Below are 57671 nucleotides of genomic sequence, written 5' to 3'. Positions count from 1 at the left end.
GCCTGCCAATGTCCCGTGGTATCCACCGCCGCGCCTGGCGTGGCGGAGCTGTTGGGTGACCTCGGCGTGATGGTGCCCGTCGACGATATCGGCGCCCTCGCCCGCGCGATGCACGTTGCGCTGACGACGGAGGACCGAGCGAGCGATCAACGCAGGATCGGCCGCGAACGGATCATCACGCATTTCGGTATCGCGGCCGCTGCGGATCGCTGGCTGGCCCTCTACCACGAGCTCAGCGATTCGACGGCGGGGCAGCCGGGGCGCGCATATCCATGCGCCGGCGCATAGCGGGCAATGTCGGCTGGATGCTGCTGGACCGATGTACGCAGGTACTTGCGGGCGTCGGCGTAGTGGCCATGCTGGCTCGCGCACTGGGCACCGACGGCTTTGCCGCGTTCCAGTATGCGCAGTCCCTGGTTTTCATCTGCGCATCCGTGGCACTGATCTGCGGTGGCGAGGTAGTCGTTCCCCGTCTCGTTGCACTACCCGACGCGGTGGCCCAGCACCGTTTGCTGTCACATGTATTCCGGCTGCGGTTTGCGGCCGCGATGGGCGGCTACGTGCTGGTCGCCGGCATCCTGCTGGTCACCGGCCAGCCCATGCACATCTGGTGGCTGGCCCTGGTCCTTGGCTTTCCCATCTTGCTGCGCGAGCCGTTCGGCGTCGTCATTGCATGGATGCAGGCACGCGCCCAGATCCGCCCTGGCGTACTGATCAACGTCGTGACGCTGGCGCTCAAGGTGGGCCTGGTGGGCACGCTTGCGGTAAGGGGAGTGCAGTCGGCCGGCCCATACGCGGTCGCGTTCGCTCTGGAACCGGCACTGGCAGCCGTCCTGCTTTGCCTGCTCTACCGCCGGTTCATGCCCACGCAACCAGTGCGACATGAACGCGCGCTGACTGGCCAGCTGTTGCGCGACGGATCGCTGTTCTGGGTCAGCTTCATGCTGATGATGGCGGCCCGGCGCATCGACCAGCTGATCTTGCACCCCCACGTAGGATCGGAAGAATTCGCGGCCTATGCGGCCACGGTGCAGATCGTTGACAACTTCACAGCGCTGGCCGGCATTCTCGCAAGCGGCATCGCCCCGCTCTATGTGTACGCGAATGCCGACCGCGCCACCGGCATCCGCAACGTGCTGAAGCTGGCTGCCTTTCTGTTCGTGGTGGGGGCCTGCGGGGCCGCGGTGCTGGCGGCGCTCGCCCCGTGGATCGTGCATATCCTGTATGGCGCGGCGTTTGCGGATGCCATCGCGTTGCTGCGGTTGTGCATTCTTGTCTCGCCCCTGGTCTTCGCCGACGTGGGATTCACGATTCTGGCGGCCTATCTGCGCAAACCCCGCTGGATCGCCGTGAAATGGGGGATGGCCTGCGCGGTGACTGCCGCCATAGACTTCATGGCCATTCCACAGTTGGGCGCGCGTGGCGCCATCCTTGGCTATGCCGTGTCCAGCGCGCTGACTGTGGTGGCCGGCATCGTCATGTGGCGGCACGCGTACAAGACACGGACATGACCATGAAGCCCACCGTCTGCTTCCTGACGGGCACCATGAACGCATTTGCCGGGGCGGAGCGCATGACGGCCGTCGTTGCCAATGCGCTGGCCGAACGGGGCTACCCGGTGCACATCGTCAGCCTGGCTGATCGCCAGTCGTGCTTTGCGTTGCATCCGTCGCTGACCCATCACGCGCTCTTCGAGTCGCGGCCATCGTTCCGGCGGCAGTATCTGACTACCATCCGCCGCATTCGGCGCTACATGGCGCAGCATGGGATCAATATCCTGGTGGAAGTCGATCCCATGCTGACGTTGTTCACGTTACCCGCGTTGGCCGGCACGCGCGTGCGCCGGATTGCGTGGGAGCACTGCCATTTCGGCGAAGATCTGGGCAAGCCCGCGCGACGCGTGGCGCGACGCCTGGCCGCGCGCACGGCTGCCGCCGTCGTCGTCCTGACGGCCGCCGATCAAGCCCTCTGGCAAGCCGCGATACGGCACCCTTTCGATATCCGCGTCATTCCCAATCCGCTGCCCTTCGAGTTTCCGCGCGAGGCCGCCCCACGCCAGGCACGTACCGTACTCGCGGTGGGACGCCTGACTCCTGCCAAGGGATTCGACCTGTTGCTACAGGCGTGGAGCCGGGTCGCTCCGCATGCCCCCGGCTGGCGGCTGGAAATCGTCGGTGAAGGCCCGGAGCGCGCGACGCTGGAATCGCTGTCAGCGCAGCTCGGTATTACCGATTCGATATCGATGCCCGGCACACGCGCCGATATCGAACGCGCGTACAGCAATGCGGGGATCTTCTGCCTGAGCTCGCGCTACGAAGGATTCGGGCTGGTGCTGCTGGAAGCCATGTCGCATGGGCTGCCGGTGGTCTCCACGGTCTGCGATACCGGACCACGTGCACTGATCGAGGATAGTGTGAATGCCATCGGCGTGGCAACGGACTCGCCGGACGCGCTGGCGCAAGGGTTGCTGCGCGTCATGGCCGACCATGCCCTGCAGGCCACCCTGGCCGAAGGCGGGCGGCTGACTGCGCAGGGTCATGCGGCTGACAGGATCGTCATCCAGTGGGAGCGGCTGTTCGCCGATGTGACGCGGCCAGCGTGAGGCTGGCGACGGGCGGCTTATTTCGACCGGATGCGCCGCACCCAGCGGATCACGACCCAGGCGCGCTGCATTACCAGCAGGTGAATCCCGGTAAGCAGCAGGAACGTAGCAAACATGATCGATTCCGGCACGCCCATTTTCCAGGCCACCACGCCCGCCAGGCCGAGCAGGAAATTCCCCAGCAGCAGGAACCACACGGTCTGCTTGGTGCTAAACCCCATTCGCAGCAGAAGATGATGCAGGTGGGTGCGGTCGGCCGACAGCGGATTCCGGCCCTGAATGGCCCGGCGCAGGACGACGGCCAGCAGGTCGGCCAGGATCAGGCCCACCACCCACAGCATCACGGCCGGTGGCACGTGAGCGCCAGCGTTATATTCCTTCTGCGACAACTCGACCGAGAACCAGCTGATGCCGTACCCCAGCAGCAAGCTGCCCGCGTCGCCCAGGAAAACCAGGCGCCGGCGCAACGGGCTGGGCATGTTGAACAGCAGGAAGCCGGCAATCGCACCGCACATCAGCAGGCAAATACGGAAAGCCCCCGGATTGCCGATGTCTTGCGCCAGCCATGCGAACCATCCGAACACAATGAATGACAGACCGCCGGCCAGGCCATCCATGCCATCGGTCATGTTGATCGCGTTGACGACGGACAACGTCGCCAGCAACGTCAGCGGAATGCCCCACGCGTAGAGGACGACATCACGCTTGTTCAGCAGATCGCCAAGCGAATGCAGGTAGACCTCGCCCCAAGACGTCATCAGGATGGCGGCGAAGAACTGGAAGGCCAGCTTGCTGAGTGGCGAAATGCCGTTGAGGTCGTCGAACATGCCGACCACCGTCATCAACGTCAGGCCGATGTATAGCGCGGTGTAGTGGTCATAGCCACGCACAAACATCGCGCTGGAAATCCACAGCGCGATCAGAATTGCGATACCGCCCACCAGCGGGGTGGATCCTTCGTGTCGCTTCCTGCCACCTGGATGGTCAAGCAGGCCGCCACGTGTTGCCAGTGGACGCAGGATCAGTACAACGCCCGCGCTCAGCATGGCTGAAATCGCTGGTAGCCAGAAGAATTCGAACATGGAAAATCAAGATGAAAGCAGCGGCGCAAGGGCCGGGACGAGGAATCGCGTAGAATGTGCGGCGTCTCGCGCCTCGCGTCGCGGGTCAGCGACAACCGCTATTAAACTTCACATAATGATGCTCCGATAGAGGGGCCTGCCCTCGGCGTTGTGCAACGGCACACGCGCCGCATCGGTATCATCCATGCTCTTGCCTATTTTTCTTGTATCGCGTAACGGAGTAAAAAATACCGGCGGGGTCGAGCGCGTCGTGCAGTTGTTGCAAGATGACCTGATCCGCCACGGCGCCCAGGTTACGCTGGTCGACGAAGCCAAGGTTTTACCACAGTTTTTGTGGGGCAAGCGGCTCACACAGTTTTTGTTTCCAATAGCCGCATCGCTGTGGCTTTGGGCGCGGCGATTATCGGGCGGCAAGTTCCAAACCATTTCCAACTCGTCCTATACCCCGTTCTACCCCTCCGAAGCGGTAATCGTGCACGGCTCCGCGGCGGGGTATATTCGGGCGCTCGCCGGATCGGGCAAGCGCTTCCTGGGGATGCGCTTGCTGGCAGGGCTGGAGGCCATGACCATGCGCTGCGCCCGGCGCGTCGTCTGCGTCTCCGAGGCCGTCCGCGAGTTGTGCGTGGGTCTGCATGCCGTTCCCGCGAACAAATGTGCCGTGGCGCATAACGGCATCGATGCATCACTATTTATCCCTCAGCAGAAGTTCGTCGGCAACGTAGTGCGGCTGGGTTTCGCGGGCCGCCTCGAGTATGGCAAGGGATTGCCCTACCTGATCGAGATCGCGCGATGGGTTGGCACGCAGCAGGACATCAGCCTGGTGATCGCCACAACAAGCGACGTGCCTCCCGCGCTGCGCGACCTGCCTGGCGTCACCATCGTTCCCGGCCTGGCGCCGGACCAGATGGGGACGTTCTATAACCAGATCGACGTGATGGTGTTCCCGTCGCTGTTTGAGGGTTTTGAACTGGTCACGCTCGAGGCATTGGCCTCTGGCGTGAGCGTGCTTGGCACGCGCGTGGGCGCCTGCGACGTTTTTCTCAGGCAAGGCGTGCCTTGGGTCTGCGAACTTCCGGCGGATCCAGCCGAATTTTTCAGAGATGCGCGTTCAATTTTTGAGCGCCTGCGGCATGACAGCGACCCAGCCGCCATGCACGCATTTATCGAAACCTCCTTTTCCATCGAGCGTTTCTGCGATCAGATCCGCGCACAACTACCGCATTCTTGAATCCGTGAAGGTTCTGCTGATTTCACCAAATGGGCTCCAGGAACTGTCCGGGGGCGGCCTCTACCTGCGCTCGCTAGCGCAGGCGCTCTGCGCTGCTCGCGGCGTGAGCCAGCTGACGGTCATCAGCAAGGACATGGGCGATGGGGAAATGTTCGCGTTTCCCGAAAACTGCGAGCGGGTTTATCTGGAAAAGAACACGGTGAGGGATATTGCCGCGCGTGCCCTCCTTTGCCCCACCTATCTGGCGACCCATCGCGCGACGCTGGTCAGCCACGCGCAGACGGCGGATGTGGTGCTTTTTCACAACTCCCGCTGTGGCAGGCTGATGGCGGACATGCGGCGCCAGATGCCCGGTAAGACATATGGCATTCTCAGCGACAATGTCGAAGCGGAATTGAAGCGGCAGCACAAAGAAGGAAATGTGTTACGGCAGGTAAGTAATGCCTTGGATACATGGCTTATTCGCCGCGCCGAGGCGCCGGGACATCTGGCCGACTTCATGACCTTTATCACCGAAGCGGACCGCGCTCTGTTCGGTAGCCACTATGGGACGCCCGCGCGCACGGGCATATTGCCCATTTCCCTGACCCGTGGCGAACCCGACATGCAGGCTGGCGATGTGGCAACGCGGGTGCCGAAAATTCTCTTCACCGCCCATTTCGGCTTCGAACCGAACCAGACCGCTCTGCGCGACTTCGCCGAAGTCGCGCGCCTGTTCCAGGCACAGTCCGACATCCAGGCAGAGTTCGTCGTGGCCGGCGCGCGTGCCGCCGAGATGGCCGCGTCCTATCCGGAGCTCACGGTCGTCGACAGCCCTTCCCCGGCGCTGATGTCCGCAACCTTTGCCGCGGCCACGACCTACCTCGCACCGGTCAGTTGGGGCAGCGGCATGAAAACCAAGGTGGCGGAGGCGCTGTCTTTCGGCCTGCCCGTGATCTGCATGCCGAACGCCGCGGTTGGCTATGAGGCCGCACTCGCCGACGCGCAATATCGGCAGGCAATCTCCGTCGTGGATAATGCCGCGGAGATGGCAAGCATACTTCACAGAATTTTACAAACACGGGATCTCCTGCCACTACGGCATGCTGCATCCGCAGCATTCGATGCCTTATACTCGCAGGCATCGCAGACTAAGCGGTTCGAACTGCTACTCCGTGCACAATGACCACATCGAGCGAGAAACGACTTGTTAGCGTTGTTACGCCCGTCCATAACGACGGGAAGTATATTGGCGCCACCGCGAGCTCGATTTTGCAGCAAAGTCTGACCGATTTTGAATGGATTCTGGTCGACGATGGCTCCAATGGCGAGACGGCTAACGTGCTTGCCGGGCTTGCCTCGTCCGATGCGCGCATCCGGATTATCACAAATCCGGTCGCATATGGTCCTGCCCGCGCACGTAATGTCGGTATTGCCGCCGCGACCGGAGAATTTGTCGCGTTTCTCGATGCCGATGATATTTGGGATGCGCGCAAACTCGAGCAACAGGTCCGGTTTATGCGCGACCAGAATCTCGATTTCAGCTATCACGATTATATTCCGTTCGAGGATGGCAGCGGCCGCCCATTATCTAAAATATGCGGCCCAAATCGCCTGACGCTGTTTTCGCATAATGCCCGCCGCGGTGTCGGTTGCCTGGCCGTGATGCTCAAGCGCAGGATTGCCGGCAATGGCGTTTTCCCCGCCATGCCACCCGGCCATGTCGCCGAGGATTTTGCCGCGTGGGCCATCCTGATCAAGGGCGGCCTGCGTGGCGAGCGCCTGCCGAAGACGCTTGCCTGGTATCGCGTCCGCAAGCGATCGTTCTCGTCGAACAAGTTCCGCTCCGCGCATTCCGTCTGGTTCATCATGCGGACGATGGAAGGCTTCGGCAAGGTAACCTCGGCATTCTTCCTGACCAGCTATCTGTTCACCGCCATGACTTCGCGGCTGGTCGCCCGTTTCTCGAGTCCCCAACAGACATTGGCGTCGCCTCCATGGCATTGAACGCGCTGATATCGGGACTGGGCGTTCTTCTGAAGTTGCTCTGCGGCCTTGCCGCCAACAAAATCCTGTCCACGCAGCTGGGCCCCGTCGCGTTCGGCGCGTGGGGCAACGTGTTCAGTCTGGCCACCCTCTACACGACGTTTTCGAACGGCGGCATCGCGCAAGGTTTGGTAGCGCGACTGTCCACGCCGTCGCAGGAAGCCCGTGCGCGGGACCAGTGGCTGACCGGCGGTATGATGTTTGCGCTGGGCGTGCCAGTAATCATCGCCATCTGGCATGCCGGCTTCCGGCAGCTTGATATCGTCGGCGGGGCCTCGGCGTTGCGGCCATTCGCAGTGCTGATTCTGGGGCTGCTCGCCGGCCTTGCATTGCAGATCCAGTCAAGCGTGCTGGCACAGGGTCGCTCGCGGCTGAACGCGATGGTGCTGGCGCTCTCCGGCATTGCCGCCCTGCTGAGCTACTGGATCTTCGTCACACCAGGCTCGGTGCAGAGCGCCATTTACGCGCTGATTGCAGGATTCGGCGCGACGCTGATCATCTGGCTGGCGGTGGCAGCCTTCACACGCACCCGCTGGCATGCCGGCAAGGGATCACTATCCGAAGGCATGGTGGCGGCCCGCGCGCTGGCACCATATGTGGTCATCGCGCTGGCTCCCGCCGTAGTGGGTACCGCCGCCGTCATTGCCGTCCGTCAGTTGGTGGCGACACAGGTGGGTCCTGAAGCCGCCGGACTGTGGCAGGGGATGTTCCGGATCTCGGACGCAGTCGTCGCGATGGCTCAGGCAGTTGTCAGCTTCGTGCTGCTGCCCGAGGTATTCCGCAGTGGCACGCCACATCGGGTGCTGAAGGCCCGCCTGCCCGCCTACGGGCTGCTGGTCTCGATCGGTTTTGTCATCGGCGTCGCCGTCCTGTGGCGAGGCGCCGATATGGTCGTCCAGCTCCTGTATTCCGACGCGTATGGCGGGATTGCTCCCCTGCTATGGATCGAATTGCTTGGCGACGCGTTCAAGGCGCTGGCCATGCCCCTTGTAGCGTTCTTCATTTACCAGAGGAATCTCCGTATTTCCTGGGCGCTCGAACTGACGTTTTCAGCCTGTTTCGTACTGGCCACCTACTTCCTGACCGGCATGGCCGGTCTGGCAGGCGCTGCCGTGGCCTATGCCGTTGCCAATCTCGTCCTGCTCACAGTCGCATTTGTTTTATTCCTTGGAGCCCGGGATGCCTAATCTGTCGTTTCTGGCAATTCTCGTGCTTGCGATTGCCAACCTGATCAGCGCTGCCGTGGGCGCGCTCAACTGGCAAGCACCGCTGACCGTCCTGACGTTCTTCTTGTGCATTCACCGCGCGGGCCAGGCCACGTCCAGCCGGTTCAATCCGACCCTGCTGATCTGCGCTACCACGACCCTGTTTTTGCTGAGCCGTTTTCTGATCACCTACTTCTTCGGCTGGGCCGATTATCGGTATGGAGACTGGTTCCTGGTAGGGCCGATGGACGAAGTACTGGTTTCAAAAGCGCTGTCCGGCGTCTGCCTGTTTCTATGCGGCATCGTGCTGACGGCTGGCCGGCTTGGCGATCTTCAGCAACGCCGCGACGGCAACCTCGCCACGTTTGCGCTCCGCGCGGGCATGGTCATCTTTCCGTTCACAATCTACCGGACCTACATCAACATCGATACCTGGCGCACTGGAGACTACCTGGCGCTCTACAAGTACGGTGGTCCCGGCGGTGTGCCGTATGCGCTGGGCGGATGGTTGATCTTTTGCGTGTTTGCCTACCTGGCGTCACGCCCTCGCCTGCGTCCGGCACTCGCCGCCTGCGCCTTGGGCCTGCTGCTATGCGTGCTAGACATGCTCAAGGGCGCGCGCGGTATTCCAATGGCCCAGATGATTGGCCTGACCTGGCTCCTGGTGACCACGCAGCGGATTCGTGTGTCCTGGTGGAAGGCTGGCCTGGCGGTATTTGTGCTGGCACTCACGGCCGACCTGATCGGTCGCGTGCGCATCGGCATGTCCGTTTCCACGGCCGCTTCGTCGGATCCGCTTGAAACTGTATTCGGCTTCTTCTATGGCCAGGGTGTCAGTCTGATCTTTATCGTTTCCACGCTAAAGAACCTGACGTCATTCGTACCCGTGGTAGATGGCCTGCGCTCCACGTTTGCGCTGTTCGTCGACGGCTATCACCGCGTGTTTGGAGAACTGGCAGTGGGACAAACTTTGGAATTCGCGCAACAAACCGCGAATTTGTCTCACCGAATGTCGTTCATCGTGGACAGCAAGATGTACCTGAACGGGAAAGGCATGGGCGGTTCCGCAGTGGCCGAGGCGATGCTTTACTCACCTGTATTCGGACCACTTGTTGCAGGCGTGTTCACTGGCGGCGTGCTACGGCTCCTCTATCGGCTGGCCCAGGCCACGCCGCTCGGGCTGTTCGTGTTCGCCACGACACTTCCCTTCTTCCTGCTGATACCGCGCGAGAGCCAACTGTTCTTTATCGTGCCGCTGTTCAAAGCCGCGGTGTTCGCCTTTATCGTCCACCTTGTCGCCAAGTTCCATGTCAGACAGCCAGCCTAGGGTGACCGTGGTGGTCCCGACCTATAAGCGCGCCCATTTGTTGGCGGAGACCATCCCGTCATATCTTCAGCCTGAAGTTGCGCAACTCATCCTCGTGGACGACTGCTCCCCGGACAATACGCCGGAGGTTGTCCAGCAACTCATGCAACGCCACCCGCGGATCACGTATTTGCGCAATGAAGTAAATGGCAAGCAGACCACCTCGAAAAATCGAGGCAAGGCATTGGCGCAAACCGAATACGTGTACTTTGGCGACGACGATTCCGTGCTGAGTCCGGGTGCCATGCGCGTACTGCTGCAGACCGCGGAAGACACGGCAAGTGACATCGTGGGAGCGTCGGCTCTCTATCTGCGCGACGACAAGGATACCGAGGCTGCCGTTATGGGCCGGCGCACAGCCGCGCGCAATGCCGATGACATCGTGCAACTCAGCCGGCTTCAGTTCGATTTCGCAGCGGTGGCACGGCAACCCGTGGAAGTGCCGGTTTGCCACGCGTCATTCCTGATTCGCACCGCGGTCGCCCAAGCCATCGATTTCGATACCGGTTACATCGGCAACTGCTATCGCGAAGAGACCGACTTTCTCGTGCGTTGCCGTGCACGCGGAACAAGGATTTCGTACGAACCTCGTGCGGTGCAGATCAACCTGCCGCCGTCGCGGGCCACGGGTGGCGCTCGCGGACGTGGCAGATTGTCCTATGAGAGCTACGCGTTCTATAACACTGCGCGCTTCCTGCTGAAAAATCGCCGTGCGTTGAAGCTCGCGGACTCGCGCTGCAAGCCGCTGTTAATGCTCGGCTGGTACACAACGGGCCGCGTCGGCGCCGTATTCTCCCGACTGGGAAAAGCTATCGCGCGCCGTACCGAGCAGACCTGACAGGCACCCGTTCCAGGGTCCCATACCTTCGCATCCGCTACTGACGGGACGCGTTGCCCAGCATTTTCTCGATACGTCGGATAGTTTCCACGGGCACCGGGTCTTCCACTCGACGGAAGGCCAGCCCTTTATCCATGCCCGGCAGTACGGCAAGAATGTCGACGAAAATCTTCACGCCGCTGGACGCTGTCGCCAACGCAATATTGCCCCATTGCTGACGCCCAATGAAGGTGCGCAGTTGTGCGTATAACAAATGGCGGCGCGCAACCAAAGTCGACGCGACGCTATATGTGCCTTGACGGTAGGCCAGCAGCGTCTCATCCAGGCAAGCGAAACGGCTGTCAATACAACTTCGCAGCAGGAGTTCCTGGTCTTCGGCCCGCCTTACTTCTGGCACCAGATAGCGGTGTTTGCGAAACCAACTCGTCCGCCCCATCCACGTGGGATGCGGAAGCGGAATACCCCGCCACGGACGTGCGCAAATCGCTTCGTGGGTTTTGCGAAATGGCAGCATGCCAACCACGGTGCCGTCGTTTCTGAAGACGGCCGCGCGACAACCTACCAGATCCACTTCCGCATGTTGTTCGAGGAACTCGAACTGTCGCATCAGGCGCTCCGGGAAACTCAGGTCGTCCGCATCCATCCGTGCAACGTATCTGCCGCGCGCGAGATCAACCCCCTGATTCAGCCGAGAGGTAAGACCAAGCTGACGACCATCGGACACCAGGCGAATACGCGCGTCGCCCATGCCGCGCACAATCGCGGCGGTATCGTCATCCGATCCATCGTCGAGCACCAGCAGCTCGAAATTATCGAAGGTCTGATCCAGGATGGAACCAATGGCCGACGCAATGGTTCGACGCCCATTACGAACCGGCAACAACACCGTGATTGGACTGCTCTGCTCAGACATTACTTGTCGCCATCCAGCTCGGTCACGCGCGCCACTTTGCGTTGCCGGCCCAATACAAATAGAAGCCCATTCTTCGTCCATCGAATCGGCGCACGAATCGGCGCCGGCATCTTCGGATAGATTGCAAAGAATACGCGTGCCAGACCATGCAGCGTCAGGTACCGGCGGCGGCGATAACTCTTGATCAGCTTTGCGAAATACTCGGCAGGCTCAGGCTGGGCCACATCAAATTTCAAGAAGCTTCGGCGAGAGCGAATGCCATATTTCTCGAACAGGCGATACCACTGCTCCTTGATCTCGGGGCGCTGTGCCACTGCGTTGGCGATCTTGTCGAAGAGGATCGAGTATTCGTACAGCTCGATCTGGCCACTATCCCGGCAAACCTCCGTCACCTGATGCGCCGCGTTGGTAGGCGTACAAATCAGCGGCCGGGCACTGAACGCAAAACCAGTACCGCGCTGCAGGATGCGAATATAGAAATCCAGGTCAACCAGCCACTTCATGCGGACGTCGTAGTCCAGCGCGAATTCACGTCGATAGATCGTGGTGCTCGGTGCACCGACGAAATTGCCGGCGAACAGGATTTCGGGCATCGCACGCAGGGTACTCATCTGGCTCTCGGTAGCCCGATGAACCCGCTCCGTGCCATTGGCCACGTTGACGATCAATGTGGCGCAGAATGCGAATCCGGCTTCAGGGTTGTCGTCGAGCAGCCGTACGAAATCACCGAGCGCGTCGGCATCGGTGAAATTATCATCGTGATGCAGGATCTTCAGATAGTCACCCGAAGCAAGCCGCAACGCCGCGTTCCAGTTTTCTGGGGAACCAAGCTGCGTTGCATTACGCACGTAGCGCATCCGGCCACCAAAGTCGAATTCGGCCAGCAGCGTCTCCACGGAATCGTCGGGAGAATCGTCGGTAATGATCAGCTCGTAATCAGTAAAACGTTGCTCACTTACCGATTTCAGGGTTTGGCGCAGGAACGCCACCTGCTTGTATGCCGGAATACAGATTGAGACTTTAGGCATCGGGTCCTCAGCCAAATTCAATAGGGTGTGTTGCACGGTGCCCGGGCGACAGTTATCGCCCTGCTCACGTCAGACTGTCCGTTCCAGCCGTCGAATGATGCCGCGCACGATGCGGCGGTACAGGCGGTTACCCGCCACGCTCCCGCTTGCCGGTTGTATCGCTACCACGGGCTGTGCGACTGTCGAAGCAAAATAGTCGCGCGCCCAGTAGAAACGCCCCATCAATCCTTCCTTGGTGCTTTCGACAATCTCTTTCGAGCGGTCCCATTCGCGCTTGTTTCGCAGACTTTGCTCCGTCTGCTCACTGGGTTTCGTCAGCGAAAGATTGCTGTTCCGCGGCGCCGTGCTCACGTAGTAGCTGCACGTGAACCGGTCGACGAAAGCAGGCTCGTGATGAAATCCCAATCGGATCAGGAAGTCCCAGTCTTCCGAACGGGTCAATCTCTCATTGAAAGGACACTCTCGCAGTTCGACATGCAAACGCGAACGATCCACCAGGAAGCTGTGTATGGGAATGAAATTCTCGGTCCACAGTGATTTCAGCGAGAAGCTCTTACGCACGAAAGGCCTCGACTCCTGAATCACTTCGTAGTGTTCGTTTTCCTTCTTCAGTACCGTCTGAGAATAGGCCCACGCGCGCCCGCTGCCGACCAGCGCTTCCACCAGGCAAGCAATGTGCTCCGGTTCCAGCGCATCGTCGTCATCGAGAAAACCAAAATAGCGACCACTGGATGCGGCGATCCCCAGATTGAGATTGCGCGCGCGCTCATCTTCGTCCGTGGGATTGTGCTCGACGCGGTAGGAAATCCCGGGCAACAGTGTTTCCAGCCCCTTCAGGAACGCGAGATATTCGAGATCCGTTCCCTGGTAGACCAGCACAACTTCGACAGCGGCGTAACTCGTTCGCGCTATGCTCTCCAGTGCGCGGGTAATTTCACGAGGCCGCCCCGTCACGGCACGGACAATCAGCGACACGGTGTCACGTGGCGACGTACGATCCCCCTGCCCTATTTCATTGACCACTTGGCTCATACACGCCCCAATAGTCGCTTGACCGCGACGCGGCAGCGTCGCTTGAACGCCATAGCCGACGAGAGCACCGTCGGCTTCGGATCCAAGGTTGGCGGCGGCATATAGCCCAGCGCGTCATGAGATGCCGACTGGCGATACGCACGAACCCCGGTCTCATTCAGCACCTTGCGGAATCGCTCACGCAACAGACCGTTCAGTGCGCCGGCATCCCAAAAAGCGGAACGCGCATTGGCCGATTCCAGCTTCTGAAACCACGTTGCCACGGCATTCAGATATTCGGGACGCGGGTCATACCGTTCCAGAATCAGGCTTTCATGCAGTTCCGAATCGCTTTGCGTGAGATCGATGCCAACCTGGCTGAACATCCAGCCTCGCACGGAACGGGAGGCCAGGTACTGATGATTGGATTCGCTGGTGCTGACCTGCTTCTTGTGCAGGCGATAGTGCAGCAGCAAATCCGGTAGATTCGCGCTACGCACCTCTACGGTAAACCGGCTCCACAGCCAATAGTCCTCCGCATGAGGGAATTCGCTCGTGTACTTCAACTTGCCTTCGTCGTACACCGACCGCCGGAACATCAGCGCAGGATGAGCCAAGGGACAATAGAACATCAACGCCACGCGGATGTCCTCATGCGAAGTCGGAAACTGAAACGTGTAAGGCGTCGGAATATTATCGAAGAAGCGAATCGCTCCCCCAACCACGCCCACATCGGGATGCTCAGCAAGAAAATCGATCTGCAGCTGGAATCTCTCCGGCACGCAGATATCGTCGGCATCCATGCGGGCAATGTAGTCGCCCTTGCAATAACCGAGCGCCTTGTTGAGCGTATTGACCAGCCCGAGGTTCGACTCGTTCTCGACAATCCGGATGCGCGGATCGTCGAACGAGCGCGCGATCTCCAGCGTGTGATCCGACGAGCCATCGTCGATAAGGATGATCTCGAAATGCGCGTAGGTCTGCTGCAGAACGCTTTGCAGCGCCTCCGCGAGGTGTTCCTGCGCGTTATACGCCGGCATCACGACGCTGATCAGCGGCTTGCCCACCATCGATGCTCCACCCATCAGAACTTCACCCACGATAACGGCAACAGATCGCGTGTGTCGAACTTGCTGTCGCGGAACCACGCCGCCGGCGCCACCACGATTTTCCTGTTGGACGGATTCAGCCAAGCGCCCCACCAACTGAACGTACTGTTGGCGATCACATGGTGCTGACAGGCCGCCATGAGCCGAAGGTCTTCGTAATTGCGCGAGGCATCGTTATGCCGCACATAGACCGTTTCGTACCCGAGGTGAAGATTCTCGGCGACCCAGTCCGGATCATCGGAAAACACGTAGAAGGTCGGCGTTGCCCCGCATTTTCCGGCAACATACTCCGCGGCACGCACGTAATAATCGAGTGAGCAAGTACCATGCACCGCGCTCGCCGACGCATTGGTGACATAGTCGCCACGACGCACGTGTATCGAAATGGCGCCCTCGTCTTTCCGGATGCGCGCAAGCCATGCGGCATTCTCCGCATTCGGCGGGGTGACGATCTCGAAGTCACGACGCAGCTCCTGCGCGATATCGGCGAAATATCGCTCGCTCTGCCAATAGCCATCCAGGTAGATGCCATCGGGCAGGGTCATTACTTCGGGATCGAATGCGAAGCTCCGTTCGCGAAAGACGCTCAGCTCGGTACCAAAGCCAAAACGGCGCAATGCCCGCGCCCAGCGGGTCTCCGCGCGGCCGTTTGGAATTTCCTTTTCGCCGGCTGGTACTGCCTTGAAGGCGAAATGATGCAAGCCGTAACTGTGCACGGGATACGTCTCGAAACCCGTGCTGTCGAGTTTTAGTTGCGTGTCATGGCGATGCGCCAGCGCGCGTCCAGCCGCATACTGAAACATCTGGTTGCCCAGGCCACCGATCACTCGAGTGACAATCATTCGGCCAACTCCTTGCTTACCCAGTTCTCCCAAATGAACGGGAACTGATATGTCACTCGATGCGTCGTCGACAGGCGCTTCTGAATCGATTGCATACGCGCCTCCGCATCTGGAACAAAGTCGTGAAAATGAACCTGCAGCCGCCGGATACGGCTGATCATCCCAGTGTCGATCAAATGATCGAGCAGGTCGTACTCTGCCCCCTCAATATTGACCTTCATGAGATCAACGTTCGATACACCTTCGGCGTCAAAGATCTGCTCCGGGGTAACGATCTGAATCTCCACGGATTCATCGCTTTCCAGCCGCGTCGACGACGCGTCTCCATCGATAGCGATTTGTGACACCGTGGGCGCGCGCCCCAACCCGACGCTGTGCAGACGGATCGCATCGTTATGTGCAAATCGCGCGGCGATCTGCGTGGCGTATGAGGGAACCGGCTCGAAAACATGAATGCGGCAGCGATACCTCGCGTACATGTCGCTTGCCCATTGCCCTTCAAAGCCGCCCACGTCAAATATGATGGACTCTTTCGACAATGGATATTCGACGCGGAGCGTTCGATCACCATCGGCGGCGACCCACTTTTGGTAGGCAGCCTCTTTTATCGAAGCTGGCAGGGGCGGCGGTGCGGGGGGCGGTGGGGGCGGCGGCGGCGGCGGTGGATCGACCCGGTCTGCTGCGTACTGCAGCCTGTAACCCGCGGATCTCATGGCCCGTACGATCAGGCGTTTCACGTTGGTTCCGTTTGCATTTTCAGTTTGTCGCCCAAGCTCGGGACCGCTTTCTGTCTGCGCGGTCTCCATAGCCTTCCGCGCAGCCTCTTCCGTTGCCTTGCTCGTCAGTTCCGACATCGGACTGATTATCGTGGGCGCCCGCGACGATTGCGGCGTGGTGCCCAAAACGTGCTGCAATACAATGGCCAGGTTCGGGAAGAACTGTGTGTTCCAGAGGTAATGGCGTCGAACACGACTCAGTGCCGCAAGGTGCTCCGAGTAATGCTGCGGATTGTCCAGGCAATCCACGATTGCCTGCACTGCGCGCTCCGGCTCATTCATCGAGATCGGCATCCACGCATCGTCCCCGTGATATCGACCGACATTCGTACAACCCGCATAGAACGGATAGCACCACGCGAGCCAGGCATCGGGCAGCTTCTCGGTCAGAAAGTCATCACCCTCCTGGTTTTCGAGAACGATGGCATAGCGATAGCGTGACAGGAGATCCCATTTGGAATCGAAGTCCCGAATGCCGCGTCCGTAGACATGCAGCCTTGGACCAAGCGCGTCGGACAATGCCTGTACGAAACGCAGGCGCGCACGATGACCTTCGCTGAAAGCCTTGTCGGAGGAAATCACACAAATTTCCTCGGCTTTCTCCATTGGCGGCAGCGCCAACAGTTCGTCCATCGACCGCTCGACGAACCACGGATGTGCCTGCTGCATCCGGAAGATCCGGGGATGCACTACGTCCTTACGGCCCGTCAGAACCGTGTGAAACTGGGCAAGGAACTGGCTGTCGTAGTGGCCAAGCTCGTCCGGCTCGCCGGTAACGAATATCGTCCGATCGGGCGGGCAATTCACCTGCTCCGTAGCTGCGAGCGATTCGAATACGACCCAGGCATCGCAATCCTTGATATCGGAATCGATGTGAAAGCGGAAAGGTCCCCAGGTCGGCGTATTGCCGGGAAACTGGCGCGCCCAAGGCCATCCGGGCGCACAGGTCGACAATTTGACGTCAATCATGCGATGGACAGGGTTTCGAGTCGCCAGGCCGGATTCAACTGCACATAACCAAACGACTGCTCGATGGGGTGCTGCGCGTTGTACTTCGACGAACGGCGCACCGAAATCGGGAAGGACACCAGGTTGTCGAAATAGTCGCAGACGCCAAACTGGCTGGAATGAACCTCCAGCACAAAGCTGCCTGCCACCAGGAAATCAGCCGGAATCTGGGCGTGAAGAACGTATTCGCCCGGCATCACTGATTCCATTTCGGGATTCCAGTCCGCAGCCAGCGAGCGCGTAATCATCTCGCCCAGTACCGTCTTCAGGTAGAAGCCCATGCGGAACGCCTGGATCGGCCTGTGCACACGGAACTCGATCCGCACATCAATGGGCCGGCCGCCATCGCATTCCGTCACCGGGAATCCGTTCTGGAGAATCAGCACATTCAGGCAATCGACATCGTCTGTATGGAACGGCAGACCAGCATGCTCGGCATTCACGGTCCGGCGCATATAGGACAGCACGGCCTCGTCGACCGAAACCTTGCCGCCATTGAGACATCCGCCTTCCAGAATCAGCGCTGAATCACACATCTCCTTGACCGCGCCCATGCTGTGGCTGACGAACAGCACCGTGCGGCCTTCCGCCGCAAGCTGCCGCATCTTGCCCTGGCATTTCTTTTGGAAAGCGGCATCGCCTACCGCGAGTACCTCGTCCAGTACGATGATGTCAGGCTCAAGGAAGGCGGACACCGCAAATGCCAGTCGCACATACATGCCGCTGGAATAGCGCTTTACCGGCGTATCGAGGAAGCGCTCGATCTCGGCAAAATCCACGATCTCGGCAAACTTGCGTCGCACTTCCGCCTGGCTCATGCCTAGCAGCGCGCCATTCAGATACACGTTCTCGCGCCCGGTCAGTTCCGGGTGAAAACCGGTGCCCACTTCCAGCAGACTGCTTAGTCGTCCACGAATCCGCACGCTGCCGGTTGTTGGGCTGACCACGCGCGACAGAATCTTGAGCAGCGTCGATTTACCTGCACCGTTGCGGCCAATAATGGCCACTCGCTCGCCCTCTTCAACTTCGAAGTTGATGTCGCGCAGTGCCCAGAACACTTCCTCGGTCTCTTGCTGGCTCGCGCCTTTGCGGCTTCCGGGACGCAGCAGTGAACCCAGCCCGCTTCCAATGGATTCTCGCAAGGACTTTTGGGCCGGTGCCTGAGTACGATGCTTGAGCAGGTAGCTCTTCGACAGGTTTTCTACAACGATTGCTTTGCTCATAATTACATCAGATCCGCGAAACCACTTTCAGTCCGGCGGAAAAACCGGATGCCCGGGACAAGCAAGACGATCGTGACCGTGATGGAGATAGCCAGTGCATCCCAGTGCAATGGATTCTGTCCGCCAAGCAGACACCAGCGGAAGCCGTCGATAATCCCAACCATCGGATTGAGCGAATACAACAGCCGCCACTTCTCCGGCACGATCGAACTGGCGAAGCCTACCGGCGAAAGATAGGCACCCAACTGGATGGCCACCGGTACCAGGAAACGGAAATCCCGGTAGCTAACATTCAGGGACGCCACCCACAGGCTGCACGCCAGCACAAACATGCACAGCAGCAACACGAACAGCGGCAGAAACACGATCTGCCAGCCAGGCACGTGCAGGTAGAACAACGACAGACCCAGATATACAACGCCCGCGGTGGCGAAATCCACGACACCAACAAACAACGCGCTAAGCGGTACGATCAGCCGCGGGAAATACACCTTCGAGATAATGTGCCCGTTGCCGACCACACTGTTACCCGCATCCGAGAACGTTGCCGAAAAGAACTGCCACGGCAGCATGCCGGCGAATACAAGCAATGCATACGGCGAGTCGTTGGACGGCAACTTGGCAAGCTTGCCGAAGACCAGCGTGAACACCAGCATCGTTGTCAGCGGACGGAGAATGGCCCAGCTCATTCCCATCGCGGTCTGCTTGTACCGCACCAGCACGTCCCGCCACACAAGAAGCATGAGCAGCTCACGGAAGCGCCAAAGATCGCGCCAGTAGTGACTTGCATCGGGCCGCGGAGAAATTACCGTCTCCGGCTTGGCCTCAGCCGACATCTTGTGCTCGGGGGCGTTCAGGGTATTCTGCATCAGCCTATTGCGCCCGGTAGTTCAGCCAGGGCGCTCTCAAGAAGTTTGAACTCGCTGTCCAGCGGGTAATGATGGTTACCGATGAAGCAGCCGGCACGATCGATCTCTTCCGCATTAACCAGGCTTCCATGAATGCTGTAGTCATACCACTTCAGCACTTCGTTTTTCGCAAAGTTTCCGGCAACGATAGGCCGCACATCGATTTCGTGCTTCGTAAATGATTTGATCAGATCGGCGCGCGAGAACGGGGCATCGGGTTCCACGATCAGGCTGAAGCCAAACCAGCTGCTTTGACCGATTTCACGCTGCGTGCGCAGATAACGCACGCGCGACATCAGGGCCTGGAACTTCTCCGCATTGCGGCGTCGCTCTGCCACCATGCCCGGAAGCTTGCGCACCTGCGGAATGCCAATCGCGCCGCTCAGCTCAAGCGGACGCACGTTATAGCCCGGCAGCACAAACCGGAACGACTCCTCGAACGGGTTGTCGCTCTTCGTACCGCAGACGTGATTTTGCTTGGGCAAGTTACGCGTCCAGCCATGCGCGCGCAGGGACAGAAGGATGTGGTACAGCTCTTCGTCATCGGTCACCACCATTCCGCCTTCCATCGTCGAGATATGGTGGCTGAAAAAGGACGAATACGTACCCATCAAACCGAAGGTGCCAGCCTGGCGGCCTTCGAAGGTCGCACCCATCGACTCGCAGTTATCTTCGATGATATCGATGTTGCGCTCGCCAATGATGCTGCGCAGACGCGCGAAATCGTTGGGATTGCCCAGCAGGTTGACCACCATGATCGCGCGCGTCTCGGGCGTAATTGCCGCTGCCAGCGCATCGAGGTCATAGTTCAGCGTTTCGCGGTCGACGTCGACAAACCGGAGCCGCAGGCCATACTGCTGCAGCGGGTGGTATGTGGTGCTCCACGATACCGCCGGAACAATGATTTCATCACCGGCATTCAGAGGGTTCTGCTTGCGAAAACGTAGCGCCCCGACCATTACCAGGTTGGCCGACGAACCCGAATTCACCATGACGCAGTAGCGGCTGCCGACGCTTTCGGCAAACACTTTTTCGAACTCGCCCACATGCTTACCCATCGTAAACATGCCGGAGGCGATAACGCTCTGCATCGCATCGAGTTCTTCCTGATCCCACGTGGTACTAGCAAGCGAATACGGCATCCATCACCCCAATTGATTCAAATAATAGTCATAGGTCGCGCGAAGTCCGTCGACTAGCGACGTCTTCGCGTTCCATCCCAGTTCGCTGGCCCGGCTGATATCAACCAGCTTGCGGCTCATTCCGACCGGCTTCGAACGATCGTGGACGAACTGGCCCTTGTAACCGATGACGTCGGCCGCGGTGCGGTAGTACTCGTTGACTTCATAGTCATGGCCGAGTCCGATATTCAGCAATCCCGGCAACGCATCAAAGCGTTCGATACTGGTCAGGATGGCATCCGCGAGATCGCCGGCGTACAGGAATTCGCGTCGCGCCGTGCCGTCACCCCAGATATCCACTACGTCATTGCCGGTGATCTTGGCCTGGTGGAGCTTGTGGATGATTGCCGGCACCAGATGCGAGTGCTGCGGATCGAACTTGTCGTACCTGCCATAAAGATTGCAGGGAATCAGCGTCTTGTACTGGAAGTCCGGCGTTTCACGGCTGATGTAGTCGCCCAGTCGTGCAACGGCACACTTGGCCAGTGCATAGCCTTCGTTCGTGGGCTCCAGCTGTCCGGTCAGCACCTCTTCCTCGCGCAGCGCATCCGGGCTGTTACGCGGATACATGCACGAGCTGCCGAGGTTCAGCACCCGCTTCACGTTTGTCTCGCGCGCCGCCATCAACAGATTCTTGCCCATGTCCCAGTTGTCCACGAGGAACGCCACGGGTTCGCGAATGTTGGCCTGAATACCGCCAACACGGCCGGCGGCATGCACGACGCATGAGGGCTGGAGATCGCGCAGGAAACCGCGCACCGCATCGAAGTTGCGCAGATCGAACTCGCGGCTGGTGGGCGCCACGATCTCGATATTGCGCTCCGCTGCAAAATCGAGCAGGTTGCGCCCGACCATGCCAGTACCGCCAGTCAGCAGGATGGGACCAGATGCCACGTTACTTTTCTCCAAGATCCGGACGGAACACCTTCAGGCCGCGACCCAGCACGGCCTTCTCGCGCGCCGCCAGTACCGCGTCGGACTTGGCCATCTCTGCGACCAGCTCGGCGAACGATGTCTCCGGCGTCCAGCCGAGCTTTTCACGTGCCTTGGTGGCGTCACCAAGCAGCGTCTCCACTTCCGCCGGCCGGAAATAGCGCGGGTCCACACGGACTATGGTCGAGCCAACCTTGACGTGCGGCGCATAGGTGTCGTTCTCGACTTTCTCGACGATCCCGACCTCGTCCACGCCCTTGCCCTGCCAGCGCAGCGTAATTCCCAGTTCACGAGCGGAGAGGTCTACGAACTCACGAACGCTGTGCTGCTCACCCGTGGCAATCACGAAATCCTCGGGCTTTTCCTGCTGCAGCATGAGCCATTGCATCGTGACGTAGTCACGAGCATGACCCCAGTCGCGTAGCGCATCCATGTTGCCCAGATACAGGCAGTCCTGCATGCCCAAAGCAATGCGGGCCAGCGCGCGCGTAATCTTGCGCGTCACGAAAGTCTCGCCGCGAATCGGGCTTTCGTGGTTGAACAGGATGCCGTTGCACGCGTACAGGCCATACGATTCGCGATAATTGACCGTAATCCAATACGCGTACAGCTTGGCCACAGCGTAGGGGCTGCGGGGATAGAACGGCGTGGTTTCCTTCTGGGGCACTTCCTGAACCAGACCATACAGTTCCGAGGTCGATGCCTGATAGAAACGCGCGGTCTTTTCAAGGCCCAGAATACGGATTGCCTCCAGTACGCGCAGCGCTCCGATACCGTCCGAGTTGGCGGTGTACTCCGGCTCCTCGAACGAAACCTGTACGTGGCTCTGCGCCGCGAGGTTGTAAATCTCGGTCGGCTGCACCTTGGCGATAATGCGCAGCAGGCTGCTTGAGTCTGTCAGATCGCCGTGGTGAAGCTCCATATTCGGGCCACCGGAGTGGGGATCATGGAACAGATGGTCAATACGATCCGTATTGAACAGCGACGTCCTCCGCTTGATGCCGTGGACGTGGTAGCCCTTAGCAAGCAGAAACTCGGCCAGATAGGCACCATCCTGTCCTGTGATACCTGTAATCAGTGCAACTTTGCTCATAGAATTTCGGTGTCCTTTATTCAAATCCGGCCGTACGTGTCTTCAAAGCGGACGATGTCGTCTTCCGCCAGATAGTCCCCGCACTGCACTTCGATCATTACCAGCGGAAGCTTGCCGGGGTTTTCCAGCCGATGGCGATTGCCGGCCGGGATGTAGGTCGATTCGTTGGTGTTGATCAGCATCTCTCGCTCGCCGTTGATCACCTTGGCCATGCCATTGACCACGATCCAATGTTCGCTGCGGTGGTAATGCATCTGCAGCGACAACGACGCGCCAGGCTTGACCTCGATCCGCTTGATCTTGAAGCGATCGCCACCGCCCACTACCGTGTACGTCCCCCACGGGCGATGTACCGTCCGATGAATCTTGCTCGATTCGTGGCCACGCTCGCTGAGCTTGCGGACGATCTCCTTCACTTCCTGCGTGCGATCCTTGTGCGCCACGAGCAGGGCGTCGGCCGTATCGATGACCACCAGGTCACTGACGCCAACCATGCCCACCACGCGATCCTCTCCACGCACATAGCAATTCGAGGTGTCGTGCAACAGCGCCTCGCCTTCGATGCAGTTGCCGCTGCAATCCGCGCCGGCCAGTGCACCAATGGCATTCCACGATCCAACGTCACTCCAGCCAATTTCACACGGGACCACGGCCAGCTTGTCCGACTTCTCCATCAACGCATAGTCGATCGAGATATTGGGCACATTTTCAAATTGCGCGGCCAACAACTCGGTCTGCGACATACCCGCTGCCGTTACGACGCGTGATCCGGCCAGGCAGTCGCGCATCGACTCCAGAACCTCGCTGGCGTGCTTCTCAAACTCGGCCAAAACCGTTCCCGCGGTGAAGCAGAAAATCCCCGAGTTCCACAGGTAGTTGCCCGCCGCAAGATATTCGGCCGCCTTCTCCGCACTCGGCTTCTCGACGAACCGGTTCACACGGTTGCCATCGGCCTCGATATAGCCATAGCCCGTCTCGGGGGCATCCGGTCGAATGCCCAGCGTCACCAGGTGGCCAGCCAGCGCCAGCGCACGCGCCTTGCCCACGGCATCGGCGAATGCGGCCTGATCGGAAATCAGGTGGTCCGCGGCAAGAATCAACAGAACCGCATCGTCACCGTGCGTCTTGGCCGCATGCAGTGCGGCGGCAACTACGGCCGCCGATGTATTACGGCCAAATGGCTCAAGAATGTAGGAAACAGGCGTGTGTGCCGCATTGATTTCGCGATACTCATCTTCCGTCTTGAAGAATAGTTCGCGATTGGTAACAGTGAGGACTTCCGCCACGTCGGGCAATGCCGCCGCGCGCAGGAAAGCCTTCTGCAGCAGGCTCTGTGAATCCGGCAGGCGGATGAACGGTTTGGGATGAAATTCCCGGGACACCGGCCACAGCCTTGTCCCGGCACCACCCGACAGAATCACCGGAATGAACGTCATTGAAATCACCAGTTCCGTAGTCGAATCTTGTAGTCCGTGCGATGGCAAAGGCGCCATTCAAGCAAATGCCTGAATGACGCTCCGATAGTGGGCCACCACCTTCTTCACATCAAATTCTTGCTGCACCTTCATGCGCCCTGCCCGGCCCATTTCGCGGCGTGCCGGCTCACCGAGCGCGAGCATCGCTTCCATTTGCTTGGCCAGGTCTTCGGCGCTCTGCTTTTCGCACAGGAGTCCGTTAACGCCGTGTTCAACGATATCCTTGCACCCCGGGACATTCGTCGCAATGATCGGGCGCTCCATTGCCGCAGCCTCCAGCAGCACACGCGGCACACCTTCGCGATAGGAAGGCAGCACCACGCAGTCCGCTGCCACAATGGCTGGCCGCACGTCGCTGGCTTCGCCAAGGTATTCGATGACACCCTCCGCCTGCCATTGCAGCGCTTCCTCGACAGGAATGGCACTCGGATTGGAAGCACCATCAGGCCCAAGCAACTGAAAGCGCACGTTGGGATAGCGCTGCCGCAGTTGGCGTGCAGCCTCCACATACTCACCAATGCCCTTGTCCCGAAGCAGCCGGGCAATCAGCAGGAATGTGAAACCCTCCGTGGCATGTCCCGTCGGCTCGGCAAGGTGGCGGAAATACGTCAGGTCTACGCCTTCACCCGGCAATACGACACATTTGGACGAATCAACCAGGCGCCCCGTAACAAACGCGCCGCGATCTTCATGATTCAGGAACCAGACCGCTTGCGGAAAGCGCAATGCAATCCGATACAGCAACTTGCTGACCCACGACACCAGGCCGACATTGATAAATACATAACCAAGCCCGGTGGTGATGGCGATTGACTTCGCGCCGGCCAGCCATGCCGCCACCGATCCGTAAATATTCGGCTTGATGGTGTAATGAAAAATGATTTTCGGCCCGATGCGCCGGTACAGCGAACTCAGGACGAATATCAGACGCAAATCCTCCAGCGGATTGTAGCCCTGGGGGGACATCTGCACTGGGTGGAACACACAGCCGAGCGCTTCCAGCGCCGCTGAAACATGGTCCGCGGGCGCCACCACATGCACCTCGTAGCCGTCAGCAATCAACGCCTCGAGTACTCCGTGGCGGAACTGGTACATCCCCCAGGCCGAATTGCCACAGAACAGGATTTTCTCTCGCGCAGCCATGCGGTTCACTCCAGCACGAGGGCGCAATTGGGCCGCGACCAAACGTAGCAAATCATGCCGCCTGATCACCCGTCATGGTTGGAAGGTCCGCATCGGCCAGCATTGGAGCGGCCGCATCCTTGGCAGCGAGCACAGGCGCACCGGACAACGGCCAGTCGATGCCAATGGTGGGGTCGTTCCAAGCCAGCGAACGCTCATGTTCGGGATACCAGTAGTCCGTGGTCTTGTAGAGAACCTCGGCCTCCTCGGAAACCACCACGAAGCCATGCGCGAACCCTTCCGGCACCCACAGCTGCCGCTTGTTGGCGGCGGATAGCAGCATGCCGACCCATTTGCCAAAACGGGGGGATCCGCGCCGCAGGTCGACCGCGACATCGAAAATCTCGCCCGTCAGCACACGGACCAGCTTGCCCTGAGGGTGCTGTACCTGATAATGCAAACCGCGCAGGACATTCTGGGCGGACCGGGAATGATTGTCCTGGACAAACGCCCGGCTCACACCCGTGGCCTGTTCGAAGTTGCGCGCGTTGAAGCTTTCGAAGAAGAAACCACGGTCGTCGCCAAAAACCTTTGGCTCGACCACCAATACCTCGGGCAGCGATGTCGGAGTAACCGTCAGATTCATTTCACTGACTCCGAGATCACCTGCATGAGATATTTGCCATACCAGTTTTTCAACAGCGGATTCGCCAGCACGGCAACCTGCTCCGCGCTGATCCATCGATTCCTGTAGGCAATCTCTTCCGGGCACGCAACCATGAGCCCTTGACGCTTCTGCAGCGTGGCAATGAACGTTGCGGCTTCCAGCAGCGATTCGTGAGTACCGGTGTCGAGCCATGCATAGCCCCGACCCATGATCTCAACATCGAGCTTGCCCAGTTCAAGGTAGCGCTTGTTGACGTCGGTAATCTCAAGTTCGCCACGCTCGGACGGTTGAACCTCGGCGGCGATGTCGCAAACCTGATTGTCGTAAAAATACAATCCGGTAACGGCATAATTCGAGCGAGGCTTGATCGGCTTTTCTTCCAGCGAAAGCGCACGGAATTGTTCATCGAACTCAACCACCCCATAGCGCTCGGGATCGTGCACGTGATACGCGAACACGGTGGCGCCCTCCTGCCTTGCGGCGGTACGGCTCAACTGCGCCACGAGATCGTGACCGTGAAAAATGTTGTCACCGAGGATCAGCGTGGACGGGTCATTGCCAATGAAGTCGCGGCCGATGATGAATGCCTGCGCAAGGCCGTCCGGCGACGGCTGCACCGCGTATTGGAGATTGAGTCCCCAGTGCGCGCCATCGCCAAGCATGTCAGAGAAGCGTCCGGTATCCTCGGGCGTGGAGATGATCAGGATGTCCCGAATCCCAGCCAGCATCAGTGTGGATAGCGGATAGTAGATCATCGGCTTGTCGTACACAGGCATAAGCTGCTTCGACACCGACTTTGTAATTGGATAGAGCCTGGTACCGGAGCCCCCGGCCAAGATAATGCCTTTGCGCATGATATCGATATCAGGAAAGAATCTGGTCAAGCAGGTAGTGCACACCCTGTCGCCAGTCCGGAAGATAAACCGCAAATGTCTCGCGCAGTTTGTCGGTGTTCAGTCTCGAATTGGATGGGCGAGGTGCCGGCAACGGATAGGCTGCCGCAGGAATGGCCTCGATTTCTTCGGCGGCAACTTTTAGCGCAACGCCTTTGCTGGCCGCATAGCGAAGCACTTCCGTCGCGTAACCATGCCACGACGTTTCACCTGCTGCGGCGAGATGATAAATGCCGGACAAAAGCGCCTCGCGGTCTCCACGAAGCCATGCCCGGTCCACGATGTGGGCTGTTACGTCGGCAATCAAGGCCGCCGTGGTTGGTGCACCAAACTGATCGGCAATCACCCGCAGCGTCTCACGCTCGCGGCCCAGCTTCAGCATGGTCTTGCAGAAATTCGCGCCGTGCGCACCGGCCACCCAGGACGTTCGCAGGATAACCGACTGGGCGCCGGTTGCAGCTATGCCTTCCTCACCCGCCAGCTTGCTCTTTCCGTACACCGAGAGCGGACCCGTGGCATCGGATTCCACATACGGCGTGGTGCCACTGCCTGCGAACACGTAGTCGGTGGAGTAATGCACAAGCAGCGCTCCCAGCGCGCGAGCTTCCTCCGCCAGCACGCGCGGCGCCTCGGCATTAATCGCAAATGCGCGATCAGAATCGGTCTCCGCCTGGTCTACGGCCGTGTAGGCTCCCGCATTGACAATTACCGTTGGCTGCAGGGTACGCAGCACATCGCGCACGACGGCAGGGCGCGACAAATCGCACGCTGCCCTATCGAGCGCGACAACGTTGCCCAGAGGCGCGAGACTACGTCGAAGTTCGAATCCGACCTGACCGTTGCTTCCTGTTACAAGAATCGTGGGAGTGGCCGCCTTATGCTGCATATTGCTTCGCCACCCAGTGCCGGTATTCACCGGAGACCACATCCTTGACCCACGCCTGATTGTCCAGATACCAGCGGACTGTTTTGCGCAGGCCAGTCTCGAACGTTTCGGCAGGCCGCCAGCCCAGTTCGCGCTCCAGCTTGCGGGCGTCGATGGCATATCGGCGGTCGTGGCCCGGTCGATCCTTCACGAACGTGATCTGGTCGCGATAGGAGCCCGCCGCCTTGGGCTTGAGCTCGTCGAGCAGATCGCACAAGGTATGCACAACCTCGAGATTGGTCTTCTCGTTCCAGCCGCCGACGTTATAGGTTTCGCCCAGCCGGCCACGCGCCAGTACCTCGCGGATCGCGCTGCAATGGTCGCCCACATACAACCAGTCACGCACGTTATGACCGTCGCCATACACGGGCAGCGCCTTGCCCGCCAGTGCGTTGGTAATCATCAGCGGGATCAGTTTCTCGGGGAAATGATATGGCCCGTAGTTGTTCGAACAGTTCGTCGTCACGACCGGCAGGCCGTAGGTGTGGTGATAGGCGCGGACCAGATGATCGGACGCGGCCTTCGACGCGGAATACGGGCTATTCGGCGCATAGGCCGTGGATTCGGAAAACTGCGGATCCTGCGGACCCAGCGATCCGAATACCTCGTCGGTGGAGACGTGGAGGAGGCGGAAGTCTGCCTTCGCGGCGCCCTCAAGCTTGCCCCAGTAGCTACGGACAGCTTCCAGCAGCGTGAACGATCCGACGATGTTGGTCTGAATGAAGTCCGCGGGACCGTGGATGGAGCGATCCACATGGCTTTCCGCCGCGAAGTGCACAACAGCGCGAGGCTGGTAGGTATTCAGCAGTTGATCAAGTGCGGCGCGGTCACAAATGTCGGTTTGCGAGAACACATGCCTCGCATCGCCATCGAGCGATGCCAGCGTCTTGAGATTCCCGGCGTACGTCAGCTTGTCGACGTTTACAACGCTGTCCGCGCCCGGCTGTGCCAGCCAGTCGAGGACAAAATTCGCGCCGATGAAACCCGCTCCGCCCGTGACCAAAATGTACGACAAAATGCTTGCTCCCCTGCCTTCGATATGTTTCGATTTGCCGACAAAAGCCGGCCGCCCGCCTGTTCCTGTGGGAGGATGGCGGAGTCCTTAAGTCCTTTTGGAAGTGGCGGTATTCTATCTGACCCCAGCCCCTAACCCGGGCCTGACCCCTAACTTTTTGTAGCGTGTTGTAACGATTCGCCAAATCGATTGTGGGGTACTGTGCAGACGCACCTTCTAGCTCTTCTTCCTATTTTTATAATCGGCAATTTCCAATGTCCGCTAATCGTCCCCTGTCAGACTCCCCATTCGCAATTGGCGATCTGCAGGGCTGCGCCCCGTCCCTTTCCGACCTGCTGGAACGACTTCCCGCGCATGCTTCGCTGCGCTTTGTCGGCGATCTGGTCAACCGCGGTCCGGCCTCGCTGGAGACGCTCCGCGCGGTAAAAGGCATGGCCGCCCGTGCCCAGACCGTCCTCGGCAACCACGACATCCATCTGCTCGCGGTCGCAGCCGGGGTCCGTAAGAAGGGCAAATCCGACACCCTGGACGACATTCTCAACGCCGCAGATTGTGATGAATTACTCACATGGCTGCGCCACCAGCCACTGGCGATTCGGGAAGACGACTTCCTGATCGTTCACGCAGGCGTCCTGCCGCAATGGACAGCCAGCCAGGTGGCCGACCTGGCGCGCGAGGTCGAAGCCGAGCTTCAGGGCGCAAACTGGCAAGGCTTCCTGGCCGACGTCTTCGGCAACGCGGCGAACCGTTGGGACGACAGCCTTCGCGGTATCGAGCGGCATCGGGTCGTCGTCAACGCGCTGACCCGGTTGCGCTTCTGCTCCGCGGACGGCGTCATGGATCTCAAGACCAAGGAAGGGCTGGGCAAGGCGCCGGCCGGTGTCATGCCCTGGTTCGATGTCCCGGGTCGACGCACCGCCGGTGACGTCACCGTGGTGTGCGGACACTGGTCGACGCTCGGCCTCGTCGTGCGCCCAGACCTGATGGCGCTGGATACCGGCTGCGTCTGGGGAGGCAAGCTCACCGCCGCCCGGCTGGCGCGCGATCCGGACGCACGAACTATCGTCCAGGTCGAGTGCCCGCAGTATTCTGATCCACTGGCCTGAAAAAACGAATCCCCGCGCGAGCGGGGATCGACTGGGCCTTCAAGGCGTGGCAGCCGCAGGCTGCGGCACCGCCAGCGGCGGCTGATGTAGCCTTTCGACCACCTCGCCAGCCGCTTCCGGCGTGCCTTCTATCAGATGCACCACCACATCGCGGGCCGCCGCCGCCAGCTCCCGCCGGCTGGCCGAATGCGCCACCAGCTGCGGGCCGAGCGTCAGCCGCACCTTGATTGGTGGCGAGTTCAGGATGGCATTGAGGCACTGCATCAACGTGATGTCGTCGATATACGCCGGTGCCAGCGTCGGCTTGCCGGTGGCGGCATCCAGGTAGCTCAGGCCCACCGGTTGCACCGGCAGGCCGCCGGAAACGGGCGCCTGCATCAGGTTGGCGTGGAACGGCAACACCTTGCTGCCATCGGTGGTTGTGCCCTCGGGGAACACGCACACCAGGTCGCCCTGCCGCATCACGTCGGTAATGTGATGGAGCACGCGATGGGCGTCGCGCTTGCTGGCACGCTCGATGAAGATCGTGCCCGTCTTGTCGCACAACCAGCCAATCACGGGCCAGCTGCGGATTTCCGACTTGGCAACGAAGCGTACCGGCTGCCAGCTATGGATCACATAGATATCGAGCCACGAGACGTGGTTGGACACCAGCATGGCACCCTTCGGCGCCGGCTCACCGGGCTTCAGGCCCTGCACCTCCACCTCGATCCCGCAAATCGCCAGCAGCTTGCGCGACCATTCGCGGATCAAGCGCTCACGCAGGTGAGCGCTTGCCCACGGGAAGACCGTTGCGCAGAACAGTATCCCGCGCAACAAATGGCACCCCAGCCGCAGCTTGCGTAGCCAGATCATCGTCAAACTCCGTTAGCCTTGCTGGCCGTCCGCTGTCAGCGCTGCTCGTAGACGACCTGGCCATCGACCAGCGTCGTGCGCACGCGCCCTTCCATCTCGTAGCCCAGCCACGGCGAATTCTTGCCCTGGCTCTTCAGTGCGGCACGCTCCACCTTCCAGACTTGCTTGGGGTCGAACACGCAGACGTCGGCGGCGCTGCCCGTGGTCAGCGATCCGGCGTGCAGGCCGATCACGCGCGCGGGATCGCTCGTGATGCGCCCCAGCGCCTTGACCAGCGGCACCTTGTGTTCGGCCGCCCAGCGCAGCGTCAGCGGCAGCAGCAGTTCCAGGCCGGTGGCGCCCGGCGTGGCTTCCGCGAACGGCAGCAGTTTCTCATCATCGTCGACCGGAGTGTGGTCGGAGCACAACGCATCGATGGTGCCGTCGGCCAGCGCGGCCACGATGGCATCGCGGTCGCGCGCGCTGCGCAGCGGCGGCGTGAAGCGCATCTGGCTGTTGAAGAAGCCGATGTCCATGTCGGTCAGTGACACATGGTGGATGTTGACGTCGCAGGTCACCGGCAGGCCTTCCTTGCGGGCCTGGCGCACGAGTTCCAGCCCGGCGGCCGAGGACAGACGGCAGAGGTGCACACGCGCGCCCGTGGTGCGCATCAATTCGAAAATCGTGTGCAAGCGGACCGTTTCGGCAATCACCGACACGCCCGACAGCCCCAGCCGCGATGCCACGGCGCCGCTGGCTGCCACGCCACCACCCAGGAACGGGTCCTCGGGGCGCAGCCACAGCGTAAAGCCGAACGTCTGCGCGTACTGCATCGCCCGTTGCAGCACCTTGGTGTCGTGGATCGGCATCTCAGCCTGGCTGAAGCCCACGCAACCGGCCTCGGTCAGCTGGCCCATCTCGGTCAGCGCCTCGCCCTTGAGGCCCACCGTCAGCGCGCCGAGCGGATAGACGTGCGTCTGGTTCAGCCGGCGCGCACGGAACTTCAGCATCTCGACCAGGCCCGGTTCATCGAGCACGGGGTCGGTATCGGGCGGGCAGACCAGGCTGGTCACCCCGCCGGCCGTGGCGGCGGCAACTTCGGATTCGAGCGTGGCCTTGTATTCATAGCCCGGCTCGCGCAGGCGCGCGGACAGGTCCACCAGGCCCGGGCACACGATCATGCCGCGCGCGTCGATGGTCTTGTTGGGGTTGAAATCGGCGGGCGCCTGGCCCACGCCGACAACCTTGCCGGCGGCGATATACAGGTCCTGTTCGGCGTCGACGTTTGCGGCCGGATCGATCAGGCGGCCACCCTGGATGCAGATCTTCATGTTTTCTTGCGATGTGCTGTTCGTTGTACCCAAGGTGCTACTCAATCGTTGTTGCCGGCGACGATGCCCATCACCGCCATCCGTACCGCGATGCCGAAGGTCACCTGATTCAGGATCACCGACTGCGGGCCGTCGGCCACGGCGGAGTCAATCTCCACGCCGCGGTTCATCGGGCCCGGGTGCATCACGATGGCGTCCGGCTTGGCCAGCGCCAGGCGCTCCGGCGTCAGGCCGTAGGCCTTGAAATATTCCTGAGCCGACGGCAGCAGCGCGCCGCTCATCCGTTCGTTCTGCAGGCGCAGCATGATCACCACGTCCACGCCCTTCAGCCCCTCTTCCATGTTGTGGAAGACACGCACACCCATCTGCTCCAGGCCAGACGGCAGCAGCGTGCGCGGCCCGATCGCGCGCACTTCCGGCACGCCCAGCGTGGTCAGCGCGTGGATGTCCGAGCGGGCCACGCGCGAGTGCAGGATGTCGCCGACGATAGCCACCGTCAGGTTCGTGAAATCCTTCTTGAAATGCCGGATCGTGTACATGTCCAGCAGGCCCTGCGTCGGGTGCGCGTGGCGGCCGTCGCCGGCGTTGATCACGTGCACGTGCGGTGCCACGTGCTCGGCGATCAGGTACGGGGCACCGGAGCTGGCGTGGCGCACCACGAACATGTCGGCCGACATCGCCGACAGGTTGTTGATCGTGTCCAGCAACGATTCACCCTTGCTGGTCGACGATGCATTGATATTCAGATTCAGCACGTCCGCCGACAGCCGCTTGGCGGCGATCTCGAACGTGGTACGTGTGCGCGTGGAGTTCTCGAAGAACAGGTTGAACACGCTCTTGCCGCGCAGCAGCGGCACCTTCTTGACGTCGCGATCGGAGTCGGACAGCGAGACGAACTGGCTGGCGGTGTCGAGGATGTGCGTGATCATGTCACGCGACAGCCCCTCGATCGACAACAGGTGCTTGAGCTCTCCGTTTCGGGTGAGCTGCGGGTTGCGGAACATCTTGGTCATGGCAGGTCGGTCGGGCGCGGGTTCGGTCTGGCGGGTTCGGTCTGGGTACGGCTTGGGGGCTTGACGACTCTGGCGGCGTCTCGGGTTGACACTCTCAGGCGCGGGCCTCCGTCGCAAAGGCAAAGCGCGTTGCCGCGCCTTCGCCCTGGCGTGACAGCACCAGTGTCTTGTCCTGGGGCAGCTCGATGGAGGTCGCAGCGTAATCGGCGGCGAACGGCAGTTCGCGGCCACCACGGTCGGCCAGCACGGCCAGCGCCACGCGCGCCGGGCGGCCATAGTCGAACAATTCGTTCACGGCGGCACGGATAGTGCGGCCCGTGGCCAACACATCGTCGATCAGCAGAATGTTGCGGTCCTGCACGGAGAAGGGCAGCGTGGTTGGCTGCGCCTGGCTGTGCAGGCCCTTCTTGGCGTAGTCGTCGCGGTGAAAGGCCACGTTGATCACGCCATGCTCGCCCAGCTTCAGGTCCGCCGCCAGCCGTTCGGCAATCCAGGCGCCGCCCGAGTGGATGCCCGCCACCGACCAGCTTGCGCGGTCATTGGGCGGCATCAGCGCCTGGGCCTGGTCGCGCAGCGCGTGATAGAGCGCCTCGGCGTCGGGAGTGGAGGTCTGGGTCATAGCGGGATTTCGTCGAAATACTGTTGCAGGATGATCCGTGCGGCCTCGGCGTCCAGCGCACCGCGCTTTGCCCCGGCCATCGAGGCGGCGCGCGACGAATATCGCTCGTCCACCCACTCCACAGGCAAGTTGTAGCGCCCGTTCAACTGGTTGCCAAAGCGTCGCGCAAGCCGTATCGAGGCTTGTTCCTCGTCATCGGGGCCTGCCTCCGGGTTGACCGGCATGCCAACCACCAGCTGGACGGGAGTCCACTCCTGGATCAGCGCGCCAATTGCCTGGAAGCGGGCTTCCACCGTCACATTGGGAAGAATTGTCAGTGCACGAGCTTGCCGCGTGATGAAATTGCCAAGCGCCACGCCGATTTTTTTCTCGCCATAGTCGAAGGCGAGCACCGTGCCGTCGCGGGGCGTCTCGCGCCCCGCCTGCTCAGGCATGCCCGGCCTCGCCCGACAGCATCGTCACATCGATGCCAAGCAGGCGCACGGCTGCCGCGAAGCGCTCTTCGGGCGGCACGCTGAAAATGATTTCGGGATCGGCCTGGACAGTCAGCCAGCCGTTGCGGCTCAGTTCGTCCTCGAGCTGGCCGGCGCCCCAGCCTGCATAGCCAAGCGTCAGCAGAAACCGGTGCGGGCCGCTGCCGTTGGCCACGGCTTCGAGCACGTCCTTGGAAGTGGTCATCTCCAGCCCGCCGGGCACTGCCAGCGACGACACATAGATGCCGACCGGATCATGCAGCACAAAGCCGCGCTCGGTCTGCACCGGGCCGCCAAAGTAGACCGGCTGGTGGGCAACAGGCTGGATTTCGAGCTTGAGATCGATCTTGTCGAACAGCGTGGCCATGTCGATGTCGATCGGCCGGTTGATCACCAGACCGAGCGCGCCACGCTCGTTATGCTCGCAGAGGTAGACAACGGAACCCGAAAACGTCGGATCTGCCATGCCCGGCATGGCAATCAGGAACTGATTGGTGAGATTGATGGAAGCTTCGGACGTCGCCATGCCTTGCATTCTACCAAATCACACCCCGGCTGCCGCGGAAAACTTCTGTGCGTAAAGGCACTTTGCGGCACGCCGGCCACCGGCCTCAATCCCCCGCCGACTTCAGCGCAACCATGTCTTCCGGTGTCAGCCAGCGCCACTCCCCCAACTCCAGCGCCGGGTCGAGCCGCAATCCGCCGATGGCACTGCGATGCAGCGCCGTCACATGATTGCCAGCGGCGGCGACCATGCGCTTGACCTGGTGATATTTGCCCTGCAGCAGCGACAGGCGCAGGCTGCGCTCGCCGGTGGCTTCGCAGGCATGTGCCGCAATCGGGGCCGGCTCGTCGTCCAGCTGCACGCCGGCGCACAGCGCCTGCACCTGCTCCTGCGTCACAGGGTCGAACGTGGTGACCTCGTAGACCTTGGGCACCTGCTTCTTCGGAGAGGTCTGGGCATGGATGAACTGGCCATCGTCGGTCAGCAACAGCAGACCGGTGGTGTCGTGGTCGAGCCTCCCCACCGCCTGCACCTCGCGCTGGCGCAGCGGCACCGGCAGAAGGTTGTAGACACTGGGATGGTGGCGCGGCCGCTGCGAACATTCGTAGCCGGCCGGCTTGTTCAGCATCAGGTAGGCCTTGGTGCACGCCAGCCACTCCTCGCCGTCGACCATCAGACGCAGGCCGTCCACTTCGAAGCGTGCACCCGGATCTTCGCAAAGCACCCCGTTGACCTCGACGAGTCCGGCTTCCACCAGGTCGCCACAATAGCGGCGGGTGCCGAAGCCTTGGGATTGCAGGATGCGGTCGAGAGTCGTGGCCATGAGAGTGTGGGAATGCGAGGAAATGCTGGTGGCTATGTTAGGTTATGGCGATGCCGAGATCACCTTCCCCTGCAGCCGAACCTGGCGGACGCATGCCCTACCGGATCAGCCGGGAATTCGCACGCGGCCTGGTCTGGTTCCGGCGCGACCTGCGCGCCGAAGATCACGCGGCGCTGCATTATGCCCTCAAGCACTGCAAGCAGGTATGGTGCGTGTTCGTGTTCGACCGCGAAATCCTCGATCCGCTGCTCGATCGGGGATTGAAGGCCGACCGGCGCGTGGAGTTCATCCACAAATCGCTGGAGCCGCTGCGGCAGGCCTTGACCGACGCTGGCGGCGGGCTGATCGTCCTTGACGACCGCGCGCGCGATGCCATTCCAAAGCTGGCCGCCGAGCTCAATGCCGAGGCGGTGTTCACGAACCACGACTACGAACCAGCCGCCAACGATCGCGACGCCGCCGTGCGCCAGGCGCTGGCCGCCGATTCACGGGTGCTGCTGACGTTCAAGGACCAGGTCGTTTTCGAGGCCGACGAGATCCTGACTGGCCTGGGCCAGCCATTCAGCGTGTTCACGCCGTACAAGAATGCGTGGCTGAAGGCGCTGCAGCCGTTCGACCTGCGGCCCTACCCGGTCGACAAGTACCGGCAGGCCCTGGCAACGGTGCCGGCCCGATACCGTACGGCCTTGCCCACCCTCGAATCGCTCGGCTTCGCGCCCAGCAACCTGCCCGACATCGCCATGCCCACGGGCGCCGATGGTGCGCAGGCGCTGTTCGACGAATTCCGCAATCGCATTGGGGAGTACGGCCAGCGCCGTGACTACCCCGCGCTGCGCGGCCCCAGTTACCTGTCCGTGCACCTGCGCTTCGGCACGATATCGATCCGAACGCTCGTGCGTGCCGCGCACGAGATCGTGCAGCAAGGCGGCCCCGCCAGTACCGGCGCCGCCGTCTGGCTGTCCGAACTGGTCTGGCGCGACTTCTATTTCATGATCCTGCACCATCACCCGCGCGTCGCCGACGGCAAGTCGTACCACCCGGAATACGATGCGCTGCGCTGGGTCGACACGCGAACCGGCAACGAGTACTTCGACGCATGGTGCCAGGCGCGGACCGGCTATCCGCTGGTGGATGCCGCGATGCTGCAGATCAACCAGAGCGGCTACATGCACAACCGCCTGCGCATGGTCACGGCAAGTTTCCTGGTCAAGGACCTGGGCGTGGACTGGCGCCGGGGCGAGCAATATTTCGCCGACCAGCTCAATGACTTTGATTTCTCCGCCAACAACGGCGGCTGGCAATGGGCAGCGTCAACCGGCTGCGACGCGCAGCCCTACTTCCGCATCTTCAATCCGGTCACCCAATCTGAAAAATTTGACCCGCAGGGGCGCTTCATCCGCAAGTACCTGCCGGTACTGGCAAACCTGCCGGACAAGTACATCCACGCCCCCTGGACGGCGCCGGACGATGTGCTGGCGGCGGCCGGAGTGAAGCTCGGCGATAACTATCCGCAGCCGGTCGTGCAGCACAAAGTGGCACGAATGGAAGCGCTGGAAAGGTATGCGGCGGTGAAGGGTTCGAAGGCGAAGGCCGTCGACGACTGACGGGCTTCGCGCTCTTGATCGGCCGTCGGCGCGTTCAGGCCGCCAGCATGGCGCTTTCGCGGTAGTGCTTCTGCGCCTCGTCGGGCCGGTCCGTTTCCTCGAACAGCCGCGCCAGCGCCAGGTGCGCGCGCACGCAGATGCGGCTTTGCCGCTCCCGATCCGCATACTTCAACGTGCGCTCGAAGTTGGACTGCGCCTTGCCCCAGAGCTGCTCGCCCAGGCACAGCACCCCCAGCGTGTAGTACAGGTCGGCATCGTTCGGATGATCAACCAGCCATTTCTCGGCCTGCTGGATTTGCGGCAGTGCCTTGCCCGGTTCCGCGCAGTCGGCGTAGCGCTGCACCAGACGGCTGTCCCAGTTCACCTTGAGCGCTTCCTCGACAATACGGCGCGCTTCGTTCTGGCGGTTCAGCGCCGAGAAATAACGTGCCGCCTGCTCGGCGATGCGCACGGCGTGCCGTTCGTCCGCCGATAGCGACCGCCAGAAGTGATAAAGCGATTCCGCGTCATGGCGGCGCTCCTCCAGCATCGCTTCGACAGCCATCTGTTTGAGCCGCAGTGCCAGCACCGGGTGCAGTGCGTTGCGCTTTTCCAGCGAACGCGCCAGGCGCAGCACCTCGGTCCAGTTCTTCAGATGCTGGTGCGCACGCAGCGCAATCCGCTGTACGTGGATCTGGCGTCCGCCTTTTTCCTGCAGCTGGGCGATGGTTTCCAGCGCCCCTTCCGGATCGCGTGCATCGACCAGCAATTCGGCCATCGACACCAGCCGCGCCTGTTCGCGCTCGGGGTCGGTCACCTGCGCCATCCAGGCGTCGCGGCGCTCGGACTCCTGCATCCGGTGCGCTGCGCGCGCGCCGACCAGTGCCGCGGTCTGCGCCTGCTCCGGCCATGCCTGGGCCTCCTTGGCGGCGCGTTCAGCGCGGGCAAAGCGGCCGGCAAACAGGTTTTCGATCGATTCGCGCAGCGCGGCCTGCGCCTTGCCCATGCGGCTGCGCTCGCGGTACGCGGCGGCCCGGCGCGGCATTTCCGACAGATGCCGGAACGTGGACATGACCGTCCACACCACGAAGAACAGCAGCAACAGCAGCGCCAGCGTCAGGTTCAGCGACATTTCCACCCGGTACGGTGGATAGAACAGCACCACGTTGCTGTGATTGAACTGTGTGAACAGCGCCAGCCCGACCGCGCCGCCAAACAGTACGGCTACCCAGAAAAGCAGTCGCATGCGGCTACTCCTTCTTGAGCGCGCGCAGCGCGCTAAGGCTCTCGGCCATCGTCGGCAGCGACACACTCACCGCGCTGGCCTGCGCCTGCTTGAGCAGGGTCATCACGCCCTGCACCCGGCGCGAGCGGGTATCGAAATAGCGGCCGATCATCGCCTGCGCGGCAGCCAGGTCGTTGCGGAACACCGGTTCGTTGCGCGACAGCAGCGCCAGGCGCGCGTTGAGCAGCCGCAGCTTGACGTTTTCGCGCAGGAACCAGCCCTGGTCGCCAGACAGCAGCAGGGCGTTGGTGTCGTCCACCTTGCGCACGCGGATCACCTGGCCCAGTTCGGCCAGCACATAGTCCCACGTGCGCGTCAGCACGTTGCCGCCAACGTCGTCAGCGGCCGGAGCGGAGGCGCCCTTCGCGCCCGGCTTGACGGGCTTGTCGGTCTCGCCGGGCACGCGGTCCAGCATGCGTTCGCCGGACAGCAGCGGCAGTGCATCGATCTGGTTGATCGATTCGTCGAGCTTGATGGCCGCCCCGGTCAGGTCGGTATCGGGCACGGCCTTCATGCGGGCGATGTCACGCGCCAGGGCGCGGCGCAGCTGGTTGTATTGCGGCTTGTCGGAACGGGCCAGGCGCGCATCGGCACTTTGCAGCGCGGCGAGCGCCACCTGCACGTTGCCGGTCAACTGAAGCTGCTGGCCGGCATTGGTCAGCAACTGCTGGATCTCGGCGATCTCCCAGTCATCGCGGTTGCGCATCAGGTCCTGATAGACCTGCTCCAGCGCGGCCTGCTTGTCTCGCGCCTCCACCACCTGGCCGTCGAGCGCGCCGACCTTGGACTGCAGTTCCTTGACGGTGTCCTGCGCGTTCTTCGACAGCACGCGGGTTTCCTGCACCAGGGCGTCGTTGCTCTGCTGGCGCCGCGCGAGTTCCTGGGTCAGGTGTTCCACCCGCATCTGCAACCAGAAGAAGCCACCGGCAATGGCCAGCACCAGCACGATGGCAATCGCCCACCAGGCCGTCATGTAGCGGCGGTTGGCCGACTGCGACGCTGGCGCGTGCGTGGTGAAAGACGTGCCGGAAGCACCGGACGGAGCGGCATGGCTCGACGAGGGGGACGTAGTGTCTGGCGTCACGCGTTCGACCTTCGTTGTCGTGGGTCCTGTGGACCCTGTTGATTCTGTAGCGGCTGGCGCAGGCGCCGGTGCCGGATCGACACTGGACGGCGCCGGCACAACCGGCGCAGGCACGGGAGCCGGCTCCGTCACCGACGGCGCCGCCGGCCCGGCATGGGCATTACCCCATTGCGTGCACGCGGCCAGCAGGCCGGCATCACCAGGCGCGGCTGGCAGCACGTGCGCGAAACCGAGCGCCTGGGCCTGCGCGGCAATTCTCGCATGCGGCGCAATGCACTGCATCTGCTTAAGACGTTCGTGTTCCTGAGGCGACAGGTGCAACCGCGCCAACGCATCGAGGTTGCGCACGGCCTCCGAACTGGTCAGCAGCCAGGCGTAGGGTGGCGCCCCAGGCTTGAGGCTGTCGCGCACGGCCTGCCATTGCATCGTCGTCGGTTCGGGCAGTGTGCGGCTGTAGGCCTCCACGGCGCCGACGGCGGCACCGGCTTCGCGCAGGCGGTCGCCCAGCCAGTCGCGTCCGCCGTTGCCGCGGATGATCAGCACGCTGCGCCCGGTAAATGCACCGGGCGTGGTATCGAGTTCGGACCAGAGTGCCTCTGAATCGAAGCGCGGGGAGTCGCCGCTATCGCCCTCGCCCTGCGCTCCAGCCGGCGCGATGACGCGATGCGTCGGCGGCGCGATGCCTCGCTCGGCCAACGCCGTCACGCTCGACGGCCCGACCACTGCGACAGGCACTTCAGCCGGCCATTGCGCCTGGCCCGCGGTGTTCTGGACCTGAGCCAGGGTATCGAGCGCGAACGACACGGCGTTCGGGCTGACGAACACCACCAGCGCATAGTCGCTCAGACGCGCCAGCGCGGCGCGCAGTTGCGTGTCGTCGGCAGCGGGACCGATGGCCAGCAGCGGAAAGCCGAGCACATCCAGACCGGCGGCGTGAAGCGCCTCGGTCAGTTGCCGGGACTGCCCGGCGGGTCGCGTGACTACGACGGTCGGGCGGGGCATCGGGCGATCCTCAGGCAGGTCCGGCGGTCGACAGCGCTGCCAGTACGGCGTCGGCACCCTGCCCCAGCAGATCACCGGCCACAGCGGCACCGAGCTGCTCGGCAGCCTGCAGCGAATCGACCTGCGCGGTAGCGTGGGCGCGCACGTTGCGCGTGCCGTCGGGCAACGCAACGAATGCATCGAGTTGCAGTGTGTTGCCATGCCAGCGCGCGTGGGCGGCCAGCGGCACCTGGCAGGACCCACCCAGGCGGCGCGATACCGCGCGCTCGGCCGATACGGCCAGCAGCGTCGGCACGTCATTGAGCGGCGCCAGCCACTGGGCCAGTTCAGGGCGGTCGGAACGGATTTCGATACCGAGTGCGCCCTGGCCCGCGGCTGGCAGCGAGCTGTCCGGCTCGATCAGCGCGCGGATACGATCGCCCATACCCAGCCGCTTCAGGCCGGCTGCCGCCAGAATGATGGCGCCGTATTCACCACGGTCGAGCTTGCCCAGTCGCGTGTCGAGGTTGCCGCGCAACGGCTTGATCGTCAGATGCGGATAGCGGCTGCGCAGTGCGGCTTCGCGGCGCAGGCTCGATGTGCCCACCACGGTGCCGGCCGGCATCTCGTCGAGCGAAGCGAATTGCGTGGATACCAGCGCATCGCGCGGGTCCTCGCGTTCCATCACCGCCGTCAGCGCAAAGCCATCGGGCAGTTCCATTGGCACATCCTTGAGCGAATGCACGGCCAGGTCGGCGCGGCCCTCGGCCATCGCCACCTCCAGCTCCTTCACGAACAGGCCCTTGCCGCCTACTTTGGACAGGGTCTTATCGAGAATTTGATCACCCCTTGTCGTCATGCCGAGAATGGACACATCGCACTGGGGATAGTATTGTTGCAACGCAGCACGCACATGTTCAGCCTGCCACATCGCCAGCCGGCTTTCGCGCGAGGCGATGACGAGCTTGTGTGGCATGCTGCGTGACGCTGCAGCGGACAAAGACGACGTTTGGGCGGGTGCTTGCATGCGCGCATGTTAGCACGCACCCCCTCGCAAAACCGCCAGATTGCCAGACCTGAAGTGACTTTCCGGCACGGTATTGATGCCGGTCGACCCCACTGTTACGTGTATGGGGTTCGATACATATAAGCAACGCAGTGACAAGAGGAGATAGTCGATGACGCAGCCTGCTGCGCGCCCCAACGGCCGTGCCCGTTCCGCCGGCCGAAAGTCAGTTACGCCAGCCTCAGGCCAGCATGACGCGAATGGTTCCACCCAGGGCGCCACCCCAAAGAAATCCCCCTCCCGCAGCGCCAAGACTCGGGCCAAGCCCGCGTTGTCGGTAGTGACCCCGGAAGGCAATACCGTCACCCCGGCCCGCCGTACCGCCGACAAGGATTTGCCGCTGCGCGAGGACATCCGTTTCCTGGGCCGGCTGCTGGGCGACTGCGTGCGCGAGCAGGAAGGCGATGCCGCCTTCGATCTGGTGGAAACGATCCGCCAGACCGCCGTGCGATTCCGCCGCGAAAACGACCGTGCCGCGGGCACGGAGCTGGACCGCCTGCTCAAGCGCCTGTCGCGCGACCAGACCAATTCCGTGGTGCGCGCCTTCAGCTATTTCTCGCACCTGGCCAATATCGCCGAGGATCAGCACCACAACCGCCGCCGCCGCGTGCACGCGCTGGCCGGATCGCCGCCGCAGCCGGGCAGCCTGGCCCGGGCGCTGCAGGCCATCGACGCCGCCGGTGTCACTGGCAAGCAGCTGCGTGAATTCCTGGACAACGCGCTGATCATGCCCGTGCTGACCGCGCACCCGACCGAAGTGCAGCGCAAATCGATCCTCGACGCCGAGCGCGAGATCGCCCGCCTGCTGGCCGAGCGCGACCTGCCGATGACGGCGCGCGAACGGGACCACAACACCGCGCAACTGCGCGCCCGCGTGACCACGCTGTGGCAGACCCGCATGCTGCGCAACACGCGGCTGATGGTGGTGGACGAGATCGAGAACGCGCTCTCCTACTACCGCACCACGTTCCTGCAGGGCATTCCACGGCTGATGGCCGACATGGAAGAAGACATTGCCGAGGTCTTCCCGCGCAAGAGCAAGGCCGGTGCCGCGCCCGCGCCGCTGGCGCCGTTCCTGCAGATGGGTTCGTGGATCGGCGGCGACCGCGACGGCAATCCGAACGTCACCGCCGAAACACTGGAGCATGCCGCGCAGCAGCAGTCCACGCTGATCATGCAGTGGTATCTGGATGAAGTGCACGCGCTGGGCGCCGAGCTGCCGCTGTCGTCGCTGATGGTCGACGCGAGCCCCGAACTGCTGGCGCTGGCCGAGGCGTCGCCCGACCATTCCGAACACCGCGCCGATGAGCCATACCGCCGCGCGCTGATCGGCATCTATGCCCGCCTGGCCGCCACCACGGCACGCCTGACCGGCCATGTGGCACAGCGCCATCCGGTGGCCGATGTGGCGCCCTATGACAATGCCGAAGCGTTTGCGGCCGATATCCAGATCGTGCTCGATTCGCTGCGCCAGCATCATGGCGAAGCGCTCTCGCGTGGCCGCATCGATGCGCTGGTGCGCGCGATTGCCATCTTCGGCTTCCACCTGGCTTCAGTGGACATGCGTCAGGTATCGGACGTGCACGAGGCAGTGATCGCCGAGCTGTTCAAGGCCGCCGGTATCGCCGCCGATTACGCGGCACTGCCCGAGGAACGCAAGCTGGAGCTGCTGCTGGCCGAACTGCGCCAGCCGCGATTGCTGACGCTGCCGTGGCACGGCTACTCCGAACAGACCCGCAACGAGCTGGCGATCTTTGCGATGGCGCGCGACCTGCGCGCCCGCTACGGTAACCGCGTGGCCCGCAACTACATCATTTCCCACACCGAAACGTTGTCGGATCTGGTGGAAGTGATGCTGCTGCAGAAGGAAACCGGCATGCTGCGTGGCACGCTGGGCAGCAAGACCGATCCGGCCCACATGGAGCTGATGGTCATTCCGCTGTTCGAAACCATCGAGGATTTGCGCAACGCGGCCGGCATCATGCAGTCGTTGCTGGACCTGCCCGGCTTCGATTCGGTGATCAAGCACCACGGCGTCGAGCAGGAAGTGATGCTCGGCTATTCGGATTCGAACAAGGACGGTGGCTTTCTGACGTCGAACTGGGAGCTGTACAAGGCCGAACTGGCGCTGGTGAAGCTGTTCGAGGAACGCCGCGTGAAGCTGCGCCTGTTCCACGGCCGCGGCGGCACCGTGGGCCGTGGCGGCGGCCCGACCTACGAGGCCATCCTGTCGCAGCCGCCGGGTACCGTGAACGGCCAGATCCGTCTGACGGAACAGGGCGAAATCATCAACAGCAAGTTCGCCAATTCCGAGATCGGCCGGCGCAACCTGGAAACGGTGATCGCCGCCACGCTGGAAGCGTCGCTGCTGCCCACGCAGAACGCGCCGGCCGGGCTGGCAACGTTCGAAGGCGTCATGCAGCAGTTGTCGGACCGGGCGTTCCGCGCCTATCGGGATCTGGTCTACGAGACGCCGGGCTTCAAGGATTACTTCTTCGCCACCACGCCGATCACCGAGATCGCCGACCTGAACCTGGGTTCGCGTCCCGCTTCGCGCAAGCTGATGGACAAGAAAAACCGCAAGATCGAGGATTTGCGCGCGATTCCGTGGGGATTTTCGTGGGGTCAGTGCCGGCTGCTGCTGCCGGGATGGTACGGCTTCGGCAGCGCGGTCAAGGCGATGCTTGACGACGCCCCGGACGAAAAATCCCGCAAGGCCTGCGTTGCCACGCTGAAGCGCATGATCAAGACCTGGCCGTTCTTCCGCACGCTGATGTCGAACATGGACATGGTGCTGGCCAAGACCGACCTGGCCGTGGCTTCGCGCTACGCCGCGCTGTGCGACGACCCGGCGCTGCGCAAATCGGTCTTTTCGCGCATCAGCGCCGAGTGGCACCTGACCTGCGACATGCTGTCGCTGATCACGGGCCGTACGGAGCGTCTGGCCGAGAACCCGCTGCTCGCCCGCTCGATCAAGAACCGCTTTGCCTATCTGGACCCGCTGAACCACTTGCAGGTGGAATTGCTCAAGCGCTACCGGGCCGGCAAGGACGCCGACGACGTGCGCGTGCGGCGCGGAATTCACTTGACGATCAACGGGGTTGCGGCCGGGCTGCGTAATAGCGGCTGATCGAATGTGATCTTTCAGTCTGTTTTATCCCCTCTTCCGCTTGCGGGAGAGGGGAGTACGGCGGTTCTCCATGCGCTTCTTGTATCTTGAGATGCAGGGCCTCTCCCCCAGCCCCTGCCCCGCAATGCGCGAGAGGGGAGCCAACCACCCGCAATTGCCCTGCCCTCAGGCGATATAATCGCCGTTTCCGATTTTCCGCCCTGCCCCTGACATGACCTCCCAACTTGCCAAGAAAGGCGAAGCCTGGTCCGCCCGCTTCTCCGAACCGATGTCCGACCTGGTGAAGCGTTACACCGCGTCGGTCTTCTTCGACAAGCGCCTGGCGCTGTTCGATATCCAGGGCTCGCTGGCTCATGCGGCCATGCTGGCAAAGCAGGGCATCATCGCCGACGCCGACCGCGCCGAGATCGAGCGCGGCATGACGCAGATCCGCAGCGAGATCGAAGCCGGCTCGTTCGAGTGGAAGCTCGACCTGGAAGACGTCCACCTCAATATCGAAGCGCGCCTGACCGCGCTGGTCGGCGATGCCGGCAAGCGCCTGCATACGGGCCGTTCGCGTAACGACCAGGTGGCCACCGATATCCGCCTGTGGCTGCGCCACGAGATCGACAACATCATTGGCCTGCTGGGTGACCTGCGCGGCGCGCTGCTGGACCTGGCCGAAAAGAACGCGGACACGATCCTGCCCGGCTTCACCCACCTGCAGGTGGCCCAGCCGGTAACGTTTGGCCACCACCTCATGGCCTACGTGGAAATGTTCACGCGCGATGCCGAGCGCATGGCCGACTGCCGCCGCCGCGTCAACCGCCTGCCGCTGGGCGCCGCCGCGCTGGCCGGCACGAGCTACCCGATCGACCGCGAATTCGTGGCTCAGCAACTGGGTTTCGACGGCGTGTGCCGCAACTCGCTGGACGCCGTGTCCGACCGCGATTTCGCCATTGAATTCCTGGCCGCCGCGTCGCTGGTGATGACGCACGTGTCGCGCTTCAGCGAAGAACTGGTGATCTGGATGAGCCCGCGCGTTGGTTTCATCGACATCGCCGACCGCTTCTGCACCGGCAGCTCGATCATGCCGCAGAAGAAGAACCCGGACGTGCCCGAACTGGCCCGTGGCAAGACCGGCCGCGTGTACGGCCACCTGAACGGCCTGCTGGTGCTGATGAAGGGCCAGCCGCTGGCTTACAACAAGGACAACCAGGAAGACAAGGAACCGCTGTTCGACACGGTTGACACCGTGGTGGACACGCTGCGCATCTTCGCCGACATGGTGCCGGGCATCAGCGTCAAGCCGGACAACATGCGCGCCGCCGCGCTGCAGGGCTACGCCACCGCCACCGACCTGGCCGACTATCTGGTCAAGCGCGGCCTGCCGTTCCGCGACGCCCACGAGGCCGTGGCCCACGCCGTGCGCGCCTGCGACGACCGCCGCTGCGACCTGGCCGACCTGACGGTAGAGGAACTGCGCCAGGCTTCCGGCCTGGGCGACAAGGCATCGCTGATCGGTGACGACGTCCATTCGGTGCTGACGCTGGAAGGCTCGGTCGCGTCGCGCAACCATATCGGTGGCACCGCGCCCGACCAGGTACGCGCCGCCATCGCCGCCGCACGCAAGGCGCTGTAAGTTTCGCGTAAGTCTTCGTGGCAAAAAAGCCGCTGCGCCGACAGGCCAGCGGCTTTTTTGTTTCTGATTGCCAGTTTTCAGAGTTGCCCCCCCTCCCGCATGCGGAAGAGGGGTTGGGGGAGAGCGCAGGCGGTTCTGCTTGCCAGCGCGTACGATTTTGAATGGCTTTGCCCTCTCCCCGCTCCTTTCCCACGCGTGGGAGAGGGGAGAAAACCATCGCTAATGTCAGCTCGCTAGGACAATCCCCTAGCCCTCCCACAATTTGTTACAGATAAACTAACCGGCGCATTAGAACAAGGGGGAGACAACCCATGAATTACTTGCTTGGTCTGTCACGGCAGATCGACAGGTTGAATCAGCACACGGGCAGGCTTGCAAACATCATGATCCTGCTGTCGTGCCTGATCAGCGCAGGGAACGCCCTGCTCCGTTACGGCTTCAACTTGAGTGACAACTGGCCGCTGGAACTCCAGTGGTACATGTTTGCCATCGCGGTGATGTTCGGCGCGTCGTACACATTCCAGCGCAACGAGCACGTGCGCGTGGACCTGATTTACGGCAACGTGTCCGAGCGCGCCCAGCACTGGATCGACATTTTCGGCATCGTGGTATTCCTGCTGCCGTCCACGATCCTGTTCACATGGCTGTCGTGGGAATCGTTGTTCCTGCCTTCGTGGCGCATTCTTGAGCAGTCGGGCAACTCGGGCGGCCTGCTCCGTTATCCGATCAAGCTCGTGGTGCCCATCGGCTTTGCCCTGCTGACGCTGCAGGGGATTTCCGAACTGATCAAGCGCTTTGCCGCCCTCAAGGGCCTGGTGCGCATCGAATCGAAATACGAAAGGCCGGTGCAATAATGATTCCATTGGAATATATGCCGCCGCTGATGTTCGGCGGCCTGGTGGTATTCATGCTGATCGGGTTCCCGGTCGCATTCTCGCTCTCGGCCGTGGGCCTGGCCTTTGGCTTCCTGGCCATCGAATGGGGCTACTTTCCGCTGCAATTCCTGCAGGCCGTGCCAAGCCGCGTATTTGGCAGCGTGCTGGCCAACGAACTGCTGCTGGCGATCCCGTTCTTTACCTTCATGGGTGCGATCCTGGAGAAATGCGGGCTCGCCGAAGACATGCTCGACTCGATGGGCCAGTTGTTCGGCCCCGTGCGCGGCGGTCTGGGCTACTCGGTGATCATCGTCGGCTTCATCCTGGGCGCCATCACCGGCACGGTGGCCGCGCAGGTGATTGCGATGGCGATGATCTCGCTGCCCGTGATGATGCGCTACCGCTACAACATGAAGTACGCCACGGGCGTGCTGGCCGCATCGGGCACGATCACCCAGCTGGTGCCGCCGTCGCTGGTGCTGGTGGTGCTGGCCGATCAGCTCAAGACGCCCGCAGGCAGCGCCGACGTGGGCAGCATGTACCTCGGTGCATGGGGTCCGTCGGTGGTGCAGATCCTGCTGTTCGCGCTCTATACGTTCGTCCTGACCCGCATCAAGCCCGACTGGCTGCCGCCGGTGCCGGCCGAGGCGCGCACGCTGCGCGGCTGGGCGCTCTGGGCCAAATGCTTTCGCGGCATCATCCCCTGCGCGGTGCTGATCTTCCTGGTACTTGGCACGATCATGCTCGGCATCGCAACGCCGACCGAATCGGGAGCGATGGGCGCCGTCGGCGCGCTGGTGCTGGCCGTGATCCGCGACAAGGGATTCAACAAGATCGACCGCAGCGTCTATCGCGTCGGCATCGGCGCAACGGTGGTCGCGGCAGCGGTTGGCTTCTTCGCCTTTGGCACCCATGCGTTCCGGATTCCGCTGGCCGTGGCCTACCTGGTCGTGCTCTGGCTGCTGATTCGCGCCGGCCAGTTGACCGATCTGCGTCTGCTGATCGTCGAGGCCTACCAGTCGACGGCACGTATCACGGCGATGGTCGTATTCATCCTGATCGGCTCCACCTGCTTCTCGGTGGTATTCCAGGGCGTGGACGGCGGCGCGTGGGTGGAACACCTGTTCACCTCGTTGCCGGGCGGCTGGATCGGGTTCCTGATCGTGGTGAACCTGTTCATCTTCTTCCTGGCGTTCTTCCTGGACTTCTTTGAAATCGCGTTCATCGTGGTGCCGATGCTGGCACCGGTGGCCGTCAAGATCCTGGCGCCGGTGGTGGCGGACTCGATGGGCGGCAACCCCGAGGCAGCGGCCACGGCCGCGCTGGTGTGGTTCGGCGTGATGCTGTGCGTGAACATGCAGACCTCGTTCATGCACCCGCCATTCGGCTTCGCGCTGTTCTACCTGCGCGGCATCGCGCCAAAGGAAGTCAAGAGTTCGGACATCTACTGGGGTGCGCTGCCCTGGGTGGGCCTGCAGCTCATCATGGTGCTGCTGGTGATGTTCTGGCCGGGCATGGTGACCGGATTGCTCGATAAGGGGTCGCTCAAACACAGCAATTCGGCCGAAGTCAGTATTCCGTTAGGCGGACAGGAAAGCGAGAGCAAACCGGGCGGGGGAGCATCGTCGCCGGGCACGCTGGAGCTGCCGGGCAGCAGCAGCGACAGCGAACCGGCCGCGCCGCAGTTCCAGTTCGAAAAGAGCAAGTAAGCTGGGTTCGGGCGGGGGCGGGCGATACACTGACCCGCTCCTCCGGCCCTCTCCCACCTTGCGGGAGAGGGCGAGCAAAAGCAAAACCGGCAGTCCCGGATATGCCCATTCCATACGCAGGGAAACAAAAAACCCCCGGCCTCGCGGCACGGGGGTTTTTTGTTGGATGAGCGGAAGCCTTACTGCTTCACGCAATCCACGAAGTACGCGGTCTGGCCGTCGATCTCGTCTTCCACCAGGCCGTGGATGTCGGTCTCGAAGCCCGGGAACAGCTTGTTGAACTCGCGCGCGAACTTCAGGTACTGCACGATGGTGCGGTTGAAGCGTTCGCCCGGAATCAGCAGCGGAATACCCGGCGGGTACGGCGTCAGCAGGATGGCGGTCACGCGGCCTTCCAGCTCATCCACGGGCACGCGCTCGATTTCGCGGTGCGCCATCATCGCCCAGGCGTCCGACGGCTTCATCGCCGGTTCCATGTCCGACAGGTACATCTCGGTGGTCACGCGCGCCACGTCGTTGGCTTTGTAGACGCTGTGGATCGCGTCGCACAGGTCGCGCAGGCCCATCCGCTCGTACTGCGGGTACTTGCCGACGAATTCCGGCAGCACGCGCCACAGCGGCTGGTTCTGGTCGTAGTCGTCCTTGAACTGCTGCAACTCGGTGACCAGCGAGTTCCACCGGCCCTTGGTGATGCCGATCGTGAACATGATGAAGAACGAGTACAGGCCCGTCTTCTCGATAATGATGCCGTGCTCGGCCAGGTACTTGGTGACGATGGCGGCCGGGATGCCACGCTCGCTGAACTCGCCGTCCACGTCCAGGCCCGGGGTGATGATCGTGGCCTTGATCGGGTCCAGCAGGTTGAAGCCGTCGGCCAGATCGCCAAAGCCGTGCCAGCGCTCGTTGGCCTTGAGCATCCACTCCTCGCGGTCGGGCACGCCTTCTTCGGCCAGCGTGTCGGGACCCCAGACCTTGAACCACCAGTCGCCGTTGTTGACGACGTCGTAGTCGGCCTCAACCTTGCGCACCGCGCGACGGAAGTCCAGCGCTTCGGCAATGCTTTCCTCGACCAGCGCGGTACCGCCCGGCGCTTCCATCATTGCCGCGGCCACGTCGCACGAAGCAATGATCGAGTATTGCGGGCTCGTCGAGGTGTGCATCAGGTACGCCTCGTTGAAACGGTAGCGGTCCAGCTTGCGCGTCTCGGAATCCTGCACCAGGATTTGCGATGCCTGCGACAAGCCGGCCAGCAGCTTGTGCGTGGACTGCGTTGCAAACACCAGCGCGTCCTTGCTGCGCGGGCGGTTGCGGCCGATCGCGTGCATGTCGTGGTAGAACTCGTGAAACGCGGCGTGCGGCAGCCAGGCTTCGTCAAAGTGCAGCGTGTCGATTTCCGACGTCAGCATTTCCTTGATCTGCTCGGCGTTGTACAGCACGCCGTCATACGTGCCCTGCGTGATCGTCAGGATGCGCGGCTTCTGGTTCTTTGCCTTGCTGGCGAACGGATGGTTGGCGATCTTCCTGCGGATGGTCTCCGGATCGAACTCGCTCTTCGGAATCGGGCCGATGATGCCGTAGTGATTGCGCGTGGGCATCAGGAACACCGGAATCGCGCCCGTCATCATGATCGCGTGCAGGATCGACTTGTGACAGTTGCGGTCCACCACGACGATATCGCCCGGCGCCACGTTGGCGTGCCAGACCATCTTGTTCGACGTCGACGTACCGTTCGTCACGAAGAACATGTGGTCCGAATTGAAGATGCGCGCGGCGTTGCGCTCCGATGCGGCCACCGGACCGGTGTGGTCCAGCAGCTGGCCCAGTTCCTCGACGGCGTTGCAGACGTCGGCGCGCAGCATGTTCTCGCCGAAGAACTGGTGGAACACCTGGCCCACCGGGCTCTTCAGAAACGCCACGCCGCCCGAGTGACCCGGGCAATGCCACGAGTACGAACTGTCCTGCGCGTAATCGATCAGCGCCTTGAAGAACGGCGGAGCGAGCGTGTCCAGGTAGACCTTGGCTTCGCGGATGATGTGACGCGCCACGAATTCGGGGGTGTCCTCGAACATGTGGATGAAGCCGTGCAGCTCGCGCAGGATGTCGTTCGGGATATGGCGCGAGGTGCGGGTCTCGCCGTACAGGAAGATCGGCAAGTCCGTGTTGCGGCGGCGCACTTCGTTCACGAACGCGCGCAGCTTTTCGATGGCGGCGGCCTCGGGCTGATCGTCGGCGCGCACGAACTCGTCGTCGTCGATCGACACGATGAAGGTGGAAGCCCGGCTGGCCTGCTGAGCGAACGAAGTCAGGTCGCCATAGCTGGTCAGACCCATCACTTCCATGCCCTCGCGTTCGATGGCTTCGGCCAGCGCGCGAATACCCGAGCCGGAAATGTTCTCGGAACGGAAGTCTTCATCGATGATGATGACGGGGAAGCGGAATTTCATCGGGAAATCCTTGATGAGCGTGCTTGTAAAGACTTGAGCCACATGGCCGGCGAGAGGTTCTCGCAGCGGCGGCATGTGGCTCGTTCGTCAGGTCTGGCGGCCGGCCGCATCGCGGCTGATGGCGCCCCCGGCGTCACGTGACGACGGTATTCTGATTCGGAAAAATGACAGGTCGTCAGGTCTTCGGCAGCGTGACCCCGTGCTGGCCCTGATACTTGCCGCCGCGGTCCGCATACGAGGTCTCGCAGACCTCGTCCGATTCGAAGAACAGCACCTGCGCGCAACCCTCGCCCGCGTAGATCTTGGCGGGCAGCGGCGTGGTGTTCGAGAACTCCAGCGTCACGTAGCCTTCCCATTCGGGTTCGAACGGCGTCACGTTGACGATGATGCCGCAACGGGCATAGGTGCTCTTGCCCAGGCAGATCGTCAACACGCTGCGCGGAATCCGGAAGTACTCCATCGTGCGGGCCAGCGCGAACGAGTTCGGCGGGATGATGCAGACATCGCCCTTGAAGTCCACGAACGACTTCTCGTCGAAATTCTTTGGATCGACGATCGTGCTGTTGATGTTCGTGAAGATCTTGAATTCGTTGGCGCACCGGATGTCGTAGCCGTAGCTGGACGTGCCATAGGAAACGATCTTGCGACCCTCCGACTCCCGTACCTGGCCGGGCTCGAACGGTTCGATCATGCCGTGCTGCTCCGCCATGCGGCGGATCCACTTGTCGGATTTGATGCTCATATAGAAGTGGCAGGATGGACGGACGGCTGGCCGGCCAAACCCGGCGCCGCTGGAATGGGGCGCATTGTACAACCATTCGCGGCGGGACCCGCTGCTGGGACGACTCCCCTTTGACCAAGGCGGCAAAGGGGAGCCAATCGGCGCTTACGAGGCTGCGATGACCCCACATGCGATGCGGCCGCCGGCGTTGCCGGTGGGCTGGGTACGGTAATCGTCCGGGTCCTTGTGGACGACTACCGCCCTGCCGATAACGCTGCTCGGGCCGGGTGCCACGGTGACGTCGGACATCAGGAACTGGGCACGGGCGTTGCCGGCCGAATCGGCCGTCAGGTTGTTCATGTCACCGGCATGGTGATCGGGCATCGATATCTGGCCATGCGGCTTTCCACCCGGATTGAAGTGGCCGCCCGCGCTCATCGCATCAGGCGCGGAGCAGTCGCCCTTCTCATGGATATGGAATCCGTGCGTGGTGCCCGGCGGCAGGCCGGTGACCGCCACCACCACCATCACGCCGCCCTGCTGCTGGTCGAACGTGACACGGCCGCCGGTATTGGTGCCGCTCTTGGCGGTCAACGGCGCCGCGGCACGCGTGGCACCGGGGGCTGCCATAGCGGCGGCGCTGGTCGGCGGCGCGGCCGAGGGGCTACCGCCCGGTTGCGCGCATCCCGCTGCCAGCACTGCGGCAGCACCCAGGGTCAATCCGAAAAGTACCCGCTTCATGCCGTTCCTCCTCTTCTTGCTTGTGAGCGCGATGAACGCGCGCGTGAACGCAACGCCTGCCGTGTGGATTGTAGGACAGTCGTCCGGCACGACAATGTCGGACGGCGTCCCATTTTTTGCGCGGCGGGCCGGGCCGTCAGGTGTTCTGGACGACGATGCTCGGGAACTTGTTGCTCATGTCGCGTGCCTTGTCGGCCACCTTGATGGCCACCTTACGCGCCATTTCGCGGTAGATCGCGGCAATCTGGCCGTCCGGCTCGGCTACCACGGTGGGCCGGCCCGAATCGGCCTGCTCGCGGATCGACAGGTTCAGCGGCAAGCTGCCCAGCACATCCACGTCGTAGTCCTTGCTCATTTTTTCAGCACCGCCGGAACCGAAAATATGTTCGGTATGGCCGCAGTTCGGGCAGCAGTAGACCGCCATGTTTTCGACGATGCCGAGGATCGGGATGCCGACCTTTTCGAACATCTTGAGGCCCTTGCGAGCGTCCAGCAGCGCGATGTCCTGGGGCGTGGTCACGATCACCGCACCGGTAACCGGCACCTTCTGGGACAGCGTCAGCTGGATGTCACCGGTACCCGGCGGCATGTCGACGATCAGGTAGTCCAGGTCGCTCCAGTTGGTCTGGCGCAGCAGTTGTTCCAGCGCCGAGGTCACCATCGGTCCGCGCCAGACCATCGGGTTGTCCTGCTCGATCAGGAAGCCGATCGAGTTGGCCTGCAGGCCGTGGCCCTGGAGCGGCATCATGGTCTGGCCGTCGGTCGACTCCGGGCGGCCGCTGATGCCAAGCATCATCGGCAGGCTGGGGCCATAAATATCGGCGTCGAGCATGCCCACGCGCGCGCCTTCGGCGGCCAACGCCAGCGCCAGGTTCACAGCCGTGGTGGACTTGCCGACGCCACCCTTGCCGGACGCCACGGCGATGACATTGCGCACGCCGGGCAGCAGCTTCACGCCGCGCTGCACCGCATGGGCCACGATCTTCATCGATACCGCCACGCTGACATTGGTCACGCCTTCGAGCTTGCGCACGGCATCGGTGACGAGGTTGCGGATCAGGTCGAACTGGCTCTTGCCCGGATATCCGAGTTCCACTTCCAGCGACACATTGCCGCCGTCGACCCGCACGTTGCGCGCCGAGCGCGTGGAGACGAGGTCCTTGCCTGTATTGGGATCGATAACGGTACGCAGGACTTCGGTTACCTGTTCAATGGTGAGGCTCAAGACAGACTCCGCTCTGGAAATAGGAATAGTGGGGATTAAGAGGCGCGTAATGCTAGCAAAAGAAGCCGCCAGGCACCGGACAGGGGCCAAGGTAGCAGGTCCGGCGCGCGGGTGGTACGGCAGCCTGATTTAACCTTTGGTTAAGTGTGGGATTACAGACATTTACATCTCTCACACTCTTCGGCTTGTGCGTCGGCCGCCATGTGCCTATTGTAGTGCGCCAGCCTCACTGGCACTGCGCTGGTGTGCGTCATCGGGCAGAATGCCTTGAGCGTTTTCATACGTATTGATGAAACTTGTCGCAGGATCGCCTCCGATGGACGGCAGGCGTTACCATGCGGCAGGTCGTTGACCAAACATTTACGGGTATACACAGAAGGAGAAAGCATGAACTTCAAGCTCGTCACCGTCTCGATCGTTGCGGCAGCAGCCTTGGCGGGGTGTGCCACTGAACAGCAGACCAACACCGCGGTGGGTACCGGGGTCGGCGCTGCGGTTGGCGCAGGGCTGGGCAATCTGATCGGCGGCAACACCACGGGCACGCTGGTCGGCGCGGCCGTGGGCGGCGCGCTGGGCGGCGCCACCGGTTACAACTGGAACGCCATCCGCGGCAAGCTGAACAAGGACACCGCCGGCACGGGCACGCAGATCACGGAACAGCCGGACGGTTCGCTGAAGGTCAATATCCCGAGCCAGGTGACGTTCGATACCGACAGCGCCACGATCAAGCCGTCGTTCCGCAACGTGCTGGACCAGGTTTCGCAGACGCTGACCCAGCATCAGGACGTGGCAGCCAATGTCGTGGGCCATACCGACAGCACCGGCAACCCGAGCTACAACATGCAGTTGTCGCAACGTCGCGCCCAGAGCGTGGCTGCTTACCTGGGTGACCACGGCGTGGCCCGCACCCGTCTGGCGGCCGAAGGCCGGGGGCAAACCCAGCCCGTCGCGGACAACGCCACCGAGGCTGGCCGGGCTCAAAATCGTCGCGTCGAAATTTTCTTGAAACCAATTTCGGGGTGACCAGTCATAGAGTTCAGGTACCGCTTGCCACCGTTGCTGGCTCGCGATGGGTGGCTGACCTCCCGGGCGGTACCTGATTTCTCCTCCTTTTCCGTTGTGGAAAGCTGCGCCGGTACCTAACCGGCGCTTTTTTTTGCCCTGTTCAGTTTGATGCGCACGTATCCCGCCCGATTTCGGCGGGATTGTGGTCCGATTGTGCCGCGTTGGCCGCCAATCCGAGCAATCTGGCGTAGCAGTTGCTAAAATAGCCGGTTCCTCCGTCCGGCAGCCGCCGCCGGACTTGCATTGACCCCCACTGAACGGCTCTTTCATGACCGCACGCCGCATTCTCGTTACCTCTGCCCTGCCGTACGCCAACGGCCAGATCCACATCGGCCACCTGGTGGAGTACATCCAGACCGACATCTGGGTGCGCTTCCAGCGCATGATGGGCAACGAGGTGTACTACGTCGGCGCCGACGACACCCACGGCACGCCGGTCATGCTGCGTGCGGAAAAAGAAGGCATCACGCCCAAGCAGCTGATCGACCGCGTCTGGACCGAGCACAAGCGCGACTTCGACAGCTTCCTGGTGTCCTTCGACAACTACTACAGCACCGACGCCGAAGAAAACCGCCAGCTCTGCGAGAAGATCTATCTGTCGCTGAAGGCGCAGGACCTGATCGCCGAGCGCGACGTCGAACAGTTCTTCGACCCGGTCAAGAACATGTTCCTGCCGGACCGCTTCATCAAGGGCGAGTGCCCCAAGTGCGGCGCCAAGGATCAATACGGCGATTCGTGTGAAGTTTGCGGCACCACCTACGTGCCGACCGACCTGAAGAATCCGTACTCGGTCGTATCGGGCGCCACGCCGGTGCGCAAGTCGTCGACGCACTTCTTCTTCAAGCTGTCCGATCCGCGCTGCGAGACGTTCCTGCGCGAATGGGTGGCCGATCTGGCGCAGCCCGAGGCCAGCAACAAGATGCAGGAATGGCTCGGCGCCGAAGGCGAGGCCTCGACGCTGTCCGACTGGGACATCTCGCGCGACGCGCCCTACTTCGGCTTCGAGATCCCCGGCGCCCCGGGCAAGTACTTCTACGTCTGGCTGGATGCCCCGATCGGCTACTACGCCAGCTTCAAGAACCTGGCGGCCAAGCGCGGCATCGACTTCGACGCCTGGGTGGGCCCGCATTCGACGGCCGAGCAGTACCACTTCATCGGCAAGGACATCCTGTACTTCCACACGCTGTTCTGGCCCGCGATGCTGAAGTTCTCCGGCTACCGCACGCCGACCAACGTGTTCGCGCACGGCTTCCTGACCGTGGACGGCGCCAAGATGAGCAAGTCGCGCGGCACGTTCATCACGGCGCAGAGCTACATCGACACCGGCATGAACCCGGAATGGCTGCGCTACTACTTTGCCGCCAAGCTCAATGCGAGCATGGAAGATCTGGACCTGAACCTGGACGACTTTGTCGCCCGCGTGAACAGCGACCTGATCGGCAAGTACGTGAACATCGCCAGCCGCGCGGCCGGCTTCCTGGTGAAGCGCTTCGACGGCAAGGTCAGTGAGGCTGCCCTGGCCAACCCGCTGCTGGTGCAGCTGCGCCAGGCCGCGCCGCAGGTGGCCGCGTTCTACGAAGGCCGCGAGTACAGCAAGGCGCTGCGCCTGGTGATGGAGCTGACCGATGCGGTGAACGCGTTCGTCGACACCAACAAGCCGTGGGAACTGGCCAAGGACGAAAGCAAGGTCGATGCACTGCACGCCGCCTGCTCGGTTTCGCTCGAAGCGTTCCGCCTGCTGACGGTCTTCCTGAAGCCGGTGGTGCCGAACATGGCCGCCGGTGTGGAGCGCTTCCTGAATGTGGAGCCGCTCGACTGGCGCGCGATCGACAAACAACTGTCGGCCGATCGTCCGGTCCAGGCCTACCAGCACCTGATGACGCGCGTGGACACCAAGCAGATCGACGCGCTGCTGGCCGCCAACAAGGAATCGCTGCTGGCTTCGGGCGCAGCTCCGGCTGCCGACGCCGCCGCATCCGCATCGATCGAGCCGATCGCCGATACGATCACGATCGACGATTTCGCAAAGATCGACCTGCGCGTGGCCAAGATCGTCGAATGCCAGAAGGTGGAAGGCTCGAACAAGCTGCTGCAACTGACGCTGGATCTGGGCGAAGGCAAGACACGCAATGTGTTCTCGGGCATCCAGTCGGCCTACACGCCCGAGCAACTGGTGGGCAAGCTGACCGTGGTGGTGGCCAACCTGGCGCCGCGCAAGATGAAGTTCGGCATGTCCGAAGGCATGGTGCTGGCCGCCTCGGCCGCGGATGAGAAGGCCAACCCCGGCCTGTACATCCTTGAGCCGCACAGCGGCGCCGTGCCGGGCATGCGGATTCGGTAAGACGCCCGCGGCGTCCCTGCTCCTTTCTCCCGTCCTCCGGGAGAAAGGAGAAACCCATCCTCAACCGCCCTGCTGCTTCGACGGATCGTCGCTGCGCGACGTCGTGGTGACCGTCCCGTCGTTGTTGAAATGCACGTTGAAGAAGGCCCGATCGGTCGGGCTTTCGAACCAGCGGTAGCCCCAGACCTCCTCCTGCTTGAGCCGGAACGCCTCCACCTTCGTCGGCTTGCCCAGCATCCGGCGGATCTGATCCTTGTTCATGCCGGGTCGCACCTTCTGGAAGTTCCCGGCGGTCAGCACCTGCTCGATCGACCGTACGGTGCCATCGGCATTGGTCACCACCATCCACGTAGTGGCGCCCTCCGGGCCACGCGGATACTCAAGCCGCCGGCCTCCGTCGGGTTCTTCCCAGACGATCTCCGGCTTGCCGGCCTGGCGCCGCACGTCGTCCTCGGTGGATTTGCCAATCTCGATGCCCTTGAACAGCTGACTGTCGGGCTTCACGCTGTTCCAGGTATCGGTGGCCACCGATTTCGCTTTCTTCATCGCTTCGTCGACCTTCTGCTGGTCGCAACCGAACAGGGCAAGCAGGCTGGCAATCAGTCCCATGACGGCAAGGCGTCTGCGC

The 57671-nt window shown here is 62.2% G+C and carries 50 protein-coding genes (1 of these 50 only partly in view); 17 read left to right on the top strand and 33 right to left on the bottom strand.

Annotated elements, in window-relative coordinates; genetic code table 11:
* The 3 genes in view from AC3FLX_RS03940 to AC3FLX_RS03930 are tightly spaced (at most 2 nt apart) and all read left to right on the top strand, a layout consistent with a single transcriptional unit that may run on beyond the window.
* Window positions 1-288: the final stretch of a glycosyltransferase gene (locus AC3FLX_RS03940; protein WP_488694064.1), read on the top strand. The gene continues 813 nt to the left of window position 1, outside the view; only the last 288 of its 1101 coding nucleotides appear in the window; its start codon lies off the left edge, out of view; it ends in the stop codon at window positions 286-288.
* Entirely contained in the window at window positions 273-1511 is a 1239-nt protein-coding gene (locus AC3FLX_RS03935) for a lipopolysaccharide biosynthesis protein (RefSeq protein ID WP_488694063.1), read from the top strand. The genes AC3FLX_RS03940 and AC3FLX_RS03935 overlap by 16 nt, the downstream gene beginning before the upstream one ends.
* Before the next feature lie 2 nt (window positions 1512-1513).
* Window positions 1514-2602 carry a glycosyltransferase family 4 protein gene (locus AC3FLX_RS03930; protein ID WP_488694061.1) on the top strand — a complete coding sequence of 363 codons (1089 nt, stop codon included), beginning with the start codon at window positions 1514-1516 and terminating at the stop codon, window positions 2600-2602.
* 17 nt (window positions 2603-2619) lie between these two features.
* Here AC3FLX_RS03930 and AC3FLX_RS03925 read toward each other — a convergent pair whose 3' ends face one another.
* On the bottom strand, window positions 2620-3684 hold the full coding sequence (locus tag AC3FLX_RS03925; protein WP_488694060.1) for an MraY family glycosyltransferase: 1065 nt from the start codon (window positions 3682-3684) through the stop codon (window positions 2620-2622).
* A gap of 184 nt (window positions 3685-3868) precedes the next feature.
* Here AC3FLX_RS03925 and AC3FLX_RS03920 point away from each other — a divergent pair, with 184 nt between their 5' ends.
* The 6 genes from AC3FLX_RS03920 to AC3FLX_RS03895 are packed head-to-tail and all read left to right on the top strand — an operon-like array spanning window position 3869 to window position 10346.
* On the top strand, window positions 3869-4912 hold the full coding sequence (locus AC3FLX_RS03920; protein WP_488694058.1) for a glycosyltransferase family 4 protein: 1044 nt from the start codon (window positions 3869-3871) through the stop codon (window positions 4910-4912).
* Complete coding sequence (locus AC3FLX_RS03915) at window positions 4815-6077, top strand: glycosyltransferase (protein WP_488694056.1); 1263 nt, start codon at window positions 4815-4817, stop codon at window positions 6075-6077. Before AC3FLX_RS03920 ends, AC3FLX_RS03915 begins: the two co-directional genes overlap by 98 nt.
* Window positions 6074-6898, top strand: coding sequence for a glycosyltransferase family 2 protein (locus tag AC3FLX_RS03910; RefSeq protein ID WP_488694054.1), 825 nt, complete (start codon window positions 6074-6076; stop codon window positions 6896-6898). Before AC3FLX_RS03915 ends, AC3FLX_RS03910 begins: the two co-directional genes overlap by 4 nt.
* On the top strand, window positions 6889-8124 hold the full coding sequence (locus AC3FLX_RS03905; RefSeq protein WP_488694052.1) for an MATE family efflux transporter: 1236 nt from the start codon (window positions 6889-6891) through the stop codon (window positions 8122-8124). Before AC3FLX_RS03910 ends, AC3FLX_RS03905 begins: the two co-directional genes overlap by 10 nt.
* Window positions 8117-9469, top strand: a complete 1353-nt coding sequence (gene wzy / locus AC3FLX_RS03900; RefSeq protein ID WP_488694051.1) for an O-antigen polysaccharide polymerase Wzy — start codon at window positions 8117-8119, stop codon at window positions 9467-9469. The genes AC3FLX_RS03905 and wzy overlap by 8 nt, the downstream gene beginning before the upstream one ends.
* Window positions 9450-10346 (top strand): glycosyltransferase family 2 protein, encoded by an 897-nt coding sequence (locus AC3FLX_RS03895; protein ID WP_488694050.1) that lies wholly within the window; start codon window positions 9450-9452, stop codon window positions 10344-10346. Before wzy ends, AC3FLX_RS03895 begins: the two co-directional genes overlap by 20 nt.
* A gap of 37 nt (window positions 10347-10383) precedes the next feature.
* Here AC3FLX_RS03895 and AC3FLX_RS03890 read toward each other — a convergent pair whose 3' ends face one another.
* The 17 genes from AC3FLX_RS03890 to rfbB are packed head-to-tail and all read right to left on the bottom strand — an operon-like array spanning window position 10384 to window position 28468.
* On the bottom strand, window positions 10384-11259 hold the full coding sequence (locus AC3FLX_RS03890; RefSeq protein ID WP_488694048.1) for a glycosyltransferase family 2 protein: 876 nt from the start codon (window positions 11257-11259) through the stop codon (window positions 10384-10386).
* Window positions 11259-12323, bottom strand: a complete 1065-nt coding sequence (locus AC3FLX_RS03885; protein ID WP_488694046.1) for a glycosyltransferase family 2 protein — start codon at window positions 12321-12323, stop codon at window positions 11259-11261. The genes AC3FLX_RS03890 and AC3FLX_RS03885 overlap by 1 nt, the downstream gene beginning before the upstream one ends.
* A gap of 33 nt (window positions 12324-12356) precedes the next feature.
* Window positions 12357-13319 (bottom strand): glycosyltransferase family 2 protein, encoded by a 963-nt coding sequence (locus AC3FLX_RS03880; RefSeq protein WP_488694044.1) that lies wholly within the window; start codon window positions 13317-13319, stop codon window positions 12357-12359.
* Entirely contained in the window at window positions 13316-14365 is a 1050-nt protein-coding gene (locus AC3FLX_RS03875) for a glycosyltransferase family 2 protein (protein ID WP_488694042.1), read from the bottom strand. The genes AC3FLX_RS03880 and AC3FLX_RS03875 overlap by 4 nt, the downstream gene beginning before the upstream one ends.
* Window positions 14366-14382: 17 nt before the next feature.
* A complete protein-coding gene (locus tag AC3FLX_RS03870) occupies window positions 14383-15234 on the bottom strand; it encodes an alpha-1,2-fucosyltransferase (protein WP_488694041.1) in 852 nt (283 codons plus the stop codon).
* 11 nt (window positions 15235-15245) lie between these two features.
* Window positions 15246-16994: an FkbM family methyltransferase gene (locus tag AC3FLX_RS03865; RefSeq protein WP_488694040.1), complete on the bottom strand. Its 1749-nt coding sequence runs from the start codon at window positions 16992-16994 to the stop codon at window positions 15246-15248.
* A complete protein-coding gene (locus AC3FLX_RS03860) occupies window positions 16991-18256 on the bottom strand; it encodes an ABC transporter ATP-binding protein (RefSeq protein WP_488694038.1) in 1266 nt (421 codons plus the stop codon). The genes AC3FLX_RS03865 and AC3FLX_RS03860 overlap by 4 nt, the downstream gene beginning before the upstream one ends.
* Window positions 18257-18258: 2 nt before the next feature.
* Complete coding sequence (locus AC3FLX_RS03855) at window positions 18259-19125, bottom strand: ABC transporter permease (protein ID WP_488694036.1); 867 nt, start codon at window positions 19123-19125, stop codon at window positions 18259-18261.
* Window positions 19125-20306, bottom strand: a complete 1182-nt coding sequence (locus AC3FLX_RS03850) for a DegT/DnrJ/EryC1/StrS family aminotransferase (protein WP_488694034.1) — start codon at window positions 20304-20306, stop codon at window positions 19125-19127. Before AC3FLX_RS03850 ends, AC3FLX_RS03855 begins: the two co-directional genes overlap by 1 nt.
* 3 nt (window positions 20307-20309) lie before the next feature.
* Entirely contained in the window at window positions 20310-21239 is a 930-nt protein-coding gene (locus AC3FLX_RS03845) for a GDP-L-fucose synthase family protein (RefSeq protein ID WP_488694032.1), read from the bottom strand.
* Window position 21240: 1 nt separating this feature from the next.
* Window positions 21241-22371: a GDP-mannose 4,6-dehydratase gene (gene gmd, locus AC3FLX_RS03840; RefSeq protein ID WP_488694030.1), complete on the bottom strand. Its 1131-nt coding sequence runs from the start codon at window positions 22369-22371 to the stop codon at window positions 21241-21243.
* A 20-nt stretch (window positions 22372-22391) separates the two neighbouring features.
* Window positions 22392-23807, bottom strand: coding sequence for a mannose-1-phosphate guanylyltransferase/mannose-6-phosphate isomerase (locus tag AC3FLX_RS03835; RefSeq protein WP_488694028.1), 1416 nt, complete (start codon window positions 23805-23807; stop codon window positions 22392-22394).
* 57 nt (window positions 23808-23864) lie between these two features.
* A complete protein-coding gene (locus tag AC3FLX_RS03830) occupies window positions 23865-24989 on the bottom strand; it encodes a glycosyltransferase family 4 protein (protein WP_488694026.1) in 1125 nt (374 codons plus the stop codon).
* A gap of 52 nt (window positions 24990-25041) precedes the next feature.
* Window positions 25042-25614, bottom strand: a complete 573-nt coding sequence (rfbC, locus tag AC3FLX_RS03825) for a dTDP-4-dehydrorhamnose 3,5-epimerase (RefSeq protein WP_488694024.1) — start codon at window positions 25612-25614, stop codon at window positions 25042-25044.
* Complete coding sequence (rfbA, locus tag AC3FLX_RS03820) at window positions 25611-26489, bottom strand: glucose-1-phosphate thymidylyltransferase RfbA (RefSeq protein WP_488694702.1); 879 nt, start codon at window positions 26487-26489, stop codon at window positions 25611-25613. The genes rfbC and rfbA overlap by 4 nt, the downstream gene beginning before the upstream one ends.
* 10 nt (window positions 26490-26499) lie before the next feature.
* On the bottom strand, window positions 26500-27414 hold the full coding sequence (gene rfbD / locus AC3FLX_RS03815) for a dTDP-4-dehydrorhamnose reductase (protein WP_488694022.1): 915 nt from the start codon (window positions 27412-27414) through the stop codon (window positions 26500-26502).
* On the bottom strand, window positions 27404-28468 hold the full coding sequence (rfbB, locus tag AC3FLX_RS03810) for a dTDP-glucose 4,6-dehydratase (protein WP_488694020.1): 1065 nt from the start codon (window positions 28466-28468) through the stop codon (window positions 27404-27406). Before rfbB ends, rfbD begins: the two co-directional genes overlap by 11 nt.
* A gap of 254 nt (window positions 28469-28722) precedes the next feature.
* Between rfbB and AC3FLX_RS03805 the strand changes: the two genes are divergently transcribed.
* Window positions 28723-29574 carry a symmetrical bis(5'-nucleosyl)-tetraphosphatase gene (locus AC3FLX_RS03805; RefSeq protein WP_488694018.1) on the top strand — a complete coding sequence of 284 codons (852 nt, stop codon included), beginning with the start codon at window positions 28723-28725 and terminating at the stop codon, window positions 29572-29574.
* A 39-nt stretch (window positions 29575-29613) separates the two neighbouring features.
* Here AC3FLX_RS03805 and AC3FLX_RS03800 read toward each other — a convergent pair whose 3' ends face one another.
* The 7 genes from AC3FLX_RS03800 to AC3FLX_RS03770 all read right to left on the bottom strand — a co-directional run bounded on the left by AC3FLX_RS03800 (window position 29614) and on the right by AC3FLX_RS03770 (window position 35172).
* Window positions 29614-30429, bottom strand: coding sequence for a lysophospholipid acyltransferase family protein (locus AC3FLX_RS03800; protein WP_488694016.1), 816 nt, complete (start codon window positions 30427-30429; stop codon window positions 29614-29616).
* A gap of 35 nt (window positions 30430-30464) precedes the next feature.
* Window positions 30465-31739, bottom strand: coding sequence for a dihydroorotase (locus AC3FLX_RS03795; RefSeq protein WP_488694014.1), 1275 nt, complete (start codon window positions 31737-31739; stop codon window positions 30465-30467).
* Window positions 31740-31780: 41 nt separating this feature from the next.
* Complete coding sequence (locus AC3FLX_RS03790; RefSeq protein WP_092601577.1) at window positions 31781-32752, bottom strand: aspartate carbamoyltransferase catalytic subunit; 972 nt, start codon at window positions 32750-32752, stop codon at window positions 31781-31783.
* 94 nt (window positions 32753-32846) lie between these two features.
* Window positions 32847-33371, bottom strand: coding sequence for a bifunctional pyr operon transcriptional regulator/uracil phosphoribosyltransferase PyrR (gene pyrR, locus AC3FLX_RS03785; protein WP_488694012.1), 525 nt, complete (start codon window positions 33369-33371; stop codon window positions 32847-32849).
* Window positions 33368-33805 (bottom strand): Holliday junction resolvase RuvX, encoded by a 438-nt coding sequence (gene ruvX, locus AC3FLX_RS03780; protein WP_488694010.1) that lies wholly within the window; start codon window positions 33803-33805, stop codon window positions 33368-33370. The genes pyrR and ruvX overlap by 4 nt, the downstream gene beginning before the upstream one ends.
* Window positions 33798-34370, bottom strand: coding sequence for a YqgE/AlgH family protein (locus tag AC3FLX_RS03775; protein WP_488694008.1), 573 nt, complete (start codon window positions 34368-34370; stop codon window positions 33798-33800). The genes ruvX and AC3FLX_RS03775 overlap by 8 nt, the downstream gene beginning before the upstream one ends.
* An 85-nt stretch (window positions 34371-34455) precedes the next feature.
* Window positions 34456-35172, bottom strand: a complete 717-nt coding sequence (locus AC3FLX_RS03770; RefSeq protein ID WP_488694006.1) for a pseudouridine synthase — start codon at window positions 35170-35172, stop codon at window positions 34456-34458.
* A gap of 50 nt (window positions 35173-35222) precedes the next feature.
* Here AC3FLX_RS03770 and AC3FLX_RS03765 point away from each other — a divergent pair, with 50 nt between their 5' ends.
* Entirely contained in the window at window positions 35223-36776 is a 1554-nt protein-coding gene (locus AC3FLX_RS03765) for a cryptochrome/photolyase family protein (RefSeq protein WP_488694004.1), read from the top strand.
* 34 nt (window positions 36777-36810) lie between these two features.
* On the opposite strand, the gene AC3FLX_RS03760 is transcribed toward AC3FLX_RS03765, so the two are convergent.
* Genes AC3FLX_RS03760 through hemC form a run of 3 tightly spaced genes read right to left on the bottom strand, consistent with a single transcriptional unit; the run spans window position 36811 to window position 41132 of the window.
* On the bottom strand, window positions 36811-38001 hold the full coding sequence (locus tag AC3FLX_RS03760; RefSeq protein WP_488694002.1) for a heme biosynthesis protein HemY: 1191 nt from the start codon (window positions 37999-38001) through the stop codon (window positions 36811-36813).
* A 4-nt stretch (window positions 38002-38005) separates the two neighbouring features.
* A complete protein-coding gene (gene hemDX, locus AC3FLX_RS03755; protein WP_488694000.1) occupies window positions 38006-40126 on the bottom strand; it encodes a fused uroporphyrinogen-III synthase HemD/membrane protein HemX in 2121 nt (706 codons plus the stop codon).
* 10 nt (window positions 40127-40136) lie between these two features.
* A complete protein-coding gene (hemC, locus tag AC3FLX_RS03750) occupies window positions 40137-41132 on the bottom strand; it encodes a hydroxymethylbilane synthase (protein WP_488693998.1) in 996 nt (331 codons plus the stop codon).
* Between the two features lie 151 nt (window positions 41133-41283).
* On the opposite strand from hemC, the gene ppc reads away from it, so the two are divergent.
* From ppc to AC3FLX_RS03730, 4 genes are all read left to right on the top strand, one after another.
* A complete protein-coding gene (gene ppc, locus AC3FLX_RS03745) occupies window positions 41284-44301 on the top strand; it encodes a phosphoenolpyruvate carboxylase (protein ID WP_488693996.1) in 3018 nt (1005 codons plus the stop codon).
* A 211-nt stretch (window positions 44302-44512) separates the two neighbouring features.
* On the top strand, window positions 44513-45922 hold the full coding sequence (gene argH, locus AC3FLX_RS03740; protein ID WP_488693994.1) for an argininosuccinate lyase: 1410 nt from the start codon (window positions 44513-44515) through the stop codon (window positions 45920-45922).
* Window positions 45923-46233: 311 nt separating this feature from the next.
* The gene (locus AC3FLX_RS03735; protein ID WP_488693992.1) at window positions 46234-46776 is read left to right on the top strand and encodes a TRAP transporter small permease subunit; all 543 of its coding nucleotides are present in this window, start codon (window positions 46234-46236) and stop codon (window positions 46774-46776) included.
* Complete coding sequence (locus AC3FLX_RS03730; RefSeq protein WP_488693990.1) at window positions 46776-48506, top strand: TRAP transporter large permease; 1731 nt, start codon at window positions 46776-46778, stop codon at window positions 48504-48506. The genes AC3FLX_RS03735 and AC3FLX_RS03730 overlap by 1 nt, the downstream gene beginning before the upstream one ends.
* Before the next feature lie 179 nt (window positions 48507-48685).
* Here AC3FLX_RS03730 and AC3FLX_RS03725 read toward each other — a convergent pair whose 3' ends face one another.
* The 4 genes from AC3FLX_RS03725 to apbC all read right to left on the bottom strand — a co-directional run bounded on the left by AC3FLX_RS03725 (window position 48686) and on the right by apbC (window position 53637).
* A complete protein-coding gene (locus tag AC3FLX_RS03725) occupies window positions 48686-50950 on the bottom strand; it encodes an Orn/Lys/Arg family decarboxylase (protein ID WP_488693988.1) in 2265 nt (754 codons plus the stop codon).
* Between the two features lie 175 nt (window positions 50951-51125).
* On the bottom strand, window positions 51126-51692 hold the full coding sequence (dcd, locus tag AC3FLX_RS03720) for a dCTP deaminase (RefSeq protein WP_488693987.1): 567 nt from the start codon (window positions 51690-51692) through the stop codon (window positions 51126-51128).
* Between the two features lie 144 nt (window positions 51693-51836).
* Complete coding sequence (locus AC3FLX_RS03715) at window positions 51837-52412, bottom strand: superoxide dismutase family protein (RefSeq protein WP_488693985.1); 576 nt, start codon at window positions 52410-52412, stop codon at window positions 51837-51839.
* A 136-nt stretch (window positions 52413-52548) separates the two neighbouring features.
* Entirely contained in the window at window positions 52549-53637 is a 1089-nt protein-coding gene (apbC, locus tag AC3FLX_RS03710; RefSeq protein WP_488693983.1) for an iron-sulfur cluster carrier protein ApbC, read from the bottom strand.
* Between the two features lie 387 nt (window positions 53638-54024).
* On the opposite strand from apbC, the gene AC3FLX_RS03705 reads away from it, so the two are divergent.
* Window positions 54025-54660 carry a YiaD family glycine zipper/OmpA-like lipoprotein gene (locus tag AC3FLX_RS03705; RefSeq protein ID WP_488693981.1) on the top strand — a complete coding sequence of 212 codons (636 nt, stop codon included), beginning with the start codon at window positions 54025-54027 and terminating at the stop codon, window positions 54658-54660.
* A gap of 310 nt (window positions 54661-54970) precedes the next feature.
* Entirely contained in the window at window positions 54971-57043 is a 2073-nt protein-coding gene (gene metG, locus AC3FLX_RS03700; protein WP_488693979.1) for a methionine--tRNA ligase, read from the top strand.
* Window positions 57044-57103: 60 nt separating this feature from the next.
* On the opposite strand, the gene bamE is transcribed toward metG, so the two are convergent.
* A complete protein-coding gene (bamE, locus tag AC3FLX_RS03695; RefSeq protein ID WP_488694700.1) occupies window positions 57104-57652 on the bottom strand; it encodes an outer membrane protein assembly factor BamE domain-containing protein in 549 nt (182 codons plus the stop codon).
* Window positions 57653-57671 lie beyond the last annotated feature (19 nt).

The organism is Cupriavidus sp. 291-E7, assembly GCF_057798835.1.
The sequence above is the reverse complement of the archived record's forward strand: the minus strand, read 5'-3'. Positions and strand labels throughout refer to the sequence as shown.

Coding starts and splice junctions, on each gene's coding strand:
- AC3FLX_RS03925 (WP_488694060.1), bottom strand. CDS start 3,684: ATGTTCGAATTCTTCTGGCTACCAGCGATTTCAGCCATGCTGAGCGCG.
- AC3FLX_RS03880 (WP_488694044.1), bottom strand. CDS start 13,319: ATGAGCCAAGTGGTCAATGAAATAGGGCAGGGGGATCGTACGTCGCCA.
- pyrR (WP_488694012.1), bottom strand. CDS start 33,371: ATGACCCAGACCTCCACTCCCGACGCCGAGGCGCTCTATCACGCGCTG.
- AC3FLX_RS03930 (WP_488694061.1), top strand. CDS start 1,514: ATGAAGCCCACCGTCTGCTTCCTGACGGGCACCATGAACGCATTTGCC.
- bamE (WP_488694700.1), bottom strand. CDS start 57,652: ATGGGACTGATTGCCAGCCTGCTTGCCCTGTTCGGTTGCGACCAGCAG.
- AC3FLX_RS03725 (WP_488693988.1), bottom strand. CDS start 50,950: ATGAAATTCCGCTTCCCCGTCATCATCATCGATGAAGACTTCCGTTCC.
- AC3FLX_RS03715 (WP_488693985.1), bottom strand. CDS start 52,412: ATGAAGCGGGTACTTTTCGGATTGACCCTGGGTGCTGCCGCAGTGCTG.
- AC3FLX_RS03835 (WP_488694028.1), bottom strand. CDS start 23,807: ATGACGTTCATTCCGGTGATTCTGTCGGGTGGTGCCGGGACAAGGCTG.
- rfbD (WP_488694022.1), bottom strand. CDS start 27,414: ATGCAGCATAAGGCGGCCACTCCCACGATTCTTGTAACAGGAAGCAAC.
- AC3FLX_RS03730 (WP_488693990.1), top strand. CDS start 46,776: ATGATTCCATTGGAATATATGCCGCCGCTGATGTTCGGCGGCCTGGTG.
- hemC (WP_488693998.1), bottom strand. CDS start 41,132: ATGCAAGCACCCGCCCAAACGTCGTCTTTGTCCGCTGCAGCGTCACGC.
- AC3FLX_RS03765 (WP_488694004.1), top strand. CDS start 35,223: ATGCCGAGATCACCTTCCCCTGCAGCCGAACCTGGCGGACGCATGCCC.
- argH (WP_488693994.1), top strand. CDS start 44,513: ATGACCTCCCAACTTGCCAAGAAAGGCGAAGCCTGGTCCGCCCGCTTC.
- AC3FLX_RS03850 (WP_488694034.1), bottom strand. CDS start 20,306: ATGCCGTATTCGCTTGCTAGTACCACGTGGGATCAGGAAGAACTCGAT.
- AC3FLX_RS03860 (WP_488694038.1), bottom strand. CDS start 18,256: ATGAGCAAAGCAATCGTTGTAGAAAACCTGTCGAAGAGCTACCTGCTC.
- AC3FLX_RS03735 (WP_488693992.1), top strand. CDS start 46,234: ATGAATTACTTGCTTGGTCTGTCACGGCAGATCGACAGGTTGAATCAG.
- rfbA (WP_488694702.1), bottom strand. CDS start 26,489: ATGCGCAAAGGCATTATCTTGGCCGGGGGCTCCGGTACCAGGCTCTAT.
- AC3FLX_RS03895 (WP_488694050.1), top strand. CDS start 9,450: ATGTCAGACAGCCAGCCTAGGGTGACCGTGGTGGTCCCGACCTATAAG.
- AC3FLX_RS03705 (WP_488693981.1), top strand. CDS start 54,025: ATGAACTTCAAGCTCGTCACCGTCTCGATCGTTGCGGCAGCAGCCTTG.
- AC3FLX_RS03795 (WP_488694014.1), bottom strand. CDS start 31,739: ATGAAGATCTGCATCCAGGGTGGCCGCCTGATCGATCCGGCCGCAAAC.
- AC3FLX_RS03865 (WP_488694040.1), bottom strand. CDS start 16,994: ATGATTGACGTCAAATTGTCGACCTGTGCGCCCGGATGGCCTTGGGCG.
- ppc (WP_488693996.1), top strand. CDS start 41,284: ATGACGCAGCCTGCTGCGCGCCCCAACGGCCGTGCCCGTTCCGCCGGC.
- AC3FLX_RS03775 (WP_488694008.1), bottom strand. CDS start 34,370: ATGGCGACGTCCGAAGCTTCCATCAATCTCACCAATCAGTTCCTGATT.
- AC3FLX_RS03800 (WP_488694016.1), bottom strand. CDS start 30,429: ATGATCTGGCTACGCAAGCTGCGGCTGGGGTGCCATTTGTTGCGCGGG.
- AC3FLX_RS03760 (WP_488694002.1), bottom strand. CDS start 38,001: ATGCGACTGCTTTTCTGGGTAGCCGTACTGTTTGGCGGCGCGGTCGGG.
- AC3FLX_RS03855 (WP_488694036.1), bottom strand. CDS start 19,125: ATGCAGAATACCCTGAACGCCCCCGAGCACAAGATGTCGGCTGAGGCC.
- rfbC (WP_488694024.1), bottom strand. CDS start 25,614: ATGAATCTGACGGTTACTCCGACATCGCTGCCCGAGGTATTGGTGGTC.
- dcd (WP_488693987.1), bottom strand. CDS start 51,692: ATGAGCATCAAATCCGACAAGTGGATCCGCCGCATGGCGGAGCAGCAC.
- AC3FLX_RS03805 (WP_488694018.1), top strand. CDS start 28,723: ATGTCCGCTAATCGTCCCCTGTCAGACTCCCCATTCGCAATTGGCGAT.
- AC3FLX_RS03770 (WP_488694006.1), bottom strand. CDS start 35,172: ATGGCCACGACTCTCGACCGCATCCTGCAATCCCAAGGCTTCGGCACC.
- AC3FLX_RS03920 (WP_488694058.1), top strand. CDS start 3,869: ATGCTCTTGCCTATTTTTCTTGTATCGCGTAACGGAGTAAAAAATACC.
- hemDX (WP_488694000.1), bottom strand. CDS start 40,126: ATGCCCCGCCCGACCGTCGTAGTCACGCGACCCGCCGGGCAGTCCCGG.
- metG (WP_488693979.1), top strand. CDS start 54,971: ATGACCGCACGCCGCATTCTCGTTACCTCTGCCCTGCCGTACGCCAAC.
- gmd (WP_488694030.1), bottom strand. CDS start 22,371: ATGAGCAAAGTTGCACTGATTACAGGTATCACAGGACAGGATGGTGCC.
- AC3FLX_RS03910 (WP_488694054.1), top strand. CDS start 6,074: ATGACCACATCGAGCGAGAAACGACTTGTTAGCGTTGTTACGCCCGTC.
- wzy (WP_488694051.1), top strand. CDS start 8,117: ATGCCTAATCTGTCGTTTCTGGCAATTCTCGTGCTTGCGATTGCCAAC.
- ruvX (WP_488694010.1), bottom strand. CDS start 33,805: ATGCCTGAGCAGGCGGGGCGCGAGACGCCCCGCGACGGCACGGTGCTC.
- AC3FLX_RS03935 (WP_488694063.1), top strand. CDS start 273: ATGCGCCGGCGCATAGCGGGCAATGTCGGCTGGATGCTGCTGGACCGA.
- AC3FLX_RS03790 (WP_092601577.1), bottom strand. CDS start 32,752: ATGACCAAGATGTTCCGCAACCCGCAGCTCACCCGAAACGGAGAGCTC.
- AC3FLX_RS03905 (WP_488694052.1), top strand. CDS start 6,889: ATGGCATTGAACGCGCTGATATCGGGACTGGGCGTTCTTCTGAAGTTG.
- AC3FLX_RS03830 (WP_488694026.1), bottom strand. CDS start 24,989: ATGGCTGCGCGAGAGAAAATCCTGTTCTGTGGCAATTCGGCCTGGGGG.
- AC3FLX_RS03890 (WP_488694048.1), bottom strand. CDS start 11,259: ATGTCTGAGCAGAGCAGTCCAATCACGGTGTTGTTGCCGGTTCGTAAT.
- AC3FLX_RS03915 (WP_488694056.1), top strand. CDS start 4,815: ATGACAGCGACCCAGCCGCCATGCACGCATTTATCGAAACCTCCTTTT.